General features: G+C 59.0%; 49 protein-coding genes. 26 read left to right on the top strand and 23 right to left on the bottom strand.

Annotated elements, in window-relative coordinates:
- From ADN00_RS06695 to ADN00_RS06735, 8 genes are all read left to right on the top strand, one after another.
- Positions 1–97, top strand: a 97-nt coding sequence (locus ADN00_RS06695; protein WP_152966225.1) for an IS3 family transposase, incomplete at its 5' end; no start/stop codon positions are given.
- A gap of 430 nt (positions 98–527) precedes the next feature.
- A complete protein-coding gene (locus ADN00_RS06700; RefSeq protein WP_075062195.1) occupies positions 528–746 on the top strand; it encodes a hypothetical protein in 219 nt (72 codons plus the stop codon).
- A gap of 410 nt (positions 747–1,156) precedes the next feature.
- A complete protein-coding gene (locus ADN00_RS06710) occupies positions 1,157–1,441 on the top strand; it encodes a hypothetical protein (RefSeq protein ID WP_075062197.1) in 285 nt (94 codons plus the stop codon).
- Between the two features lie 175 nt (positions 1,442–1,616).
- On the top strand, positions 1,617–4,004 hold the full coding sequence (locus ADN00_RS06715) for a Lon protease family protein (RefSeq protein ID WP_075062198.1): 2,388 nt from the start codon (positions 1,617–1,619) through the stop codon (positions 4,002–4,004).
- A gap of 185 nt (positions 4,005–4,189) precedes the next feature.
- On the top strand, positions 4,190–5,716 hold the full coding sequence (locus ADN00_RS06720; protein WP_075062199.1) for a gluconokinase: 1,527 nt from the start codon (positions 4,190–4,192) through the stop codon (positions 5,714–5,716).
- Between the two features lie 71 nt (positions 5,717–5,787).
- Entirely contained in the window at positions 5,788–7,047 is a 1,260-nt protein-coding gene (locus ADN00_RS06725; protein ID WP_075062200.1) for a lactate racemase domain-containing protein, read from the top strand.
- A 180-nt stretch (positions 7,048–7,227) separates the two neighbouring features.
- Positions 7,228–7,674, top strand: coding sequence for a hypothetical protein (locus tag ADN00_RS06730; protein WP_075062201.1), 447 nt, complete (start codon positions 7,228–7,230; stop codon positions 7,672–7,674).
- A 59-nt stretch (positions 7,675–7,733) separates the two neighbouring features.
- Positions 7,734–8,510: a hypothetical protein gene (locus tag ADN00_RS06735; RefSeq protein WP_075062202.1), complete on the top strand. Its 777-nt coding sequence runs from the start codon at positions 7,734–7,736 to the stop codon at positions 8,508–8,510.
- A gap of 114 nt (positions 8,511–8,624) precedes the next feature.
- On the opposite strand, the gene ADN00_RS06740 is transcribed toward ADN00_RS06735, so the two are convergent.
- The 11 genes from ADN00_RS06740 to ADN00_RS06790 form a co-directional block, all read right to left on the bottom strand.
- A complete protein-coding gene (locus tag ADN00_RS06740) occupies positions 8,625–9,662 on the bottom strand; it encodes a [LysW]-lysine hydrolase (RefSeq protein ID WP_082389954.1) in 1,038 nt (345 codons plus the stop codon).
- The gene (locus ADN00_RS06745; protein WP_236691490.1) at positions 9,659–10,825 is read right to left on the bottom strand and encodes an aspartate aminotransferase family protein; all 1,167 of its coding nucleotides are present in this window, start codon (positions 10,823–10,825) and stop codon (positions 9,659–9,661) included. The genes ADN00_RS06740 and ADN00_RS06745 overlap by 4 nt, the downstream gene beginning before the upstream one ends.
- Before the next feature lie 18 nt (positions 10,826–10,843).
- Positions 10,844–11,653 (bottom strand): [LysW]-aminoadipate kinase, encoded by an 810-nt coding sequence (locus ADN00_RS06750; RefSeq protein WP_075062240.1) that lies wholly within the window; start codon positions 11,651–11,653, stop codon positions 10,844–10,846.
- A gap of 18 nt (positions 11,654–11,671) precedes the next feature.
- Positions 11,672–12,706 (bottom strand): N-acetyl-gamma-glutamyl-phosphate reductase, encoded by a 1,035-nt coding sequence (gene argC / locus ADN00_RS06755; RefSeq protein WP_075062205.1) that lies wholly within the window; start codon positions 12,704–12,706, stop codon positions 11,672–11,674.
- A complete protein-coding gene (lysX, locus tag ADN00_RS06760; RefSeq protein ID WP_075062206.1) occupies positions 12,703–13,605 on the bottom strand; it encodes a lysine biosynthesis protein LysX in 903 nt (300 codons plus the stop codon). Before lysX ends, argC begins: the two co-directional genes overlap by 4 nt.
- Before the next feature lie 27 nt (positions 13,606–13,632).
- On the bottom strand, positions 13,633–13,803 hold the full coding sequence (lysW, locus tag ADN00_RS06765; RefSeq protein WP_075062207.1) for a lysine biosynthesis protein LysW: 171 nt from the start codon (positions 13,801–13,803) through the stop codon (positions 13,633–13,635).
- A gap of 44 nt (positions 13,804–13,847) precedes the next feature.
- Positions 13,848–15,110 carry an argininosuccinate synthase gene (locus tag ADN00_RS06770; RefSeq protein WP_075062208.1) on the bottom strand — a complete coding sequence of 421 codons (1,263 nt, stop codon included), beginning with the start codon at positions 15,108–15,110 and terminating at the stop codon, positions 13,848–13,850.
- A gap of 294 nt (positions 15,111–15,404) precedes the next feature.
- Positions 15,405–15,926, bottom strand: a complete 522-nt coding sequence (locus ADN00_RS06775; protein WP_075062209.1) for a hypothetical protein — start codon at positions 15,924–15,926, stop codon at positions 15,405–15,407.
- A 145-nt stretch (positions 15,927–16,071) separates the two neighbouring features.
- Entirely contained in the window at positions 16,072–16,791 is a 720-nt protein-coding gene (locus tag ADN00_RS06780) for an energy-coupling factor ABC transporter ATP-binding protein (RefSeq protein WP_075062210.1), read from the bottom strand.
- Complete coding sequence (gene cbiQ / locus ADN00_RS06785; protein WP_075062211.1) at positions 16,782–17,585, bottom strand: cobalt ECF transporter T component CbiQ; 804 nt, start codon at positions 17,583–17,585, stop codon at positions 16,782–16,784. The genes ADN00_RS06780 and cbiQ overlap by 10 nt, the downstream gene beginning before the upstream one ends.
- Positions 17,582–18,541, bottom strand: coding sequence for an energy-coupling factor ABC transporter permease (locus ADN00_RS06790; protein WP_082389955.1), 960 nt, complete (start codon positions 18,539–18,541; stop codon positions 17,582–17,584). Before ADN00_RS06790 ends, cbiQ begins: the two co-directional genes overlap by 4 nt.
- Before the next feature lie 111 nt (positions 18,542–18,652).
- Here ADN00_RS06790 and ADN00_RS06795 point away from each other — a divergent pair, with 111 nt between their 5' ends.
- From ADN00_RS06795 to ADN00_RS06805, 3 genes are all read left to right on the top strand, one after another.
- Positions 18,653–19,033: a Fur family transcriptional regulator gene (locus tag ADN00_RS06795; protein ID WP_075062213.1), complete on the top strand. Its 381-nt coding sequence runs from the start codon at positions 18,653–18,655 to the stop codon at positions 19,031–19,033.
- A 325-nt stretch (positions 19,034–19,358) separates the two neighbouring features.
- Positions 19,359–20,072: a hypothetical protein gene (locus tag ADN00_RS19725; protein ID WP_075062214.1), complete on the top strand. Its 714-nt coding sequence runs from the start codon at positions 19,359–19,361 to the stop codon at positions 20,070–20,072.
- A gap of 193 nt (positions 20,073–20,265) precedes the next feature.
- Positions 20,266–21,303 carry a DUF4238 domain-containing protein gene (locus ADN00_RS06805; RefSeq protein ID WP_075062215.1) on the top strand — a complete coding sequence of 346 codons (1,038 nt, stop codon included), beginning with the start codon at positions 20,266–20,268 and terminating at the stop codon, positions 21,301–21,303.
- 292 nt (positions 21,304–21,595) lie between these two features.
- Here the strand turns inward: ADN00_RS06805 and ADN00_RS06810 are convergent, their stop codons facing one another.
- The 3 genes from ADN00_RS06810 to ercA all read right to left on the bottom strand — a co-directional run bounded on the left by ADN00_RS06810 (position 21,596) and on the right by ercA (position 26,002).
- Entirely contained in the window at positions 21,596–23,173 is a 1,578-nt protein-coding gene (locus tag ADN00_RS06810) for a histidine kinase N-terminal 7TM domain-containing diguanylate cyclase (protein ID WP_160317479.1), read from the bottom strand.
- A 104-nt stretch (positions 23,174–23,277) separates the two neighbouring features.
- Positions 23,278–24,870 (bottom strand): HD domain-containing phosphohydrolase, encoded by a 1,593-nt coding sequence (locus ADN00_RS06815; RefSeq protein WP_075062217.1) that lies wholly within the window; start codon positions 24,868–24,870, stop codon positions 23,278–23,280.
- Positions 24,854–26,002, bottom strand: a complete 1,149-nt coding sequence (gene ercA, locus ADN00_RS06820; protein WP_075062218.1) for an alcohol dehydrogenase-like regulatory protein ErcA — start codon at positions 26,000–26,002, stop codon at positions 24,854–24,856. Before ercA ends, ADN00_RS06815 begins: the two co-directional genes overlap by 17 nt.
- 205 nt (positions 26,003–26,207) lie before the next feature.
- Between ercA and ADN00_RS06825 the strand changes: the two genes are divergently transcribed.
- The 7 genes from ADN00_RS06825 (at position 26,208) to ADN00_RS06855 (ending at position 30,574) form a co-directional block, all read left to right on the top strand.
- Complete coding sequence (locus ADN00_RS06825) at positions 26,208–26,837, top strand: methyltransferase family protein (RefSeq protein ID WP_075062219.1); 630 nt, start codon at positions 26,208–26,210, stop codon at positions 26,835–26,837.
- A gap of 127 nt (positions 26,838–26,964) precedes the next feature.
- On the top strand, positions 26,965–27,423 hold the full coding sequence (locus ADN00_RS06830) for a maleylpyruvate isomerase N-terminal domain-containing protein (RefSeq protein WP_152966279.1): 459 nt from the start codon (positions 26,965–26,967) through the stop codon (positions 27,421–27,423).
- Positions 27,420–27,986: an HXXEE domain-containing protein gene (locus ADN00_RS06835; protein ID WP_075062221.1), complete on the top strand. Its 567-nt coding sequence runs from the start codon at positions 27,420–27,422 to the stop codon at positions 27,984–27,986. Before ADN00_RS06830 ends, ADN00_RS06835 begins: the two co-directional genes overlap by 4 nt.
- Positions 27,987–27,998: 12 nt before the next feature.
- Entirely contained in the window at positions 27,999–28,832 is an 834-nt protein-coding gene (locus ADN00_RS06840) for a nucleotidyltransferase domain-containing protein (protein ID WP_075062222.1), read from the top strand.
- 18 nt (positions 28,833–28,850) lie between these two features.
- Positions 28,851–29,336, top strand: coding sequence for a DinB family protein (locus ADN00_RS06845; RefSeq protein WP_075062223.1), 486 nt, complete (start codon positions 28,851–28,853; stop codon positions 29,334–29,336).
- A 297-nt stretch (positions 29,337–29,633) separates the two neighbouring features.
- On the top strand, positions 29,634–29,825 hold the full coding sequence (locus tag ADN00_RS06850; protein WP_269083463.1) for a helix-turn-helix domain-containing protein: 192 nt from the start codon (positions 29,634–29,636) through the stop codon (positions 29,823–29,825).
- 290 nt (positions 29,826–30,115) lie between these two features.
- Positions 30,116–30,574 (top strand): GyrI-like domain-containing protein, encoded by a 459-nt coding sequence (locus ADN00_RS06855; protein WP_075062224.1) that lies wholly within the window; start codon positions 30,116–30,118, stop codon positions 30,572–30,574.
- 52 nt (positions 30,575–30,626) lie between these two features.
- On the opposite strand, the gene ADN00_RS06860 is transcribed toward ADN00_RS06855, so the two are convergent.
- From ADN00_RS06860 to ADN00_RS06900, 8 genes are all read right to left on the bottom strand, one after another.
- Positions 30,627–31,418 (bottom strand): ABC transporter permease, encoded by a 792-nt coding sequence (locus tag ADN00_RS06860; RefSeq protein WP_075062225.1) that lies wholly within the window; start codon positions 31,416–31,418, stop codon positions 30,627–30,629.
- A 2-nt stretch (positions 31,419–31,420) separates the two neighbouring features.
- Positions 31,421–32,212 (bottom strand): ABC transporter permease, encoded by a 792-nt coding sequence (locus ADN00_RS06865; protein ID WP_075062226.1) that lies wholly within the window; start codon positions 32,210–32,212, stop codon positions 31,421–31,423.
- On the bottom strand, positions 32,209–33,219 hold the full coding sequence (locus ADN00_RS06870; protein ID WP_201781156.1) for an ABC transporter ATP-binding protein: 1,011 nt from the start codon (positions 33,217–33,219) through the stop codon (positions 32,209–32,211). The genes ADN00_RS06865 and ADN00_RS06870 overlap by 4 nt, the downstream gene beginning before the upstream one ends.
- A 110-nt stretch (positions 33,220–33,329) precedes the next feature.
- Positions 33,330–33,557 carry a DUF3343 domain-containing protein gene (locus tag ADN00_RS06875; RefSeq protein ID WP_075062227.1) on the bottom strand — a complete coding sequence of 76 codons (228 nt, stop codon included), beginning with the start codon at positions 33,555–33,557 and terminating at the stop codon, positions 33,330–33,332.
- Entirely contained in the window at positions 33,550–34,728 is a 1,179-nt protein-coding gene (locus ADN00_RS06880) for an aminotransferase class V-fold PLP-dependent enzyme (RefSeq protein ID WP_201781157.1), read from the bottom strand. The genes ADN00_RS06875 and ADN00_RS06880 overlap by 8 nt, the downstream gene beginning before the upstream one ends.
- Positions 34,725–34,934 carry a sulfurtransferase TusA family protein gene (locus ADN00_RS06885; RefSeq protein WP_075062228.1) on the bottom strand — a complete coding sequence of 70 codons (210 nt, stop codon included), beginning with the start codon at positions 34,932–34,934 and terminating at the stop codon, positions 34,725–34,727. Before ADN00_RS06885 ends, ADN00_RS06880 begins: the two co-directional genes overlap by 4 nt.
- Before the next feature lie 19 nt (positions 34,935–34,953).
- On the bottom strand, positions 34,954–36,078 hold the full coding sequence (gene yedE / locus ADN00_RS06890) for a YedE family putative selenium transporter (protein ID WP_075062229.1): 1,125 nt from the start codon (positions 36,076–36,078) through the stop codon (positions 34,954–34,956).
- A gap of 355 nt (positions 36,079–36,433) precedes the next feature.
- Positions 36,434–37,213, bottom strand: coding sequence for a hypothetical protein (locus tag ADN00_RS06900; RefSeq protein WP_075062231.1), 780 nt, complete (start codon positions 37,211–37,213; stop codon positions 36,434–36,436).
- A gap of 160 nt (positions 37,214–37,373) precedes the next feature.
- Here ADN00_RS06900 and ADN00_RS06905 point away from each other — a divergent pair, with 160 nt between their 5' ends.
- Entirely contained in the window at positions 37,374–38,240 is an 867-nt protein-coding gene (locus tag ADN00_RS06905) for an alpha/beta hydrolase (protein ID WP_075062232.1), read from the top strand.
- Between the two features lie 90 nt (positions 38,241–38,330).
- Positions 38,331–40,190 carry an ArnT family glycosyltransferase gene (locus ADN00_RS06910; protein WP_075062233.1) on the top strand — a complete coding sequence of 620 codons (1,860 nt, stop codon included), beginning with the start codon at positions 38,331–38,333 and terminating at the stop codon, positions 40,188–40,190.
- An 82-nt stretch (positions 40,191–40,272) separates the two neighbouring features.
- Here the strand turns inward: ADN00_RS06910 and ADN00_RS06915 are convergent, their stop codons facing one another.
- Entirely contained in the window at positions 40,273–40,746 is a 474-nt protein-coding gene (locus tag ADN00_RS06915) for an Hsp20/alpha crystallin family protein (protein ID WP_075062234.1), read from the bottom strand.
- A gap of 138 nt (positions 40,747–40,884) precedes the next feature.
- Here ADN00_RS06915 and ADN00_RS06920 point away from each other — a divergent pair, with 138 nt between their 5' ends.
- The 6 genes from ADN00_RS06920 to ADN00_RS19730 all read left to right on the top strand — a co-directional run bounded on the left by ADN00_RS06920 (position 40,885) and on the right by ADN00_RS19730 (position 47,095).
- Positions 40,885–41,571, top strand: coding sequence for a metal-dependent hydrolase (locus ADN00_RS06920; RefSeq protein ID WP_075062235.1), 687 nt, complete (start codon positions 40,885–40,887; stop codon positions 41,569–41,571).
- A gap of 661 nt (positions 41,572–42,232) precedes the next feature.
- Positions 42,233–43,528 (top strand): hydroxymethylglutaryl-CoA reductase, degradative, encoded by a 1,296-nt coding sequence (locus tag ADN00_RS06925; protein ID WP_075062236.1) that lies wholly within the window; start codon positions 42,233–42,235, stop codon positions 43,526–43,528.
- Between the two features lie 52 nt (positions 43,529–43,580).
- A complete protein-coding gene (locus ADN00_RS06930) occupies positions 43,581–44,672 on the top strand; it encodes a hydroxymethylglutaryl-CoA synthase (RefSeq protein WP_075062237.1) in 1,092 nt (363 codons plus the stop codon).
- Between the two features lie 9 nt (positions 44,673–44,681).
- Positions 44,682–45,845, top strand: coding sequence for a thiolase C-terminal domain-containing protein (locus ADN00_RS06935; protein WP_075062238.1), 1,164 nt, complete (start codon positions 44,682–44,684; stop codon positions 45,843–45,845).
- Between the two features lie 139 nt (positions 45,846–45,984).
- Complete coding sequence (locus ADN00_RS06940; protein WP_075062239.1) at positions 45,985–46,383, top strand: Zn-ribbon domain-containing OB-fold protein; 399 nt, start codon at positions 45,985–45,987, stop codon at positions 46,381–46,383.
- A 211-nt stretch (positions 46,384–46,594) separates the two neighbouring features.
- Positions 46,595–47,095, top strand: coding sequence for a hypothetical protein (locus ADN00_RS19730; protein WP_152966280.1), 501 nt, complete (start codon positions 46,595–46,597; stop codon positions 47,093–47,095).
- Positions 47,096–47,190 lie beyond the last annotated feature (95 nt).

Raw genomic sequence — 47,190 nt, forward strand, 5'->3', positions numbered from 1 at the left:
CTTCGAATACATCGAGGTTTGGTACAATCGCCAAAGGCTACATTCATCTTTGGGCTATCTCAGCCCTATCGAGTTCGAACTTCTTTCTGGACATTAACCGTGTCCACTTTTTAAGGGATATTCCAACAGGGTATTAAGACTCAGGGGATAAGCTCTCTCCCTCCTCGTCCCCGAACATGTCCAAATCCCCCAATACCCGACAGGGTATTAAGACCTAAGGGAATCAAAAAATCAGCCCCCGACTTGCAATCGGGGTCCAAATCCCCCAATACCCGAACCCGCAAGGGGCGCTTGCGCGAGGGTATTAAGACTGTAGGGTGGGTTTCGCTGGCGCTGCACCCACCCTCTTCCAGAATCCCCCATACCCGAACTTGAAAATGAGCGCTTTTGCAAGGGTACTCTAAAGTACAATATTCATAAGCAGTACCAGGAATCACATTCCTCCTTAACCGCGAGGTTATTAAGGCCAACGAGAAGGCTTTTTCCGATTCAATTACAAGCGAAGAAATACGACGAAAGGGTTGGATATGGGAAAATTCAAGGAGCCTGATAGCAATAGTTTTGAAGAGCCCGGCGAGAGCAATCAGGATAAAAGCGGCGCGAAAAACTTGCCGGAGCGAGTGGATTTTGACCACTCCATGAGCATTGACGAGATCCTTGATGTTATCGAAAAGATGTCCGATGATTACAAGAAAAGCAAGGCCAAGCAGAATGATGAAAAAGAGGGGAAAGAAAATAAAAAATAGCATTACAATCCCCCAATACCCGAACCCGCAAGGGACGCTTGTGCGAGGGTATTAAGACAATGAGGCCACTTGAACCGGCTCGCATCTTGCCACCATCAGAATCACCCAATACCCGCACCCGCAAGGGGCGCTTGCGCGAGGTATTAAGACATCCAAACACGATCCTCTGCATCCAATGTGATTGTGCCAACCTCCCCCAATACCCGCCTGTCGAGGGTATTCTCGTAATTTAAGCTTGCAGCACATACCCGCCCTGGCGCATATACCCTCCCCTGGCTTGCCGGGGGAGGGCAGGGAGGGGGTCAAGAATAAGTCTCAACAATCTCTCCATACCAGCCATAGTCGCCCGGTGTTTACCACCCACAGCCGCCTGAGCGTTGCCACACCACACAAACCCAGGGAGGAAAATCATGAAAGACAAAGAAATCAAATACACAGGCGAATACGAAGACAACATTCTCAAAATGGAAGCGCCGGTCCAATTGAACGAGCGCGAAATCCAGGCCTTCATCGACCTGGCCAACCGGCACCCTTTTGTCGAGAATTGTTCCTACAGCCATCCTGACCAAATCTTCATCATCGAGTTCGACCCCGGCCAGGAATTGGAACCCATGGACATGGTCATGCTCGGCACCCGTTTTATGGATGATGCCATCTTTGGCTATCCGGTCAAAATCAACACCCCAAAAGATTAGCCTGAGGTTGGTAAAAGAACCGCCTACCAGCCCGCTGCAATCCAAATTCCTCAACACCCGCTCTGGCGCATATACCCTCCCCTGGCTCGCCGGGGGAGGAAAACCCGCACAGCCTTGAATACCACACTGACCTCGTGCAATAATGGTATTAAGTCATAAATAAGGAGGGTGTGGTATGGACTCCGAGTTTGATTTCCGTTTGCTGCCCGAACAGCTATCCCAAAAATGCGATCCAGACAGTTTTGCCTTCACCACCACTGATGAACTACCAGAGCTGGAAGACGTTGTAGGCCAGCCCCGCGCGTTTCAGGCATTGCAACTCGGCAGCGAATTGAAGGGCAGCGGATTCAATATTTTTGTGCTTGGCCTGCCCGGTTCTGGAAAACTGACCCTCACCCGCCAGTACCTGGAGAGAAAAGCCAGAAAGCAGGCTACACCCCCCGACTGGTGTTACGCCTACAATTTCAAGAACCCCCACCACCCTAAAGCCATCTGCCTGCCCGCCGGCCAGGCAATAGAACTGCGAGAAGACCTGAAAAACCTGATCCTCCAGGCGCAAAAACAGATCATCAACGCCTTTGAGAGTAAAGAATATACCTATCAGAAAGAAAAAATCGCCGAGAAGCTCAACCAACAGCAAGAAGCAGAACTGTCCAGATTGCAGCAGCTCGTCAGCCAGCATAATTTTCTACTCATCAAAGCCCCGTTCGGATTTGTCATTGTGCCGGCCAAAAACGGCAAGCCCTTAGAGGCACAAGACCTTGAAAACCTGCCACCCGAAAAACACCAGGAGTTGGATGAGCTGCGGCTGCAGTTCAACGCCGAATCACAAAAAACAGTGGAAAAGCTGCGCCAGATGGAACAGGAAGCCTATAAGGAAGTTCACAACCTGGACGAAAAAACCGCTGCGTTCATCCTCGAGCCGTTAGTCTCCCATTTGGTTAAGAAATATCAGGATATTTCCGGGGTAGTGGAGCATTTCAGCGCGCTCCAAGCGGATATCATTGAGAACCTGGAAACGTTTCGCCAGGAAGAAGAACACGGCCTGTCGCGCGAAGATTTGCTCAAGCGCTACGACCTCAACATCCTGGTGAACAATCAAGATCAAAAAGGCGCGCCGGTCATCACCGAAAACCAGCCCTCCTATTCCAATCTATTGGGCAGAATTGACCACGAAATTGTGATGGGCGTTACACGCACCAATTTCACGCTGATCAGCCCCGGGGCCCTTCACCGCGCCAACGGCGGCTACCTGCTCATCCCCGCCCGCGACCTGCTGCTCAGCCCCTATGCCTGGGAAGGCCTCAAGCGCACCCTGCGCGAAGAAGCCATCCGCATTATCAGCCTGGAGATGCAGTATGGGCTTTCTGGCACATCCACCATGGAACCGGAAGCCATTCCCCTCAACGTCAAAATTGTGCTCATCGGCACGCCGTTGTTGTATTACCTGCTCCAGGCAAACGATGAAGATTTTGACAAACTGTTCAAAATCCGCTCCGAGTTTGCCTCCAGCATGGAGCGCACCCAAGACACCGAATATGAATATGCGTTGTTCGTCAAGTCTGTGGTTAAAAAGAACAACCTGCCGCCCTTTCACCGCTCTGCGGTCGCGAAGATCATCGACCAGGGATCCTGGCTGGTGGATGATCAGCAAAAACTCTCCACCCGCTTTGGAAAAATTGCCGACCTGATTCAAGAAGCAGCTTATTGGGCAGGCAGCCACAATCATTCCATCGTTACCGCCGAAGATGTTAACTACGCCATTCAGAAAAGCACGTTCCGCAATAACTTGATGGAAGAAAGAATCCACGAAGCCATCGCGCGGGAAAGCATTCTCATCAACACTACCCACAGTGTCGTCGGGCAGATCAACGCGCTCTCGATCATTTCCATTGGAGATAACCAGTTCGGTTTTCCCAGCCGCATCACTGCATCGGTCAGCCCGGGCAGCGCGGGGATCATCGACATTGAAAACGAAGCCAGTCTGGGGGGGCCCATCCACACCAAAGGTCTTCTGATTGTGAGCGGCATTTTGCGGGAGCGCTACGGAAAAAGCAAACCCATCAATCTATCGGCGAGCATCACCTTCGAGCAGTCTTACGGCGGCGTCGAGGGAGACAGCGCCTCGGCCGCCGAAGTGATCGCCCTGCTATCGGCCATCGGCGGGGTTCCCATCCGGCAAAACGTGGCCATCACCGGGTCGGTCAACCAAAAGGGAGAAATGCAGGCCGTGGGGGGCGTCAACCAGAAAATTGAGGGCTTTTTCACCATTTGCGCCCAAAAAGAATTGACCGGTTCGCAGGGCGTGATCATCCCCTGGAGCAACCGCCAGAACCTGATGCTCACTCAACAGGTGATCGACGCAGTCGCCAGCGGAAAATTTCACATCTGGGCAGTGAAATATTTGGATCAGGCCATTGAATTGATAACTGGTCTTCAAATAGGATTGCCTTCAGAAAAAGAAGAAGAATTTGAACCCGGCACATTCAATTACCTGGTCAATGAAAAAATAATTGAGTTTAATCAATCGCTGAAGGAACAAGAAGCGGCAAAAAAGACCTGAAGAAAAACACCACAAAGCGCACACAAGGGGGCCTGGATGCCATTTGGGTGATCAGCCGGGAGGGTGCTATCGCGACACCCAATCTGTCAAGACCGTGAGAATTTTCTGCTGCGTCCGGCAGGCCAAAACCGCTTAACCCCGTCAATTGGGCGCTCAAAAAACCATATTCCTTCTATAATAATAAAATGATGAAAACCCTTTCTTTTGCCATCGGCATCGACCTGGGAATCGGGTCTTGTAAAACAGTTCTGCTGGACGAATCGGCCCGCATCTTAAGCCAGGCATCGGCCGCTTACCCCGCCTCCGACACGGCCAGCCGCTGGCAGGAACAGCGTCCCGAAAGCCTGCTGGAAGGGCTGATCACCTCTGTGCGCAGCGCCGTTCAAACCAGCGGCCTGAACCCGGCCAACTGTCTGGGCATCACCATCGGCGGGGCCCTGCACAGCCTCACCGCCCTGGACAAGCGCGATCAACCATTAATGGGCCTGCTCACCTGGGCCGACAGCCGCGCCCACCACCAGGCCGGGCAAATTCGCCAGTCCGGGCGCGCTCACGACCTGTATCTGCGCACCGGCTGCCCCAGCCATCCCCTTTACCCTTTCTACAAAATTTTGTGGCTGCGCGAGAATCACCCCGATGCATTCGCCAAAGCAACCTGGTTCCTGTCTGCCAAAGAATATGTTCTCTACCGCATGACCGGCAAGCGCATCGTCGATTACAATGTGGCGGCCGGTTCGGGGTTATTAAACACCCTCAACCTCGGCTGGGATAAAGAAATGCTCTCGCTGGCGGGCATCAGCCCCGAGCAGCTTTCCACCGTCGCCGATCCGCGTGAATTTGTTGGCTGGCTTAAACCCGCCCTGGCCACCCAAATGGGTCTTAACCCGCACACGCCGGTGATTTTGGGCAGTTCCGACGCCGTCAATGACAGCCTGGGCGCCGGGGCAGTTTCGCGCCGCCAGGCAGCCTGCATGGTGGGCGTCAGCGGAGCCATCCGCTGCCTGCAAACCCAGCCCGCCTTAGACGCGCTAGAGCGCGTATGCTGCTACGCCGTCGACCAAAAGCACTGGCTGGTGGGCGGAGCGATCAACAACGGCGGCCTGGCCGCCAGCTGGTTCAAAGACGCGCTCTCCAATGGAAAGGCCGACAGCCCCTCCACGCCCGACTTCGACGATCTGCTGGCCTGGGCCGCCGAAATCCCGGCCGGTTCCGAGGGGGTCTTATGCCTGCCCTTCTTCACCGCCGAACGCAGCCCCTATTGGAACACCGATGTGCGCGGAACTTTTTACGGCCTGCAGCTCGGCCACGATCAACGCCACCTCAGCCGCGCGCTGCTGGAGGGCGTCGCGTTCCGGCTGCGGTCGGTGCTGGACTCGCTCGATGAAACCATTCCCAACCTGATGGAACTGCGCGCCTCCGGCGGGTTTGTGCAGTCGCCCATCTGGCTGCAAATCACCGCCGATGTGCTCAACCGCCCCCTCCACATCCCGGCGGTCAAAGAGACCTCGGCCATGGCCGCGGCTTTCTGGGTGTTTCTCAACGCGGGTGTGTTCTCCTCGTTTGAAGACCTGGCAAAACTGGTGCCCATCGCGAAGCAGGTCGAGCCGCTCGCTGAGCACCAGCCCATCTACCACCAGCAGTACCAGAGATACCAGGAACTCTACCGCGCTTTGCTGCCGGTGTTCAAACCACCATCTACTCCATCTTCCTGATCGCCAGCCCAGAAAATGAGCAGCCGCCGCACCCGGCTCTGATCCGCCGGTACGCGCGCTGAGGAGTTGGTATGCTGCAGCACCAGATCATTGCCCCGGCCGGGCAGACACTCATCGAAGACGAGATTCGCTCCGCGCTGTTCCTGCACCTCGAAAAACAGTTCAGCGGCCAGCGGGTCCTGGTTCTAATCCCCGACCACACCCGCTCCATGCCCCTGCCGTTCCTCTTCCGCGGCCTGACAGAAGCCCTGCGGGGTGTCCGCCAGTTGGACTTCATGGTCGCCCTGGGAACGCACGCCCCGCTCTCCGAAGCAAGTCTCAACCAGTTGGTGGGCATCAGCGCCGAAGAACGCCGCGCGCGCTGCGCGCACATCGGTCTGCTCAACCATGCCTGGAACGACCCTTCGGCCCTGGTCTCCATCGGCGCCATCGAGAAAGACGAAATGCGCCAGCTTGCCGGGAATGATTGGCACGCCTCCCTGCCAGAGCGGGTGGATATCCGCATCAATCAGGCCGCCCTGGCTTATGACCACATTCTGATTCTTGGCCCCACCTTCCCGCACGAAGTGGCCGGTTTCTCCGGCGGGGCAAAATACCTGTTCCCCGGCATCTCCGGCCCCGACATGATCAACGCCACCCACTGGTTGGGCGCGCTGGCCGGTGTATTGAAAACCATCGGCGTGAAAGACACGCCGGTGCGCGCCATGATCCATGCCGGGGCGCAGAAAGTTCGCACGCCCATCACCCTGCTGGCGGCGGTGGTGGAAAACCAGGCGTTAAGCGGTCTCTTCATTGGCGATTACCGCTCGGCCTGGAGCGCCGCCGCCGACCTCTCCGCGCAGCGCCACATCCGCTGGTGTGACCGCTCGTACCAGCGCGTGCTTTCCTGCGCCCAGCCCATGTACGACGAATTGTGGACCGGCGCCAAAGCCATGTATAAATTGGAGCCGGTTGTCGCGCCGGGCGGGGAGCTGATCATCTACGCGCCGCACCTCGATACGGTCAGCCGGGTGCACGGCAAATCCATCTACGAAATTGGCTACCATACCCTGCCCTACTTTGTGCAGCAGTGGGACCGGTTCAAGCACGTCCCGCTGGGTGTGCTGGCTCATTCCACGCATGTGCGCGGCGCGGGGAACATGGAAAATGGCATTGAAAAACCCAATATCCGCGTCACGCTGGCCAGCAAAATCCCCGCCGAAGACTGCGCCCGCCTTAACCTGGGCTATCTCGACCCGGCCAGCATCCACGCGGCCGACTGGCAGAACCGCGAAGAGGAGGGCATTCTCTATGTGCCCCATGCCGGCGAGATTTTATACCGGCGGCGGTAAGCCTTCCCCCAAATTTCCTTCGTGTTTCAGAAAAAACCTGCCCTTGGAATTTGCCATCCGGGCAGGTTTTTTCATTGTTTATGCAATTTTTATGGTTTTTTTGCTTTTGGCGGAAAATTTTACGCGGTTTTGTAACGAATCTTTATGTTTATCGTCTCAACATCTAGAGAATTAATTGCAATGAAACCACTTTTGAAGCGCTTCGTTCTCTTTGGCATACTGCTGCTCCTCCTGCTGGCTCTTCCCGCCTGTAACGGCAGCCCAACCGGCAGCGAATCAACTGATTCAGAACAGCCGCCCATCGCGCCCCATGTCATCACGAACAGCCAAACCCCTTTGCAGAGCGCCCCGCCCACGCCGATCCCCGCCGATGAAGACATCATTGACGAAGCCATCTGCGCCGACGCCGAACCCGATCCCATTGCCGAAAGCATCGCCAGCACCTATGAAGTCCCTTACCAGCAAATCATCGACTGGTACTGCGCGGGCAGCAGTTTTGACGACATTCTGGTGGCTCTTGAAACCAGCCTGGCAACCGACATTCCGGCAGAAACGCTGCTGAGTATGCGGGAAGAAAAAGAGTGGGAAGATATTTGGGTAGAGATCGGTTTTACCAACGATCTTTAATCTCTTTTTCGTAATCCAAACGAATTGAAAAACAGCCTGTAAGTCAATGGAGGCAAAAAATGAAAAGTTTGAAAAAAGCGAACCTGTTTCTAACGATATTGATTGCCCTGACAATGGTCTTTGCCGCTGTGCAGCCGGCCTTCGCGCAAGAAGAGACCGGGCCCACCGAAATCACCGGCGAGGTAGTGGCCATTGTACTGCCCACCGAAACCGAACCCGGCAGCTTTGACGTTCAAACCGAAACGGGCATTGTCACCGTGTTCCCCGCTGAAGGCTACGACTTCACCCTGCTGGAAGTGGGCGACATGGTGGTGGTATCCGGCACCGAGAACGAAGACGGCAGCCTGGCCGCGGAAGAAATCACCATTGAAGAACCGCAAGAGCCCGAAGAACCCGAAGAGCCCATGTACCCCAACCAGGGCTACTACTGCACCCAGTCTGAAGACATGCACCCGATGGGCGCGCGCCTGGCCGAACGCTACGGAATGGACTACGCCACCCTGCAGGGCTGGTTCTGCGAAGGACACGGCTGGGGCCAGGTGATGCTGGCGCTGCAAACCGGCGCGGCCATGGAGATGGACCCCGCCCTGCTGCTGGAAGCCCGCGATGCTGGCGAAGGCTGGGGCAACATCTGGAAAGAGCTGGGGCTGATTGGCAAGCCGGATAAAGACAAGGACGATGACGACGACATGGAAGAGCCTGAAATGGGCGCCGATGATGACGACAAAGGCAAGCCCGATTTCGCCGGCCCGCCCAGCAACAAAGACAAGGATAAGGACAAGAACAACACTCCCAACCCTAACAGCTATAAAGATAAAGATAAGAAAAATAAATAACCCGGGCAGGTGAGCTTCACCCAAGGGCCTTATTGGTAGAAATTGAAAAGTCGGCGTCCTCTTTCAGGACGCCGACTTTGATTTTCGCACTGTTTATGTGTGCATTGAAGAGCATCAATCCATTATACGCGCCAGCACGCGGGTCAGCACCCGCACCGCCGCGGCGTACTCGCTCAACGAGATGTGTTCGTTGGGCGCGTGGTCCAGGTTCGAATCGCCCGGCCCGTAAGCCGCGATGGGGCACTGCCACAACGGCGCAACCACGTTCATGTCGGCCGTGCCGGTCTTGAGCACAAAGCCCGGCTTGCCCCCCTCATTGCGGATGCCATCCAGCAGGGCGCGCACCAGCGGGGTGTTGCGCTCGGCGCGGTGCGCCGCGATGGCATAGCCCATTTCCATCACCTGCGCCTCGGGCAGCCGAGCGCGCGTCTGCGTTACAAATTCCTGCGGCGACATGTCAACCGGCAGGCGCGCGTTGACCTTCAACTTCGCCCAATCCATAAAACCGTCATCGCCAGAGTTCATTCCACGCAGCGAGATCAAGAGCTGCTCAAACGCGCCCTGGCGTTCTTCATTAAATATGTTAGCCCAATCGACCAACTGCTGCCAGCCGGCCACCGCCCGCTCACAGACTGGCCGGGTATTCCCGGCACTGTGGCCCACCGCCTGTTGCCAGGTCAGTTCCAGCCAGACGCTGCCTTTATAGCCCAGTGTTACCCGGTCCCAGCGGCTCGGTTCGCCGATCACGGCCATCTCCGGGCGATAGACGTCCTTCACATAGCGCGCGCCCGGTGAATCAGCTTCCTCGCCTACCGCGCCGATCACCACCACCTGCCAGCCCGCCCGCGCGCCCGCGGCGGCGGCCGCGTCGGTGAATGCCGCCAGCGGACCCTTGGCGTCCACGCTGCCGCGCCCGTAGAAGTCGTCGCCGTCCACCCGCAGCGCAATCTCGCCTGGAACGGTGTCGATATGGCCCAGCAGCACAATCTGGCGCGGACCGCGGCCCAACACGCCCACCGCGTTGCCGGCCGGGTCAACAAAGGCTTTATCATATCCCAGCGCGCGCATGCGCTCGACTAAAAAGCGCACCGCCGCGCCTTCCGCGCCAGAAGGGCTGTACGCCGCCACCAGGCCGGTGAGGGTTTGGCTCATGCGCTTAATACCTCGATCAAGGCCTGTTTGACGGTTTGCAGCTGCTCCCCGCTGATCACCAGCGGCGGCAGCAGGCGGATGACGGTCAGCCCGGCCGGTAAGGCCAGCACGCCCTTCTCGGCCAGCGCGCCCAGCAGCCCGGCCACTTTGCCGCGCGTCTCAATCCCAATCATCAGGCCCTTCCCGCGCACTTCGCGCACCGCCGGCAGATTAAGCGCGGCGATCTCGTCCATCAATGCCTTGCCCAGACGAGCCGCGCGCTGCGGGAGCTGCTGGCCTTCCAGCAAATCCAGCACCGCCAGGCCGGCCGCGCAGGCCACCGGGTTGCCGCCAAAGGTGGAACCGTGCACGCCGGGGGAAAGCTGCGTTACGCGCTCGCCCAGCAGCACCGCCCCCATCGGAATGCCCGCCGCGATGGATTTGCCCATCGCCACCAGATCGGGCTGCAGGCCGTGATGCTGAAAGGCAAACATCTGCCCCGTGCGTCCAAAACCGGTCTGCACCTCGTCGATGATCAGCAGCGCGCCGCGCTGGCGGCAGATCTCCTGCGCGCCTTGCAGAAACTCGGCGCTGCCGGGGTACACCCCGCCTTCACCCTGCACCACCTCCAGCAGCACTGCCGCGGTGCTGTCATTCACCGCTTCTTGCAGCTTTTCCAGGTTGTCATACGGCACATGGCTGAAGCCCGGCACCAGCGGCTCAAACCCATCGCGATATTTCTTATTCCAGGTGGCCGAGAGTGAGCCCAGCGTGCGCCCGTGGAAACCGCGCATGGCGGCCACAATCCCCGGCCGCCCGGTGGAATAGCGAGCGAACTTGATCGCCGCTTCCACCGCCTCGGTGCCGGAATTGCACAGATAAGCCCGCTGCATTCCCGGCACCAACCCGCACAGGCGTGCCTGGAATTGGGCGCGGGTGGGGTTGTGAAACATCTCCGGGCAGATCATCAATTTTTGAATCTGCTCCTGAATGGCGGCGATCACGGTGGGCTGGCAGTGTCCCACATTGGCGGTGCCCTGGCCGCCCACACAGTCAATGTACTCGCTGCCCTGCTCGTCGTAGAGCAGCGCGCCGCTGCCGCGCGTGATCACCAGGTCGCGTTTAGCGTAAATTCCCGAAGAATATTGGCCTTCGAGCGCTTTAATATCCAACATCGTTTCCATCATTGCCTTCCTTCCCGGCTAGCGCGCGGTGATGACCGTGCCCTGCCCCTTCAACGCCGCGCTGATCGGCTGCGCCACGCGCCCGTCGGCGATGATCACGCGCCCCACGCCGCCTTCCAGCGCCTCTTGCGCGCCCAACACTTTCTTTTTCATGCGCCCTTCGGCCACCTGCAGCGCGTCATCCAGGCGCGCCAGGGTCAGGCTGTGAATCAGGGTGCTCTCATCGGGGAAGGAGCGCATCAGCCCCGGCACAGCGGTCAGCAGCAGCAGGTTTTCGGCTCCCAGCGCGGCCGCCACCATGGCGGCCGCGCGGTCGGCGTCTACATTCAGCGCCTCACCCTTCTGGCTGGCCGCCAGCGGCGCGATCACCGGAACAAAACTGCCTTGCAGCAGCATCTCCAGCAGTCCGGCGTTGACCTGCTCGATCTTGCCGGTATAGTCGTCGCGGATCAGTTTGACTTTGCCGTTTTCCACGCTGCGGATGGTATCTTTGCGCGTGGCTTGCAGCAGGCGGCCGTCCAGGCCGCTTAAACCCAACGCGTTCACGCCCAGCATTTGCAGCTGCTCCACCAGAAAGGTGTTCACCTTGCCGTTCACCGCCATGGCGAAGACTTCCAATGTGGCACGGTCGGTGTAGCGCGAAGAAAACCCGGAAGGCGAAACCACAAATTTGGGCGGGGTGCCCAACTGCTCGCCCAGCGCATTGGCCTCCGCCGAACCGCCGTGCACCAGCACCAGCCGCTGCCCGCTTTGCACCAACTGCTGCGCGTCCGCGCAAATCGCGCCAAAATCCACACCTTCGGTGCCGCCCAGTTTCACTACGGTAATCGCTTCCATGATTCCTCCTTATACCGGGTGCAAACCGGGGAAGCTCAGCCCCAGCGTCTCGTCGAAGCCCAGCATCAGATTCATGCACTGCACCGCCGTGCCAGACGCGCCCTTCATCAGGTTGTCGATGGCGCAAATGGTGATCACATGCCCGCTCTCGGGGTCCAGATCAAAACCCAGGTCGGCGTAGTTGGAGCCGGCCAAAATTTTCGGCTCCGGCACGCGGTACACCCCGCGGCGCTCCTTGACCACCCGCAAAAAGGGATTACTTGCCGCCGCTTCGCGGTAGGCTTTCCACAGGTCTTTGGCTTCCACCCCGGCTTTCACCGTGGCATGGCCGGTGGCCAGCGCGCCGCGCACCAGGTCTACCGAGGTCATCGTCAACGAAACTTTACTTAATCCCAGTTCCTGAATCACTTCGGCGGTGTGGCGGTGGCCGTAAGGCGCGTAGGTGCGGATCACGCTGCTGCGCTCGGGATGGTGGCTGCCGGGGTTTTCACTGGCCCCGCCCTCCGATGACCCTACCTTGATTTCAAAAATCACCGGCAGGCTGGTGTCGATCAGCCCGGCCTGCAGCAGCGGGTACATGGAAAGGTTGCAGGCGGTGGCATTGCAGCCCACCCCGCTCACATAGCGCGCGCTTTTCAGCTCTTCGCGGTGCAGTTCGGGCAGGCCGTAGGTAAATTTGGGCAGCCATTCCGGCGCGGCGTGCGGCTCGCCATACCATTTCTGGTAAGCGGCCGGGGCCTTGAGGCGGAAGTCGGCCGACAGGTCAATAATATATTCAAATTTCTGTGCCAGTTCTTCTATTTTGTGTTGCGCTTCGCCGTGCGGCAGCGCCAAAAAGCACACCGGGGTCGGTTCCAGCACGTCGGGAGAAATAAATTTAAGCTGGCTGACTTTGCGTAAATTGGGGTGTGTCTGGTACACATACTCGCCCATGCTGCGCCGCGAGGTTACTTGGGTCACTTCCACCTGCGGGTGAAAGGCCAGAATGCGCAGCAGTTCGCCGCCGGTATAGCCGGTGCCGCCAATAATGGTTGCCTGAATCATAGGGCGCTCTCCTTAACCAGCTCGCCGCGGCGTTCAAAATGCTCTTTGGCCACCGCCAGGGTATAGTCCACGATAATTCCCGCGATGTCCACGCCGCTGGTTGGCTGGGCGGTATGAAACTCCATGGTGTGATTGACTTCATTGATCAAAAAGCCGCGCTGCGGGTGCTCCAGCACATCAATCGCCAGCACCCCGCCGCCCACGGCCTGGGCGGCGCGCACGCAGATCTCTTCCAGGTCGGGCGTGATCGGGCAGACCTCGCCCTCCCCGCCGCGCGCCGTGTTGGTGATCCAATGCGGCGATTTGCGGTAGATGGCGGTTACCGCCCGGTCGCCCACCACAAAGATGCGAATATCGCGGCCCGGTTTGTCGATGAACTCTTGAATGTAAAAGATCGAGTGCTGGTACGAGCCCAGGGTGGATTTATGCTCCAGCAGGGCTTCGGCCGCGTCGCGGTCGTTGACCTTGGCCAGCAGCCGCCCCCACGAACCCACCGAAGGCTTGAGCACCACCGGATAGCCAAACTCTTCTATCGCTTCCAGCGCCGACTCCGGGGTAAAAGCCACTTTGGTACGCGGCTGCGGCACGCTGGCCGCCGCCAACGCGGCGCTGGTAGCGATCTTATCTCCGCACACTTCGGCCACTGCCAGGCGGTTCACCGTGGGAATGCCCCACGCGCCGAACACCCGCAGCGCGTACAACCCGCGCGCGTAACTGATGCTCCGCTCCAGCAGCGCGTCATAGTCCAGCCAGCTGCCGGGATGGTCCAGGTCAAAATAGACATTGCGGTCATCCAGCCGCTCGTAATCCACGCCGCGCTCTTCCAGGGCGGCAAAGATCCATTTTTCTTCCACGCGCACGCGCGAGTAAAGCACACCGATGCGGGGACTGTTGTGCATGGCCACCTCTTTACAAAAGTTGATGAATTATTCGCCCCAGTCTTCTTCTTCCATCGGGGCCGCTTCCACTGCGGGCGGGTCCAGTGAAATCACTTCCAGGTCCAGGCCGCAATCGGGGCAGACGATGATTTCATTCTGCTCTACACCGGCTTCCAGTTCAAATTCGGCGGCACATTCGGGACAGGTTACAGTAGACATGGTTTTTTCTCCTAAAAAAATGAAATTTGGTTATGAGACCTGCGTCAGTCTCTTTTGAAACGGGTGAAATCAGGCTTGGGAATTTTCCCGCCGGGGGTCAGGCGGTTGAGGGCGCGCACCTTCAGGTGCAGGCCGAACACGTTGGTAAAGCCCTGCGACTCCTGCTGGTCGTAGACGTCGTCCAGACCAAAGGTGGCGTATTCGTCGCGGTACAGGCTGTTGGGGCTTTTACGCCCCACCGGGATGATGTTGCCTTTGTACAGCTTCAAGCGAATGGTGCCGCTCACCGGGGTTTGGGTGCTGTCAAAAAAGGCGTCCAGCGACTCGCGCAGGGGCGAGAACCACAGCCCGTTGTAGATTAATTCAGCGTATTTCAGCGCCGCGCCGGCTTTGAAGTGCAGGGTGTCTTTATCCAGCACCAGCGATTCCAGCTCGCGGTGGGCGGCGGTGAGGATCGTTCCGGCGGGGGTTTCATATACGCCGTGCGACTTCAACCCCACCAGACGGCTCTCCACCAAGTCGGCGCGCCCAATACCGTGCATCGCCCCCAGGCTGTTCAGGCGCTGGATCATCTCCAGCGGGCTGAGCGCCTCGCCGTCCACGGCTGTTGGGTTGCCGTTGTTAAAATCAAGGGTTACATAAGCGGCCTTGTCCAGCGCATTCTCCGGGGATGCGCTTAACAAATACATTTCCTCATCCGGCGCGTCCCAGGCCTCTTCCAGCGGGCCGCCTTCGTGGGCGTAATGCCACAAATTGCGGTCACGGCTGTAGACGCGTTTCTCTCCGGCCGTAGCCGGTACGGGGATGTTGTGCGCCCGCGCGTAAGCCAGCGCGTCTGCCCGCGTGCGGATGTCCCATTCGCGCCAGGGGGAGATCACCGTCAGGGTCGGGTCGAGGGCCATGTAGGTCAACTCAAAGCGCACCTGGTCGTTGCCCTTGCCGGTGCCGCCGTGAGCCAGCGCGTCCGCGCCCAGTTCTTGCGCCACGGCCACCTGGTGCGCGGCGATCAACGGGCGCGCCAGGGCGGTGCCCAGCAGATATTTGCCCTCATAGACCGCCCCGGAGTGGATCAGCGGGTACAGATAGCTTTCCGCGAATTCGGCTTTCAGATCGCGCAGCACAAACTGGCTCGCGCCGCTGGCCAGCGCCTTCTCTTCCATCTGGTTAAATTCGCCACCCTGACCGATATCCGCCGTGAAGCAGATCACTTCGCAGCCGTAGTTCTCGATTAACCACGGCACAATATTCGACGTATCCAATCCGCCTGAATAGGCCAGCACCACTTTGTGAACTGCTTTTTTGGGCATGCAACCTCCATCTTTCCAATGACCAGCCAACTAAATTTTGATCATAATAAAAAAACCTCCCCATTCGGGAAGGCCTGGTGTGCGTAAGCAGGATTAAGATCGTCTGATCGCGTGCGCTATCTCACCCAACGGCAAACCTCCCCGGTGGCAAAAGCCAGGGGTCGTCGCGCGATTCGGGTAACCAACAGATTCACATTGATCATTGCGGTTTATACTAACAAATTCACACCCGCGCGTCAAGCACCCGCGCGGAATCCTTAACCAACTCTTAATAAAATGCGGGCTTCCACCCGCTCACAGGCTGATAAGCAACAGCCACCACGGGTCTCCGCGCCCGGCCAGGGGCGGGCAGCCAAGCGCGTCGGGAAAGCATTGGTAGTAGCCGAGCTGGTCGGTCATCTGCCAGAAATTGCCGGCGCTGTGCGCGGCCACCGCCAGCGACACAAACGCAGCCGCCGCCAGCAGCATCCAGCCGCGGGTCAACCTGCCGCTGCGCTGGTACAAGAGAATGCCCACACTGACGATCAGCGTGCAGACCAGAATGAAGGGCGTTTTATAGACGGTTGAAATTTCATCCAACAGGTAGAGAAACGCGAAGGGAATGTTATAACTCAACACCACCGCCGGGCCGATCCATTTTTTCCACAGCAGCAGCATGGCAATCGCCACCGCCGCCAGAAACAGGCCCATCGCCGCTTGGACCGAAATGGGCGCGGGTGGGAAGCCCTCCGCCGAAACCGCCAGCGCCAGCAGCCACAGCGGCAACAGACTGGCCGCGCTTACACTCCAGGAACGTGGATGCCGATTGTCTTCCATTGTCTTACCTTGCGATCAGCCGCAACGCCAATTCCAATGAACAAACCCCGCTTAACCGCCGCGGGTGATGGTCCGGCCAATGCCTTGATTCCATTATAGCGAGTTTTCAGGGAGTCAGATGAACGCATCCAGAAATTCGAAGAACTTATAACCCGTTCGCCAGCAGCAGAGTTTCGTCGTCCAGCAGTTTCTCTGTCGGTCCGTCGGCCACAACGCGGCCTTTGTGCAGCAGCACCGTCCGCGGCAGCAGATCGCGCGCCAGGGCCAGGTCGTGGGTGGCCACCAGCATGGTCTGCGGCATTTCTTTAAGCAGGTGAATCAGCTCGCGCCGCGCGCGCGGGTCCAGTCCGGCGCTGGGCTCATCCAAGGCCAGCACCTGCGGCTGCATGGAAAGCACCGTGGCCAGGGCGATGCGCTTCTTCTCGCCAATGCTGAGGTGATAAGAAGAGCGCCGGGCAAAATCATCCATGCCCACTGCCTCCAGCGCGGTGCGCACGCGCTGCTCAATCTCGGCTGGCGGCAGCCCCTGGTAAACCGGCCCGTAGGCCACGTCTTCAAACACGGTGGGCGAGAAAAGCTGGTCATCCGGCGACTGGAATACCATCCCCACCAGCGCGCGCACGCGCGGCAGGTTGGCCTGGGTCAGCTCCATACCGGCCACCCGCAGCGCGCCGTCTCCATTCAGAATGCCGTTAAGATGCAGCAGCAGGGTCGATTTACCCGCTCCGTTGGCGCCGATCAGAGCCACTTTCTCGCCGGGCGACACCTGCAGGCTTAAATCGTGCAGGGCCTGGCGGCCGTCAGGGTAAGTGTAATTCAGCCGTGTGATCTCAATCACATGCGAAAAGGTAGAATCTATTTCCATAAGAGTGCCAGAAGATTGACCATTAGAAAAACCCATAATCCGCCAACCAACAGCCAGCGGTCCGCGGCGGCCAGCGGATGGTGCTGCGCCTCACGCGCTTCGCCGTCGTAACCGCGCGCCAGCATGGCCTGGTACACCCGCTCGCTGCGCTCCAATGAGCGCAGCATCAGGCTGCCAGCCATACCGCCGGTTACTTTGGCGCGCCAGGCCAGCGTCCCGCCTGTTCTCAACCCTGGCTGCGCGGAACGGGCGCTGCGGCTGGCGCGCGCCCGCAGCAGGCGGCGGGCTTCGGCCAGCATCAGGTCGAGATAGCGCCACATCAGGCCCATCACCGCCACCAGCAGGCGCGGCAGTTTGAGGGCGCGCATGGCTGCCAGCAGGGCCGTTTGCCGCGTGGTAGCCGAGAGCAGAATACCCGCCTGCACCGAGAGCCACACCTTCAGCAGAATGGATGCGGCCCGCTCCGCGCCGGTCAGGCTGGCCGTCAGCGAAAGAGAGCCCAGCCTCAGGCTGAACCAGGCCGGCCCCGGCAGGCTGAACACCAGCGGCATGGCGGCCAGCGCGAACGGCACGGCAATCAACGAGCGCCGGTAAACCCAGCCCACCCCCAGCTCCGAAAGCACCGCCGCCGCCGTGATCAGCGCCAATAAAAGCACATACACCGCCCAGGCTCCCTGCGGAGCGAGGGCGGTGGTTAGAATGTACGCCAGCGCCAGCGCCAGCTTCACCCGCGCGTCGAGCCGGTGAAGCGGGCTGGAGAAAGGCTGTGGGGGAGCAAATACAGACGCGCTCACGCCTGTTCAGAAACCGCTTGCTTGCGGCGCGCCAGGGTAACCCCGCTCACCGCGGCCAGCACAATCATCACGCCAATCACGCCCGCCAGAATGGTGGCCAGCGCTTCGTTTTGGATACCCGGCAGCACATAGTCGGGGATAATTTCAAACCAGGGACCGCGGGCAGCCTCAAGGAAGCCAGCCTGTTCAGCCACCCACTCCAATCCATCGGGGTGCGAAGAAGCCAGCGGAGAGAGCACCGCCAGCAACGTCGCGATCCCCAACCCGCCAACCAGTAGTCCGCGGCTGTGTTTGGCCGGGGTTTGCGCGGCAGAGAGCAGGTCTGGGCGCGCCGCCAGCACAAAAGCCAGCGCGCCAATGGTGATCAGGCCTTCACCCACCCCGATCAGGGCATGAATGCCCGCCATGGCCGGTACGGCCACCTGCACCGGAGACGTGCCGGAAAGCGCCAGCTGCAGCGCGCAAGACAGCGAAGCGATAAAGATCGAGGCCCAGGCCGCCAGAAATCCGCTGGCTAAAATGCCCCAGCGCTGCCCGCCGGTGAGCTTTTGCGCCAGGCGGTAGACGGCGTAGCCCACCGCCACGCCCACCACCGCCATGTTGAAGAGATTCGCGCCCATCACCACCAGACCGCCGTCCTGGAAGATCAGCGCCTGAGTGGCCACCACGGCGGTCATCACCAGCACCGCCGCCCAGGGACCCACCAAAATCGCCGCCAGCGCAGCACCCAGCAGGTGACCCGAGGTGCCGCCCGAAACTGAGAAGTTGAGCATTTGCCCGGCAAAAATGGCCGCGGCCAGCACGCCCATCAGGGGCGCTTCACGCTCGCCCAGATCGCGCGAAACGCGCCGCAGGGCCACCGCGATGACCAGCACCGAAATAACCCAGAACAGGGCCGAGACCAGCACCGAAAGAAAACCGTCGGGAATGTGCATGGGAGTAGGTGAAAAATGCATGATTTCTTTTCTCCTTGGATCGTGAAGTTTGAGGTATTATAACGCAAATCTTTGCATTTGCGAATTTTCGCGTTTTTGATCTTGCGGTATAATCAACTCCGGAGGCAAAGCATGCGCACATCATCTGTGGATCAGGTCATCCTCGATGTTCTGGCGGAAGAACATCACCATCTCACCGCTCAGCAGGTGTACGAACACATCCGCGAGCGCATGCCCGCCGTCAACCCCTCCACCATTTACCGCTCGCTGGAACGCCTGGCCTCCGAAGGCAAAATCTCCGTCTCGGATATGGGCCAGGGCGCAACGGTGTTTGAATCGCTGGCCGACGGCATGCACCATCACCTGGTCTGCCAGAGCTGCGGAAAATGCATCACCGTCGATCACCAGCTCGTGGGGCAATTCTTCGCCCAGGTGGAAAAGCAGCTTGAGTTTCAGGTTCTGACCAATCATCTGATCTTGTTCGGCATTTGCAAAGAATGCCAGGCTAAATAAGTCCAACGCCCCCGGCCTGGGGGCGTTTCTATTTCTGGCTATTGCATCAGATATCGATCCTGGAGGGTCAGTGTTGCGGGCGTAATGCTTAACTCGGATGGCGTCACGCACCTGGTCCAGGCGTTTTTTGGGGCGGTTTTGCATGGTTATGTTCTGGAAAATTGCATGCAAGATTGGATGGCTGTATAATTTTCGCATGATCATTTTGAACCACTCTGATGGTTCAGAATACTACTGAATATCGTAGTAAATCAGTGGTATATACGGATATTTTTCGTATATATATTGTTGGGCTGAAAAAGCATAAGCAAAGAGAAAAGTCAACATGCCATTAATTCATACTTTAGCAAGTTACATAAAGGGCGATGGGGAGTTTTCAGGATTATCTGGCATTCAAGCAGACCAACGAGACTTTAGCCCCTTTTTAGTGCATTTTACTTCTTATATGAGTATGGAAATTTTAAGAAGGGCAATTGAGTTGGAAGCACTTCCTAAAGATATTCATCAATTGTTAAGTGTGGCAGATAACGAATCGATGAATATAGTAAGGAGAATTTCCGAATCTAATAGTTTACTTTCGTCCAAGCCAAAAAATAAAGATGGTACAGAGCAACAAATTAGCAAATGTATTTGCTTTTCAGAATGTAACATATCAGGCATCATTTCTCACGCTGAAAGATATGGACGATTCGGTTTCATTTTCAGCAAAAGTGTTTTATTTGGTCTTGGTTGCAGGCCTTGTTTATATGTAGACGAAGAAATTTATACAATTATTTCAAAAAACTTTAGCAGCGACGATATAACCACGCCAACAGGAAGGCTTTATTCGTTGGCTAATATTTACACCCCGCCAGGCCATGGAAAAGTACAGGACTTTACTCATGAAAGAGAATGGCGGTTATTTCAAGATTTAAGTTTTGACGTTGCGTCACCTATTATGTTAATTACACCGTCTCAATATGCTAGTGAAGTTTCAAGGTTGTTCGATTCTGTAGACAACATCATTCCACTAAATTATTTGTATCAAATGGGCGCATAAATGCTTTGCCAGCGAGTCGTCATCCCAAGACCGCACCCGACACAGCGTGCACCTAACGCGGGGGATTCTGCGCCGCTTTCGGGCTTTTTCCTACGCCCAAGCAGAATCCTGCACCCAAGCCGACTCCAACGCCCGCCCACACGCAGGTAACGTAAACCGTCAGGCGCTGTCAGTTTAGTTCCATTTATTTTATATGCAACAAATAACCCACAACAATCACTTTGTTCCCCAATTGTATTTGAAACAATGGAGTGATGACGGGATTCATATATGGTCATATCGTATTTTGGTTTCTCATGAGAAGGTACAGGAATGGAGGCTTCTCCCTATTAGTGGCGTAGCCTATCAGCGTGACTTGTATACAACTTCTGTTAATGGGAATGAAGTTGATGAATTCGAGAAATGGTTAGAACGAGAATTTGAAAACCCAGTTCAGGAAAGCATCAACAAAGTTCTGAGGGATGAGGGCTTGGCAACTTCAGATTGGGAACGCTTAGCCACATACTTAGGTGCTCAAGATGTTAGAACTCCATTAAGTTACGTGGAAATGACGGAACGCTGGAGAAAGACTTTGCCGCATTTAATGCAAGATACTTTAGAAAAATCTATAAAAAAACTTGAGCAAGCACGAAACGATGGTGAAAAAACTCGCCTGCGTTCAGAGAATAACGAATTTTTCAACAACGCATTTGATATCCAAATCCATCGAGCTAGCGAAATAGATGAGAAACAAGGGTATATTGAAGTAAAGGTCGTTGCAGGGCGAGCACTTTGGCTAGAGAGTCAGAAAATGTTGTTGACAAAAACGGTAGAAGCATTAAAAAAGCACAAATGGAGCATTGTTTACCCAACACAAGGTTATCAATGGTTTACATGTGACCATCCAGTTGTAAAGTTAAACTATTATGGGAACGGTAACTACGATTTAATGGGTGGATGGGGAAATAAAGGGACAAATATAATTATGCCTCTTTCTCCACGTCATCTACTTTTTACGCAAATTGGGGATGAGTTTCCAGAACGATTTACCCTAACTCCCAAGCAAACTAAACTGTTTCAAAGATTTATTGCTGAAAGGTCAATGAGATGGATTTTTGCCGATAAGCCCCTAGGTATAGTGAGAAAGTTACGGCCTCGTCACATTGACCCTGAAGCATATAGTCAAGAAATAGAACAGTGGAAAAAGTGGCATGAAGAGCAAAGCAAAGCAGAAAACAACAAAAGCGACTAACACCGCGTGCCGTTGACAAGTGCAGGCTTTGCCCCACTTTCGGGGAATAGGCAGCCGGTAGTTTTTCCTGCCAATCCCCCACCACACGCCGCTAACGCAAACCGTTAGGCATCCATCCTGCCTGTCAACTTACTTAGCCCAAATTCCAGTCTGCTATCAACAATCTTTGCCGCGTTCGTAGAACCGTCAACGAATTTGTCTGGAAAAATTCAGCAATTTCACAATCGGGGTTCTAAGATTTATTTCTGCGCCATTGCCAACCCCTTCCCTTTTCGCGAAGGGTGAGGCGCTCTCAGGCCGCCGCGGTTTGCGGATTCTCTTCCCAGACGCACACCTGGTTGCGCCCGCTGTTCTTGGCCTGGTACAGGGCCTGGTCGGCGCAGTCAATCAACTGATTCAAAGTTCGCCCCGGAGATTGAGAAAGGCTGGCCACACCCAGACTGATCGTGATTTGAATCTCGCCCTGATCGGTATCAACGCGCAGCTTTTCAGCGCGCGCGCGCAGGCGCTCGGCCGTCTGGCTGGCCGCGTCCAGGTCGGTTTCGGGCAGAGCGATGATGAATTCTTCGCCGCCAAAGCGCGCGCTGATATCAAAGGCGCGCAGACCCAAAAAGCATTCCTGCGCCAGCTGGTTGAGCACCTGATCACCCACCAGATGCCCATGCGTGTCATTGACCAATTTGAAGTAATCAATATCCAGCAGAATAACCGAGAGATCGTGCCGGTAGCGCAGGGCGCGTTCCAATTCCTGGTTGGCCAGCAGCGAGAAGTAGCGCCGGTTGAACAAGCCGGTCAGGTCATCGGTAATGGCCAGATGGCGCAGCTTTTCCTGAACGCGAATCCGGTCGCTGATATCACTCAACGCCACCACCTGCCCTACCACCGCTCCCGAAGCAGTTTGCAGGCTGGAAATATGAATCTCGTAAGAAGTCTCCTCCCCTGCCGGGTACAGCTTGAAATCCTGAATCAAAGGGCTGCTCTGCGCGGCCAGCTTGAACCACTCAGCGGGGATGGGCAGCACCTCATATAGCGGCTTGCCCACACATTGGTTCAAACTCATCCCCAGAATGCGCTCGCCAGCCGGGTTCACATCCATAATGCAGGCCTTGTCATTGAGCACAATCACCCCGCTCTGCAGGCTGTCAATTAACAGGTCGCGGGCCACCGGCACCAGGTCAAACAGGTGATAGCGAAACAGCGCCCAGGCCATCACCAGGTTGCTCAACCCAAAGGTTAAGGGGGTCGCGTCATGCAGGCGCAGCGGCAGCCAGCCCAGGGCAGTTACCACACTGGTCACCCAGGGAATCAGAATCCCCACCAGCAGAACGCCAATCTGCAGGCGGTATAGATGGTTGGCGATCAGGTAATGCACCAGAATCAGGAGTGTGGTAATGACGATCAGAGTGTAAGCGTAAACCGTAAACACGCCGAACAGCGGACCGTCGGTAAAGCGCAGGTGCGTGAACAGGCTGCCCTGCGCCAGCGCCGGCTCTACCCGAAACAAATGGTGAGCGCCGTCCGTCCAGATCAGGCCCAGCACCGCCAGCGAAACGGGCGTCAGCCATCGCCAGTCGAAGCGCGAAAGCAGGCCGGAGCGGCGGTTATACTCCACGCCAAACGCCAGGTAGAACAACGGCGCGGCCACCGCGCCGAAAAACTGGGCGTTGTTCCAGAAGAGCTTACCCTCCAGACTGGGGGAGAGCAGCTGCAACAAGTAGGTCAGGCACCATTCGGCTTCAACAAAGGCCAGCATCGCCAGCGGCTTCGCCCCCGGAACCGGCTTGCGCAGCCAGGCATACCAGCCAATTGCGACGCAAATGCTGGCCGAGAGGAGGTATGCGAAGATAGAAAGCAGTCGAAGCGCAGTCACAATTAAGTTATCGGCAGGAGTTCCCAATAGTTAATCCCAGAGGCTATGGACGGTCTGTTCTCTGCCAGCCCGCGCCAAAAACGGCTGGCGGACAGATACCCCCATCATTCGTCCAATCCGCAAATATCCACCACCCGGGAGAAAAAGACATTGACCAATGCCGGGTCAAACTGCGTTCCGGCATTGTCTTGGATGTAAGCCACCACCTGATCGAGCGGCCAGGCGGCGCGGTACGGCCGGTCCGAGAGCAGCGCGTCCCACACATCCACAATGCTGAAAATCCGCGCCGTCAGCGGAATCTCTTCGCCTTTCAGCCCGCGCGGGTAACCCGACCCGTCCCAGCGCTCGTGATGGCAGTAGGGAATATCCAGGGCGGACTGCAAGAACGTGATCGATGAGAGCATGTCGTAGGCCAGCCGCGGATGCTGACGCATCACATCCCACTCTTCGGGGCTGAGCGGCCCCGGCTTGAGCAAAATATGGTCGGGGATGCCCATTTTGCCAATATCATGCAGCAGCGCGCCGCGCCCAATATGCTCCAGCGCCTCGCGGTCGAAGCCCATTTCCCGCGCCATGCAAATCGTCAGGTCGCGCACCCGGCGGGTGTGCTGGCCGGTTTCGTGCTCGCGCAGTTCCAGCGCGTTGGCCCAGCCTTCCAGCGTAGCCGCGTAGGCCTGCGCCATCTCCAGGTTCGACTTTTCCAGGTTCGCGTACATCTGTCCATTATCGATGGCAATCGCGATTTGCGAAGCGAAATTTTCCAGGTAGCCAAACCACTCATTGGTGGGGTGAAAAGGAACGCGCTGAAACAGTTCCAGCACGCCCAGCACCTGGCTCTTGGCGTGCAGGGGCAGGCCCACATAAGCGATAAAGCCCTCATCTGCCACCACCTCATCAAAACAAAACTGATTGCGCAGGTTCTGCATATCCGCCAGAAAGGTCAGGTGCTGCAGCGACTGCGCCGGCAGGCAGCGGCGCTGGCTGAGATGCCGCGGCTGCACGCCTTCCAGCGATTTGGAAAAACCCACCCAGGCCGCCGGAAGCAGGTTTTTCTTCTCGTCCAGCAGATAAATCACCGCCGCGTCCGATTTTAAGGACTCGACGGTCATGGTAAGGATGCCATCCAGCATCGATTTGAACTGGTGATTGGAAGAGATTTGCAGGTCGATCTGGTGCAGCGTGTTGAGATGCTCCATCTGGCGCTGCAGGCGGTTTTCCGTCTGCAGGCGCGTGCGGATCTCCCTGCCCACCACAATCATATAGTGCTCTTCATTAAATTTAACCGGTGTGCTGTTCAGCTCAAAGGGAAGGTTCTCGCCGTTGGCAGAGCGCAGCCAGACGTGCATGCTATGGCAGCCCGCCTCAGGATTACTGGCCGTGGGATTCAAACAGTCGCGGATCTGTTCAGGCGAGGGCGAAGAGACCAGGCTAACAAAATCGCTGCCCAGCAGTTCCTGGCTGGGATAGCCCAACTGCTTTTCCACCGAGAGCGTTACATCGCGGATGCGTCCGTCGGGAATACTGATGAGAAAGAAACATTCCCTGCTCTGGTCAAGCAGGGCGCGAAAGCGTTCCAACTCATTCAGCCTTGATTGAAGCTGCGGATAATAGCTCTTTCGGTAAGAGGTCTCCCCCAGACCGATGATCTTATCGCGCAGTTCGTTGGACTGCCAGTTGGAATTAGAATGCTCTTCCATAGATTTCTTCAATGTTGGCCAGTTGTACCGGTTTTGGATTGGTGGCAATACAAGGGTCGTGGACGGCCTTGCCGGCCAAAGCGTTCAGGTCGCTCATCGACACGCCGATCTCATGCAGCGAACCTTCGATTCCCACCTGGCGGCGAAACTGCCGCAAAGCCTGAATGATCTCGGCGCGCTGCTCCGCGGGCGGCAGAGCGGCCAGATCCAGCCCCATGGCGCGGGCAATATCAAGATAGCGCCCAGACGCCTGGTCAAAATTATACTCCACCGCGAATTCCAGCAGTAAAGCGTTGCATTCGCCGTGCGCCAGGTCCAGGTAGCCGCCCAGGCTGTGCGCCATGGCATGCACAATTCCCAGGCTGGCGTTGGAGAAGGCCAACCCTGCATGCATGCAGGCCAGCATCATCTGGTTACGCAGATCAAGGTTCTTCAGGTCCTTAAACAGGGCCGGCAGCGCCCGCCAGGCGATGCGGATCGCCTCCAGCGCGTGCAGATCGGTAATCGAAGAAGCGGCATTCGACACATACGCCTCAAAGGCGTGGGTCAGCGCGTCCATACCGGTGCAGGCCGTCAGGTAAGCGTCTTTGGTGGTGGTGGTTACCGGGTCAATCAACGCCACATCGGGCACCACCGTTTTCGAGATGATGGCAATTTTCACCTTGCGGCGGGTATCGTTGATGATGGCAAATTGCGAAATATCAGCCGCGCTGCCGGCGGTGGTGGGAATGCAGATCAGCGGCGGGCCGGGAATGGGTACCTCATCCACGCCTTCAAAGTCCAGAATCGAGCGCTGGTTGTAGCTGACAATCCCAATTCCTTTGGCGCAGTCCATTGGGCTGCCGCCGCCGATGGCGATGATCAGGTTGCAGTTCTCGCGCAGAAACAGTTCAGCCCCGGCCATCACCTGGCTGTCGCGCGGGTTGGGAGAAACATCAGAAAACACGGTGGACGATAACCCGGCCTCGCGCAGATTGGCCAGCAGCGCATCCACCCAGCCGGCGCGGATAACGCCCTCATCGGTTACCACTAAAACTTTTCGACCGCCAAAATTATGGGCATAGCGCGCTGCCATATCGCGTGCGCCTATGCCGTAGACGATTTCCGGCGCGACAAACTTTCGCAGTTCCATGGTTCACCTGTATTTTTCCCAGCGCAAATCGCCGCGTTTGATTGATATTGAAAGTATATCGGTTTCTGAAACGCCGCGCAACTACATGCAAACAGACAGGCCGGCAACCAACCTTCGCGACCTAACTTTGGATAGGCGCGCACCCAACCCTACCGGGGGTATAAAAAAAGCGTTGGCATCAAACGTATTTGTAAGGAGATAGACCATGATTACTGAAGATATCTGGAGTCATTTTGGCAGTTGGTGGGCAGTTGCCCTGTGGATTGTATTGTACGGCGTGTTTCTGCTGTTCATGCCCTTCTACAAGAAGAGCCAGCGCAAGCCCTCTACGGCTTACATGGCCTTTGTGGTCGCCTACGCCCTGGAGATGTTCGGCATCCCGATGAGCATGTTCATCATCGGCTGGGCGTTTGGCATCACCCTGCCCGAAGGCGTGCTGTGGGGCCACACCCTGGGCCAGTGGATCGGCTACTGGGGTATGTACCTGGGAATCGCCACCAGCCTGCTGGGCGGTATGCTGATCTTCTTTGGCTGGCGGCGCATCTATAAGGAATACTGGAGCCGGAATGAAGGAACGGGCAAAATCGTCACCGGCGGCATTTACCGCTACATCCGCCACCCGCAGTACACCGGCTTTATGCTGGTCACCCTGGGCATGATGATGGAATGGGCCACCCTGCCTCTGCTGATCATGTGGCCAATCCTGGGCGTCATCTATTACCGCCTTGCCCTGCGCGAAGAAAAAGATATGCTGGCCGAGTTCGGTGAGGCCTATGCCCAATACCGCCAGCAGACCGGCATGTTCCTGCCGCGATGGGGAAAAGCAAAAGCTTAAACCACAGCCCAATACAGGGTGGGTGATCATCAGGGCGCGGCGCTGCCGCGCCCTGTTTTTTGCCCGAGCGCAGGGTTTACAACCGGGAGTACAATAGAAAAAAATCCACCCGCAGCGAGGTTAAAGTATGACAAACTCCCCTTATCATCAAGATAATGCCGCAATGCTCGAACGCCTGCGCGAGTTCGCGGCGCGCGCTACTCAAGCCGATCTATGCCAACCCATGCCCGCTGGCTGGACGGTAAGCGCGGTACTGGCGCATCTGGCCTTTTGGGACACGCGCGCCAGCACCCTGATGCGCCAATGGCAGGCTGAGGGCATCACCCCCTCGCCCATTGACGTGGACGTGATCAACGAGGTAACCCGCCCGCTGTGCCTGGCGATAGAGCCGCGCGCCGCGCTGGAGCTGATGCTGCGCTGCGCTGCCGAAGTGGACGCGCTGATTGAGGCCAGCGACCCGGCCTTTCTGCGCCAAATGGAAACCGACGGCCAAACCGTGCACCTGAATCGCGGTCAGCACCGCCGCACCCACCTGACCGAGATCTACCAGGCGCTCGGCTGGGCGCCGGACGCGCAGCAGGAATGACAGCGGCCCCCGCTCCCCTGCCGGTAGACATTGCCAACCTGATGTGGCTGCTGCCGGTGGTCTTTATGCTGCACGACTTTGAAGAAATCATCATGATCAAACCCTGGCTGGCGCGCGGCCTGCCAGCGATTCAGGAGCGATACCCGCGCCTGGCGCGCCTGATCGCGGGCAGCACCGGCGGGCTGTCGCAGCCGGCCTTTGCCCTGATCGTCGCCGAAGAGTTTGTAATCATCAGCCTGCTCACCTGGCTGGCAGTGGCTGCGTCCAACCTCACCCTCTGGCTGGCCCTGTTGATGGGCTTCTTCGTGCATCTGCTGATGCACATCGGCCAGTTCATTGCCGCGCGCGCCTACGTGCCGGTGATCCTCACCAGCCCGCCCGCGGCGGCCTACTGCCTCTACGCGGCATGGCAAATCAACCAGCTTTATCCCATCGACTGGCCAAAAATCTGGCTCTGGTCTGCCGCCGTGGCCGCGTTGATCGTCATCAACCTGGCCGCCGCCGTGCGCCTGGCAAAAGGCTTCGACGCCTGGCTGCAGACCCATTTTTCCGCCGCTACCTGAAAGGACCCACCCATGCAAACCAACACCCGCCATCTTCAACTCGCGCAAGAGATTGCCCGGCGCCTGGAGCCATTCCCCGCCGTTCAGGCCGTGGCTGTGGGCGGCTCGCTGGCCGGCGGGCACGCCGACGAGACATCCGATATTGACCTGTACGTCTTCACCACCGCCGAGATTCCCCTGGCCTTCCGTAAAGCCATCATCGAAGAACTGGGCGCGTCCCACGCCGACCTGGACCTGCGCTTCTGGGACCCCGGCGACGAGTGGGTGCACGCTGACACCGGCATCGAAGTGGACATGGTGTATTGGGACACAGCCTGGATCAGCGAGCAGTTGGAGCGCGTGCTGGGACAGCAGCAGGCCGGCACCGGCTACACCACCTGCTTCTGGCACACCATCCGCCTCATCCAACCCCTCTTCGACCGCCAGGGCTGGCTGGCCGCCCTGCGGGACAAAGCCGCCCAACCTTACCCGCCCGCCTTGCGCCAGGAGATCATCGCCAAGAATATGGCCGTCATCCGCGGCTGCATCCCCGCCTACGAGAGCCAGGTCAACAAAGCCTTGCGGCGCGGCGACGCGGTCAGCGTCAATCACCGCCTGGCGGCCCTGCTGGCCAGCTACTTCGACGCCCTGTTTGCCTACAACTGGCTCACCCACCCCGGCGAGAAACGTCTGGTAGAATATGCCTTAAAGCACTGCCGCCGCGCCCCCGCCGGCATGGCCGCAGAGATCAACACCGTGCTGCGCCTGGCCGGGGACATGCGCCCCGAACTGAGCGGCGCGCTGGCCGGGCTGATCGACGGGCTGGAGGCGTGCCTGGCTTCCGGCGAACTGCCGCCGCTGGATTGATCAACCAGGAGGAAACCAATGACCGCAGCAATGACCAAAAAGGAATTTTTACGCACCCTGCGCGCCCAACGCGCCCAATGGGAAGCCCTGGTGGCGTACATTGACGCGCGCGACATGCTGAAACCCGGCCCCGACGGCGGCTGGAGTGTGAAAGACATCATCGCCCACATCACCTGGTACGAGCGCGAAACCGTGGGCATGCTGCGCGCCCGCGCCCTGGAAGGCTCGGACTGGTGGTACCTGCCCCTCGACGAGCGCAACCAGCGCATTCATGAGGAAGTGAGCCGCCTGCCCCTGGACGCCGTGCTGGACGAAGCCGACATGGTCTTTGCCGACCTGCTCAACGAGGTTGAACAGCTCAGCGAAGCAGACCTGCACGACGTAACCCGCTTTGAAGGCTGGCCCAGCGACTGGGTACCGTGGAAAGCCATCGCCAGCAACAGCTACGAACATTACCAGCAGCACCTCCCCGACTTGCTGCGCTGGGTCAAGCTGGAAGAGTAACCCCCGCTTACGCCTTTCGGGCGCTCTTGTAGGGTGGCGTTGGCTGCGAATCCGCGGCCCGTTGACTGCCCCCGTGGAACTGCGCGGCGAGTCCAACGCAGCCAACCCACCGTCTTCTTTTGCCTTGCTAACCTTGATTATCCACTTAACTTTTGAGTATGATCAACTTGCGAACAAATTCAGAGGGGAATAGCCATGAAAGACGAAATCTTCCAGGAGCTTATAGCCAGTGTATAAGTAGGCGGACAAATTCTTCGCGGGGAGAAAGAACCCTCGCGCCGTTTTCAGCTCGACAGCCTGGATATTAAAAACATTCGCGAAAAATATAACCTTACTCAGCAGCAATTCGCCGCCATGCTGGGAATCAGCGTGCGCACCCTGCGCAACTGGGAGCAGGGACGGCGTGTACCCAAAGGCCCTGCGATGGTATTGTTGCGCGTGGCCGATAAGCACCCCAAGGCAGTGTTGGATGTGGTGAGCGAGATGTAGGGTGGCGTTGGCTGCGAATCCGTGGCACGTTGACTGCCCCCGTGGAACTGCGCGGCGAGTCTACCGCAGCCAACCCACCGGCTTGTTCCATGCAACGTTGGCGCGGCGGGTCCGCACCCTTAGAACAGGCAACAAGCATGCCAGGAGCGCCAAACCCGCCCCGCCATTCTTCCTCTCCCCCGCTTCGCGGGGGAGGCGGAGGGGGCATTCCTCATTTCCCTCTTGCATTAATAGAAATTAAGTTCTATAATCAATTCAACGTCAAATCTTTTTCTACCAAGAGGGAAGTAATGAACACACCATTTGAAAAAATCAGCGTGCCCGCGCGGCCAGTGTTATCTGTCCGCAAGACCACCAGCGTGGAGAACCTGCCCGCCGAACTGGGGCGCGCCTACCAGGCGGTTATGCTCTACCTGCAAGAGCTGAACGAGCAGCCCGTAGGCGAGCCTTTCGCCATCTACTACAACATGGATATGCAGGCCCTGGATGTGGAAATGGGCTTTCCGGTGCGCGCCGGGCTGCCGGGCCGCGGCGAGGTGCAGGCCAACCTGCTGCCGGCGGGTGAGATCGTCACCAGCGTGCATCAGGGCCCCTACCCAAGCATGGCACCCACCTACGAGGCCATGACCGCCTGGATGCAGGAAAACCACTACCAGCCCAGCGGCGTCGTGGGCGAGTTTTACCTCAACGACCCCGAAGAAGTGAAACCCGAAGAAGTCTTAACCCGCATCGAGTTCTACCTGTTGTAAACGCAAACAGCGGGGCTGTCGTTGATGCGGCAGCCCCGCTTTGAATTTTTGGCTAACTCGACGCGCTGGCGTAACGCCGCGTGGCGCGGTCGAAGACCCAAGACGCCCCCACCAGCATCACCGCCGCCAGCGCCAGCCCGCCCGCCAGCATCCAGGGGTTCAACTGCCCGGTGAGCGCCTGGGCGGGGATGCTGGTCATCATACCCACCGGCACCAGCCAGGTGAGCGCGAAGCGCAGCGCGGGCGGGTAGATCTGCACCGGGTAGCGCGCCAGTTGAAACACGGCGTCAAACACCCAGGTGAACACCATCCCCGGGCTTTGAAAGGCCAGCGAGGTGAAAGCCAGCAGCGCGGCGTAGAGCAGCACCACCGCCGCCAGCAGCGCCAGCCCAAACAGCAGCCAGTTTTCCAGGCCAATGGGCTGCTGCGCGCGCGTCACCGCCGCGGCCAGCACCCCCACCCCCAGCAGCAAGTCGAACAGGGCAAAGAAGCGCCAGCGCCGGAAGGTCACCAGAAAGCGCGTGTTGGCCGGGCGCAGCAGGGTAAAGTCAAACTGCCCGTTCCAGATCTCCTGTCCCAACCCGGCCAGCGCCTCCAGACTGGGGCCGATGAACAGCCCGCGCAGCGCGCTCACCACCAGGTACACCCCCAGAATGGCCAGCGCCGAAGCGTAGTCCCAGCCGCTGATCTGCCGCACCTGAGCGAAAAGCACGCTCATCCCCAGCACCCCCACCCCCAAATTGAGCAGCGAATGCAGCACCTGCATCCAGAAGTTCTCGCGGTAGGCCAGTTCTTCCTGCGCCGAGGCGCGCATTAACGCGCCGATCAATTTCATCCAGTACATGCTTAACCTCCCACCGCGCTGTAACGTTTGATCCCCGCGCGCCACATCAGCGCCGCCAGCAGCAGCGCCAGCGCTGCCCAACCGGCCTGCACCGCCAGCCCAAAGGCCACCTCACCCGCCGGCAGACCGTCCATCAGCACCTCCACCGGGAAGCCCACCATGTAGCGGAACGGCAGCAGCCGCGCCGCGCCCTGCAGAAGGCCGGGCAGCAGCGTTACCGGGGCGACCACGCCGGAGAGCAGAAAGACCAGCGCGTCTTGCACGGCCAGCAGCGCGTCGGCGCGCGTGTACCAGAAGGCCAGCAGTGCCAGCCAGTAACCCCACACAAAGCGCAGCAGCCAGGCCAGCGCCAGCGAGAGTAGAAACAGCAGCAGCGCGGATCCGCTCACCTGCATCTCCGGGCGCAGAATCAAGGCCAGCGCGCCGGCCACCGGCAGCACAAAGGCCAGGGTTACCGTCTTCCCGGCCGCCTCGGACGAGAGCACCTGGTACACCGCCGGCAGCGGCTGCAGCAGCCAGGTGTTCAGCTCGCCCATGCGGATCACGTCGCCCAGCGTCCAGTTGGCCTGGGCGTAGGTGAACTGGTTGACGAAGATCAGCACCAGGTAATAGGCCGCGAACCCGCCGCGGCTGTACCCGCCCAGGCTGCCCTGCCCGGCCGCCGCCGACCAGACCAGCAGCGAGACCAGCGGCGGCACCATCCAGCCGAAGGCCAAAATGAAAAAGAAAGCGCGGTGCTGCATCCAGCTCAGCCAGGTGCGGCGGATTAACGCCCATCCTCCCCGCAGGTTCATAGCGATCCCTCCTGATAAATCTGGTCAATCACCGCCTCAATCGGCGGGTCTTCCACCCCCAGGTCGGCCACCGGCAGGGCGTTGAGCAGGGCGGCAATCGTCTCGGTGGCGTATTCGCGGCGCACGCGCAGGCATTGGCGCTCATCCGCGCCCTCCTGCCATTCCGCGCCGTCGGGCAGGCGCACAGCGGCCAGCGCCTCGGCGCTGGTCTGCGCCAGGCTGAACTGGATCAGCTTGAACGGCGAGAGGCGCTGCGCCAGTCCATTCAGCGCGCCGTCATAAAGCACCACCCCGTGGTGGATGAGGATCACCCGCGGGCAGAGCGCCGAGACGTCGCCCATGTAGTGGCTGGTGAGCATCACCGTGCAGCCGTGCAGCTGGTTGTAGCGGCGCACAAAAGCGCGCAGGCGCGCCTGCATCGACACGTCCAGACCGAGGGTGGGCTCGTCGAGGAAGAGCACTTGCGGGCGGTGGATCAGCCCGGCCACCAGCTCGCACTTCATCCGCTCGCCCAGCGAGAGGTTGCGCGCCGGTTTGCGCAGCAGGTCTTGCATCTCCAGCAGCTCCACCAGTTCGTCAATCACCTGGTCCTGCTCGGCGCGCGGCACAGAATAGATCTCGCCCAGCACGCGGAAGGTGTCCAGCGGGGGAATATCCCACTGCAGCTGGCTCTTGTTGCCCAGCACCATGCTGATGCGGCGCAGGTAGGCGGGCTTGCGCTCCCAGGGGATAAAATCGGCCACGCGCGCCGATCCGCCGCTGGGGTACAGCAGCCCGGCGAGCATTTTCAGCGTGGTGGTTTTGCCCGCGCCGTTGGGCCCGATCAGCCCCACCATCTCGCCAGCCTGCACCGAGAAGCTCACCCCGCGCACGGCGGGCACTTCTTCGTAGGTGGGCTTGAACAGACTGCCCAGCGCGGATTTCAGGCCGGCCTGGCGCACCGGCACGCGATAGGTTTTGGTTAAATTCTGCACTTCGATCATGCGTTTGATTTCCTTTCCAAACAAAGAATCTCCTTATTGATGGTACAACATTGGTGTGCAAGTGGAGGGTTTGGAAAGAGAAAAAACCGCCGGGGATACCGGCGGCTTTCTTGAACCAACTGTGTCAGGCTAACTCAGGCGTAATCGAAAACAATTTCGCGGTAGGCGGCTTTAGCCGCGGCCAGCAATTTGACCGCCGGTTCCAGCAAGGATTTCGGCACGCGCGCGCACAGGCCGCAGTCCGAACTGAACTGGCGCGGCACAGGCACCAGTTTGCATTCCACGCCTTTATCCATCAAGATTTTTTCAAGGCGCATGGCCTGAGCAGTCGAATCGACCAGAAAATAGGCGTACTCAGTCATTGGCAATCCTTTCCACAGCCCGCAGGGCCGCGTCCACATCCTCTGCAGATGTAAAGAATCCGATTCCAAAGCGCACGGTGCCCCGCGGCAGGCTGCCCAGGCTGCGATGCGCCGCCGGGGAACAGTGCAGCCCCACCCGGCATAGAATATTGAATTCTTCGTCCAGGCGCAGCCCCACCTGAGAAGGCTCAAGCCCCTCCAGGTTAAACGACACCACCGCCACACGCTCGCCGGGGTCCAACGGGCCGTACAGGCGCGCGCGTCCGATCTGCTGCAGCTCCGCCAGCAATTGGGCGCAGAGCCGCTGTTCATGGGCGCGAATCGATTCCACCCCGCGTGCCAGCACCACCCTCACCCCAGCGTTCAGACCAGCCAGCCCCACCCCATTGGGCGTGCCGCTTTCAAAACGGTCGGGCAAAAAATCGGGGTGAATTTCGCTTTCGGAGCGGCTGCCCGTGCCGCCCTGCAGAACCGGCCGCAGACGGCCCAAATCCACCCGCTCGCCAAGGATCAGGCCGCCCGTGCCCATGGGACCCAACAGGCCTTTGTGCCCGGTGAACGCCAGCAGGTCAATCTGATCGCGCCGCATGTCCACCGGCAGGGTACCGCCCGTCTGGGCCGCGTCTACCAGCAGCATAATCCCACGGCGGCGGGTGATCTCGCCCACCTCGCGCACTGGCAAAATCGTACCGCTGACATTCGAGGCATGGTTGAGCGCCACCATCACGGTATTGTCGCGCAGGGCGTCTTCCACACGCTGGGCGTCCAACCGTCCGGCCTGGCCACACGGCACCACGCTGACCTCTACTCCCTGGCGTTCCAGATCCCTCAGCGGGCGCATCATTGAATTGTGCTCCATCCCGCTGGTAATCACATGATCGCCTGCACGCAGATAGCCATGCAAGGCCTGGTTGAGCGCCCAGGTAACATTCGCGCCGAACACCACGCGTAGCGCGTCTTCGCAGCCAAATAATTCTGCCACGGCCTCGCGTGCCGCGAACACAATCCGCGCCGCTTCCACCGAAAGGCGGTGCCCTGACCGGCCGGGGTTCGCGCCCACATTCTGCAAGAAATTCAGCATCGCCGCTGCAACCTCAGGCGGTTTAGGCCAGGATGTCGCCGGGTGGTCCAGATAAATCATCGCGTTATTGTCAGATGAAATGGTATTCATTTGGAAATCGCCAGAACAAATTCACCATCTTGCTCTTGAATGGTTACATTATATCCCTTGCGCTCAGCAATGCGGCGCACATTCTCACGCGATGTTACCGAATCCACCCACACTTCAATGGGAAAATCACCTGCCCGCATGGCCTGTTGAGCCAGCATAATCGGCTGCGGACAAGACAAACCGCGCGCGTCCACTTTTGTTGCCATCGTTTCCTCCTTTTAGCTGTTACGCCAGCTTTTCACGCATTGAAAAACCAATCAGAATACAAACCACAATTCCCAGAATCACTGCCGCCATTCCGGCCGGGGTCAGGCCGCCCACCTGCAGGGTGCCCTCCACCAGTTTATCGGGGGTGCCAGCCAGACCAAAATTGTGAGAAAAACCCGCTCCCACAATCATTCCCAAAACAAAGACCCCCGCGTCGCTGTCGCCTTCTCCAGTCAAAAAGAGCTGCCGCCCAGGGCAGCCGCCCGCCAGGGCATACGCCAAACCAGAGAGCACCATTCCCAGCACATTCCAGATCAGATTGCTATGGGCAACCGGCTGGGCCGTATAGCCGGGGTGAAACTGACCAAATGCCAGGTTGGTTAAAAACGCGGTCACCAGCAAGGCGCCCAGCCCGCTGATCAGGTGTGTGTCGCCCATTAAAATCACGTCGCGCACCGAGCCCATGGTGCAGAAGCGTGTGCGCTGGGCTAAAAAGCCAATCACCAAACCAACTCCTAAAGAGATTCCCCATGCGGCATGTAGAGCGCCGGGGCCTTTTCCTTCGGGGGTGTTAAAGATGGGACCGCCTTCAGCAAACACAGGCTGAATGACGGCCAACAGCAACAATCCGACCATCAGCAGCGGAAAAATCCACCCAACCGCGGCATACGTCTTTTGGCTGCGTCCCAGGTTATATCCATTTTTCAAAAAGATCACGCCCAGCCAGATGCCGACAGCCAGCCCAACCAGCGCCGGCAGTGCGGTCAGATCGCCGCCCGCCAGCCGAAAGTTGGCGCGCCACGGGCAGCCTAAAAACGCCAGCGCGCCGATCATCGCAAAGGCTCCGAGCACAAAGCGCACCAAAGGAGCGGAACCCGCCCGCGCCTTGAACTCGCGAAACACCAGGGCGGCTATCAGCGACCCCAGCACAAACCCGATGATCTCCGGACGGATGTACTGCACCGCTATAGCGCGGTGCAAGCCCAGCGCGCCGGCAATATCGCGCTCAAAGCAGGCCACGCAAATGCCCATGTTGGGTGGGTTTCCCAGCTTTTGCAGCAGCGAGCCAAGCGCGCCAATGATCGCGCCCACCAGCACAATTCCCCGGCGGGACGCGAAAAAACGGGTCAAACGTTCCGACATACATTCCTCCTGTACCAAGAATTAAAATACCCCGCTTTTCCCGGTGAAAAACGGTGGTTTCCCAAACCAAGAGCACGTATTTGCGCGAAAGGATGAAAATTCAAGGCATCCCTCCAAACAAAAAAAACTGCCAGCGCTTGCTGGCAGTTCGCCGGAGGGAAGGAGGATTAGACCTTCACCAAACGAAACAGCCCGATCAAGCGGCAGTTCAGGTCCTGGCGCTGACCAGCGCCAATGTGGATCACTCAGCGTAAGCGATTGCGGTTCATCAGATTCATCATAGGTCTATTATAGAAGAACTAAGAAGAAAAAGTTCTCAAAAAACAATCCGTGCACGCTGAAAAAAAAGGCCAATTCATACCGACATTGAAAACACCACCCATCCCGCCGAAAGATCCAGCAGGGCGTGAATCACCATCAGGTAGGGCAGCAGGCGCGGACGCAAGCGCAGGGCGATGCCCAGCAGCAGCGCGAAAGGCAGGAACATAATTAAGCGCCAGAGCGCGAAACGCCAGTCAAAAATCAGCGGCAGCGTGCAGTGCTGCGCGCCCAGAAAGAAAGCCGGAATCAGCACCGCCAGCCATTTCGGCGCGCCGTGCGCCTCGATGCGCGGCATCAGGTAGCCAAAATAGAGCGGCAGTTCCGCAAAGGCAATCGTAGCCGGGAAAACCACCAGCCCAATAATCGCCGCCCACAGCGGCAGGGGCAGAATCATCATCGCATTCGCCGCTTCCAGGCTGCCAAAGAGGGCCTGCGCGGCAAAATAATTCGGGGCGACGGATACCGGCCCGGCCAGCACCAGCAGGCCCAGCACGGCCAGCAGATCTTTGCCCAGGTGCTGGCGATCCAGGGCCACCATTTCGCGATATCTTCCCCCTTCAACGCGCAGGAAAACGATCAACACCCCCAGGGTGATCAGGTTGGCGGCGGCAGCAGCTACCGTCCACCACGCAGTCGAAGCCTGCCAGGGATCGGGCACGCGGTTGATGAAATAGATCAGGGCGATCAGCGCCTGGACGGCCGCGAACAAGAACCCGCGCATCAGCAGGCCAACAATCAGGCGCGCGCGGGGAATCTTCCCGTCTGCAACACGCTGCCGGATGAGTTCAAGTGGATTCAGAGTGGATTCAACCATGTTCAAACGCGCCTCCCGATGATGCTAGAAGAATAAACTCATTTTACCAACAATCCATCACCCACAGAAAACAAACAGGATCAAATCTGAAGGGTTTTTGATACAATCAAATGAATAACCCTTACCCATTGTAGAGCATTTGGAAAGCGTGGTATTTTTTATGAATTTGATCACCTTGATTAGATGGCAGCTGGCGGAATATCTGCGCCTGCCCGGAATTGTCTACCGCGGGCTGCGCATCACCTTCGCGCCGGCGCGTTCTTATGAATGCAAGGTGCAGTACGGCCCGCAGGCCCGGCAGTATGTGTACTACATTGCCCCCTACCCCAACACGCCCGCCCGCCGCGAGATCATCTTCTTCGCCCACGGCGGGGGCTGGAAGTCGTATAACGCGATGATTTTTCGCTTTGTGGGGCGCTTCTTCGCTGCGCGCGGTTACCACGCCTTGCTGGCCGGCTACCGCCCCTCGCCGCGCTTTATCCACCCCGCCCAATTGGATGATATGTACGCCTGTTTGATCACCGGCGAGCAGATTTTAGAATCGCGCGGCGTGGATTACAGCCGCATCGTGCTGGGCGGCCAGTCCGCTGGGGCACAGCTCACCGCGCTGATGGCCTACGATCAGGACGACGCCTGCCGCCGCGGCCTGGATTTGAGCCGCATTGTGGGCCTCTTTCTGCTCAGCGGACCGCTGGATTTTGCCGAATGCACCACGCGGCGCATCGGCCGGCTGGTGCGCGACTACGCCAACACGCCCACCCTCTACCAGGAAGCCAACCCTTCATTTCATGTTAAAGGTACAGAGCGCTACCCGGTGCTGTGCATTCACGGCAAGCACGATCCGCTGGTACCGTTAAGCAATTCAGTTTCGTTTGTCTCGCGCCTGAACGGTAAGGGACAGTTGCGCGTGATTGACAACGGCCACCATGCTGATCTGGCGGCGGTGTTTATCGACAAAGACGACCCGGCCACCCCCATTCTGACCGAGTGGTTGGATCGCATCGCCGCCGAGCACCCCACCCCGTGAGTCATCCGGCAGGTTCAAAAAAAGCCCAAAAACACCCCCTCAAGGTATAATTAGCCTCGCAAGGTTATATCCACATGATGGGGGAAAGACATGCCCTGGAAAAGAATCTTCTGGCTGGTTCTCATCACCGCTCTGGCTGCCTTCACACTGGCCTACACCTCACCGGCGTTTACGCACATCACCGATATTGACAGCGCCATTTTCCAGTACGCCGGGCGCGGCATCCTGCAGGGCCAGCTGCCCTACCGCGACCTGTACGACCACAAACCTCCGGCCATCTTTTATCTCGACGCGCTGGGCCTGGCGCTGGGCGGCGGCAGCCGCTGGGGCATCTGGACCCTGGAAGTGCTCTCGCTGACCGCGGCCGGGGCGCTGTGCGCCCTGTATCTGCGGCGCTTTTTTGGCAAAGTCCCCACCATTATCGCCACAGCGGCGTTTCTGCTTAACCTGACCTTTTTTCACCAGGGCGGCAACCTCACCGAAGAATACGCCCTGCCGTTTCAATTCGGCGCGCTGCTGTGCCTGGCCTGGTGGAGCAGCGGCCGGCGCCCGCGCCTGAGCGCCTTTGCGCTGGGGGCGTGCGTGGCAGCGGCGTCCACGTTTAAGCAGCCCCTGGGCGCGCTGGCGGTGAGCATTGGCCTCTTCATTTTGCTGGAAACCCTGGAAAAGCGCGATATGCGCCGCCTGCTGCCGGCCGTGCTGTGGGCGGGGCTGGGCTTTACCGCGGTGTGGGCGGGCTGGTTCGCCTTCTTCGCGTTCAGCGGCGCGCTGCCCGAATTTTGGGAGGCGGCCTTCGCCTACAACTTTGCCCTTTCGGGTATTTCCACCGTGCGGCGCTTGCAGGCGCTGGGCCGCGCCCTGGTTACCCTTTTCAACACCGCCCCATTCTTTATGCTCAGCCTGCTGGCCTGGCTGGCAGCGCTGCCATTCCTTTTACTCAACGACCAGGGGCTGCACAAGCTTGTCACCGCGCGCTGGCTGGGCTGGCTCTTCCTTTTAATGGGCGCGCTCAGCGTGTACAACGGCATCTTCCGACGCGGACTCACCCCCTACCCGGCAGAGATGTTCGGCGCGCGGCAGGTGATGGAGATCATTCTCGGCGCCGCGCTGCTGCTGCTGGGTGCGGTCTGGCTGCGCTCGCATCTACCAGAGAAGCTCTCTACGCGCCTGCATGCCCTGCGCGAAAAAAGCCACACGCCTTTACGCCTGCCGTTGCTGGTGGCCGCCATCGACCTGCCGGTGCAGTTGGTTATGATCTCGCTTTCAGGCAATAACTTCGGGCATTACTTCATGGCCGCCCTGCCCTCGCTGACGGTGCTGTGCGCTTTCTTTTTCTGGTCGCTGCTCAACTTGCCGCATAAACGCCAGGCGGCGGTATGGGCTGCAGTGCTGGCTCTGCCGGTGCTGCTGGTAGGCGCAGGGGCCGGGATTCAAAAAGACCGCGTCAGCGAAGACCGTTACACACGCCTGCTGGCGCAGTACGTGCAGTCGGTCACCCGGCCAGACGAGACCATCTTCTACTGGGGCAACCTGGTGCCGCTGTATATAGAAAGCCAGCGCCAGTCGCCAAGCTGCTTTTACTTCACCGATCCGCTGTTTCTAAAAGGCTATACCAGCCGCCAGCACACCGCTCATTTTTTGCGGGAGCTGCAATCCGCGCCGCCAGCCTTGATCATCTCCTCCGCTGGGGTAGAACGCCCATTAATCCTTCGCGATGATCCGGCGGACTGTGCCTCGCTGGCCGATATGCAGACGGTTCAGGCCCTGGCCGCCGAGCAGTTCCACACCACAAAATTCTTCATCCCCGAGGGCATGCCCGAAGTGTACGCCTGGATCTGCGCCAATTACACCGCCGAAGAGGTGGTGCTGTCGGAGAAAGACAACTGGGTCAAGACCTTCTATCACTACACCCCCGAGCGCCAGGCCCGTTCTCAGACGGACGCTCCTTAGCCGGGCAAGCGGTTTGATCCACTGCCCCCTCTTAAACCAACAACTGGCCCTTGCGGGCCAGTTGCCTTTCAGAGAGAATATATTATTTGGTTTTGGCTTCGATGCGCTTGCCGCTGCCCTTGTCCAGTACGCTGATGCGGCGCGGGCGGGCCTCTTCGGCCTTGGGCAGATGCAGCTCCAGCACGCCGTTCTCATAGCTGGCTTCGATCTTGTCCTGGGCAACCGGGTCGGGCAGAGAGATGCTGCGCAGGAAGCGGCCAAAGCGGCGCTCGCGCATGTGATAGCGCTCGTTTTCCTTGGATTCCTCCATCTGCGTCTCGCCCTTGATGGTCAGGGTGTGCTCAGAGTAGGTGATCTCCAGGTCTTTGGGGTCAATGCCGGGCACCGAGGCGCGCACGATATAGCCGTCTTCACGCTCGACTACATCGAGGGGGAGCTTCCAGTCAAAGTCGACCTCACCGCGCAGCGAGGGGTAGTCGCGGTAGAACAGATCGTCCATGGCGCGGCTCAGCTCCAACATCTCACGGAATGGGTTATAGCGGGTAATTTCAGACATCTCAACACCTCCATTTGAAGTGAATTTGAATTGGATTGGTTATCCTTACATCCTGATTAAACCCCTCAAATATCGGAAGATTGTAAACAAATTATCTATAATTTATATGAATCCATTGTTTGCGAAAGGAAACAAGCCATGAGCACGCAACTGACCTGGTATGGACATGCCGCCCTCGGGTTGTGGACGGGCGGTTTTCACCTGTTGGTCGATCCTTTTCTTAGCGGCAACCCGGCCGCCAGCTCGCCCGGCGAATCCCTGAGCGCGGACTATATTCTCATCACCCACGGTCACGGCGATCATGTGGGCGACGCGCTGAAGATCGCGCGGCGCTGCGGGGCCAAATTCATCAGCGTCTATGAAATCGCGGAATGGTTGAAGAAACAGGGCTTCGACGCGCACGGCCAGCACCTCGGCGGCGGTTTTCACCACCCGTTTGGCTACCTTAAGCTGACCCTGGCGCTGCACGGCTCGATCTTGCCCGACGGCTCGTATGGCGGCAACCCGGCCGGCTTTCTGCTCACCACCCTGGAGGGGCACAAAATCTACATCGCCGGGGATACCGGTCTGTTCGGCGACATGCGCCTGATCGGTGAAGAGGGCATTGACCTGGCCGTGCTGCCCATCGGCGACAATTACACTATGGGCCCCGCCGATGCCCTGCGCGCGGTCAAGCTGCTGGAACCGAAGCATGTCATCCCCTACCACTACAACACCTTTGGCCTCATCCAGCAAGACGCGCCCGCCTGGGCAAAACAGGTGGAAGCCGAGACCAGTACCAAAGTGCACGTCCTGCAGCCCGGCGATACGTTTGAGTTGGGGTAACCCTTATGCACCCCCTCCGGCTCCCCCGCACAGCGGGGGAGTGAATCTCGATCATCAAAGCACCCGATTTTCAGCCCCGTCCCTGCATCGCGGGGAAGGGGCGGCGGCGCAGCCGCGGGGATGGGGTTTACGCATCAATTGTAGGGTGGGCTGGCCGCGAATCCAGCAGAAGTTCGACCCGCCAGTTCATCTCCGCATTCAGAAGCGCGCGGCCACCCCACCAACAGAAGCCCCGTCCCTGCGCAGCGGGGAAGGGGCGGCGGCGCAGCCGCGGGGATGGGGTTTACGCATCAATTGTAGGGTGGGCTGGCCGCGAATCCAGCAGAAGTTCGACCCGCCAGTTCATCTCCGCATTCAGAAGCGCGCGGCCACCCCACCAACAGAAGCCCCGTCCCTGCACCGCGGGGAAGGGGCGGCGGCGCAGCCGCGGGGAAGGGGTTTACGCATTAGACAAAACCTTTACAACCCCCGCCCCGTGCCCATACAATTAATACAGCTTCATATCAAAACCCTTCACTTTGATCGCTTTTACCAAAAAGCCCCGTCCCTGCGCAGCGGGGAAGGGGCGGCGGCGCAGCCGCGGGGATGGGGCCATTTTTGATAGCTTTTGCGAGGGTTTCGTGTTTAACATTGGGGCAGTTCAGCTCCACAGGGAGGCGGTATGCCATCAAAAGCGCGCAACAGCGGCGCGGTCAAATTTTACAACCTCAGCGTGGAAGAGCGCCTGCGGGTATTGGCTGACGAAAGCGGCCTGCAAGAAGGCGCTTTGCAGGCCTTCACCGCGCAGGGCGGCCTTAACGTGGAACAGGCCGACCACATGATTGAAAATGTGGCCGGGCTGCACGCGCTGCCGCTGGGCATCGCCCGCAACTTCATCGTCAATGGGCGCGAGGTGCTGGTGCCGATGGCCATTGAAGAACCTTCGGTGGTGGCCGGCGCGTCGTTTATGGCCAAGCTTGCCCGCCCGGCGGGGGGCTTCTTCACCCACGCCGACCCGCCCCACATGATCGGGCAAATGCAGATTTTGGACACAGTTCACCCCCAAGAGGCGCGCCTGCGCCTGCTGGAACAAAAAGAGCGCCTGCTGGATGATGTGCGCGAGATCGACCCACTGCTCAAGAAACTGGGCGGCGGTCCGCGCGACCTGCAGGTGCGTGTGATCGAAGACTCGCCCATCGGCCCCTTCCTGGTGGCGCACCTCATCTACGACGTGCGCGATGCGATGGGCGCCAACGCGGTCAACACCGCCGTGGAGCGCATTGCCCCGGCCGTGGAAGCCATCACCGGCGGGCGCGTGCTGCTGCGCATTCTCTCCAACCTGGCCGACCAGCGCCTGGCGCGCGCGCGCTGCACCATCCGCCTGGCAGACCTGGGCTTCGACGCCTTCACCCCCGAAGAGGTGCGCGACGGCATCATCGCCGCCTGGGCTTTTGCCGCCGCCGACCCCTACCGCGCCGCCACCCACAACAAGGGCATTATGAACGGCGTGGACGCGGTGGTGCTGGCCACCGGCAACGACTGGCGCGCCGTGGAAGCGGGCGGGCACGCCTACGCCGCCCGCGCGGGGCGCTACACCAGCCTGAGCACCTGGGGCAAAGACGCCGAGGGAAACCTGATAGGCACGCTGGAAATGCCCATGGCGGTGGGTCTGGTGGGCGGGGCGACCAAAGTGCACCCCACCGCCCAGGCCGCGCTGAAGTTGATGGGCGTGCAAACCGCCGCCGAACTGGCGCAGATCATTGCGGCCGTCGGGCTGGCGCAAAACCTGGCCGCCCTGCGCGCCCTGGCCACCGAAGGCATTCAGCGCGGGCACATGAGCCTGCACGCCCGCCAGGTGGCCATCGCCGCCGGCGCGCCCGCGGAGCTGGTGGAAAAACTGGCGCAGCAACTGGTGCAAGAAAAAACGGTACGCATCGACCGCGCGGAAGAAATTCTGCGCGCGTGGCAAAATCAATAACTCGCGGGGGGCTCGCCCCGCTTCGCAAACCAACATTCCGGGAGAAGACTGAATGGAAACACCTGAAACCCAACCCCAACCCTCGCTGGCGCTCAAACCCAACCGCGCCGTCGGCATCACCGGCTATGGCGCGTACGTGCCGCAGTACCGCCTGCCCGCCGCGGAAGTCGCGCGCATCTGGTCCGGCTCGGACGAAGACGGCGGCGGTCCGGTGATCGAGAAATCGGTGCCGGGCATGGACGAAGACGTGATCAGCATGTCGATCGAGGCCGCCCGCAACGCGCTGGCGCGCGCCGAGATCTGCGCCTGCGAGCTGCGCGCGGTGTGGGTTGGCTCCGAGTCGCACCCCTACGCGGTCAAGCCCAGCGGCACCATCGTGGCCGAGGCTATCGGCGCGGGCAATCACATTCAGGCCGGCGACTGGGAGTTTGCCTGCAAGGCCGGCAGTGAAGCCATGATCGCCGCCATCGGCCTGGTGGGTTCGGGCATGGCCAACTACGCCATGGCTATCGGCATGGACACCGCCCAGGGACGCCCCGGCGACCAGCTCGAATACACTGCCGCGGCGGGTGGGGCGGCTTACATCATCGGCCCGGCCGAGAACGCCTTGGCGACCATCGAGGCCAGCTATTCCTACGTCTCCGACACCCCGGACTTCTGGCGGCGGCCTTACCAGAAGTACCCCGAGCACGGCCAGCGCTTCACCGGCGAACCGGCCTACTTCAAGCACATCACCAGCGCCGCCAAGACGCTGATGAAAGAACTGGGCGCGCAACCCGGCGACTTCAAGTATGCCGTGTTCCACCAGCCCAACACCAAATTTCCCACCCGCGTGGCCGGCCTGCTCGGCTTCAGCAAAGAGCAGATCCAGACCGGGCTGCTCTCGCCGCGCATTGGCAACACCTACGCCGGGGCGGCGCTCATCGGTTTGACGGCGGTGCTGGATGTGGCCCAGCCCGGCGATCGCATTTTGATGACCTCCTTCGGCTCCGGCGCGGGTTCAGACGCGCTGGTGCTGACTGCCACCGAGGCCTTGCTGGCGCGCCGCGAAAAAGCCCTCAGCACCGAGCAGTATATCGCCCGCCGGGTGGCCATCGACTACGCCCAATACGCGCGCATGCGCGGCATTCTTACCTTGAAGTAAGGGGGACGCATGACCGAAGTGATTATCGCCGGAATTGGCCAGACCCCCGTGGGCGAGCATTGGGAGCTTTCGCTGCGCACACTGGCCGCGCGCGCCATTCGCGCCGCCCTGCGCGACGCGGGCGACCTGCAGCCGCAGGCCGTCTACATCGGCAACTTCCTCAGCTCGCAGATCATCCACCAGTCCAACCTGGGCGCGTTGATCACCACCAACAGCGGCCTGGAAGGGCTGGAAGCCTTCACCCTCGAAGCCGCCAACGCCTCTGGCGCGGCCGCTTTCCGCATGGGTTATCTGGCCGTGGCCTCCGGCTATGTGGATACGGCCGTGGTGGTGGGCGTGGAAAAGGTCAGCGACGTGGCCCCCCAGGAATTGGAAGCCTACGCCGCCCAGGCCATGGATTACGACTATGAGATCATGCAGGGGCTGACCCTCAGCGCGCAGGCCGCGCTGTTGATGCGCCGCTACATGCACGAATTTGATGTGCCGCGCGAGGCCTTCGCCGCCTACCCCATGCTGGCGCACGCCAACGCGGCCGGCAACCCCAACGCCTACTTCCGCCGCCCGATGAAGCTGGAATCGTACCAGCGCGCCGGGATGGTGGCCGACCCGCTCAACCTGTTCGACACCGCCCCCCTGCTGGACGGCGCGGCCGCCGTGGTGCTGACCCGCTCGGGCAAGCTGCCCGCCGATTACCCCCACCCGCTGGTGCGCGTGGTCGGCTCCAGCCTGGTGACCGACGCCATCTCGCTGCACGACCGCCCCGACCCGCTGGCCTTCCGCGCCGCCGCTCTCTCGGTGGAACGCGCCTGCCGTCAGGCCGGCATCCTGCCCGAAGATATCGACTTCTTTGAGTTGAGCGACAACTACTCGTTTTACGCCCCGCTGGCGCTGGAAGCGGCCGGCTTCGCCAAACGCGGCGAAGGCTGGAAGCTGGCGCAGAGCGGCGCGCATGCCCGCGGCGGACGCCTGCCGCTCAACACGATGGGCGGCGCGCAGGGGCGCGGCAATCCGCTGGCTGCCTCGGGCGTGTACCAGATCGTCGAAGCCGTGCAGCAGCTGCGCGGGCATGCGGGCGACAATCAACTGGCCAGAGCGCACCGCGCCATGACCCAGAGCCTGGGCGGCGCGGCCGGCACCGCCGTCACCCATATTCTGGAGCGCTGGCAGCCCTAGCCTTACGGGATTGAAAGCTTTTTAGAGCCTTCTGATAGCTTTTGATAGGTTTTTATTTTTACAATGGTCGAGCAATACAAAAAATAAAGGTTCCCCGGCGCGCTCAACCCGCCGGGATTGATTGGAAGGAGCAGTACACATGGAAAATCCACGCCACTGGAGACTGAAAAAACAACGCTACGCCCTGGTGGGCGAAGAATGCCCGCACTGCCACGTCAAACTCTTCCCCCCGCGCGACGTCTGCCCGCACTGCGGCGGCGAAGCCAAAGAAGAATTCGCCTTCAGCGGCAAAGGTGAAGTCTTCTCATACACTGTGATGCACGACGCCCCCACCGGCTACCAGGAAGCCACCCCCTTCACCGTGGCGCTGGTCAAATTAGCCGAAGGCCCCGTCGTCACCGCGCAGCTCACCGACCTGGGCGACCAGCCCGTGCGCATCGGCATGCCGGTCGAGATGGTCACGCGCAAAATCCGCACCGATGATGGGGATCGAGGGATGATTTTGTATGGGTATAAATTCCGGCCGGTGATGGGATAAGCTGTTTACCGATTGATAAAAAATGGAAAGCGCTCTCTATTGATGGAGGGCGCTTTTTTGTTGCGCGGAATGGGGGGTGAGTATAATAAATAGCAGTGGGGAAATATAGAAGGATTATTTTCCCGGATAAAAACTATATCTGCCCACCCGAAGGCCTGTACCCCGCAGGGGTGTAACACAAACCAATGGGAGTTTAATAAATGGGGTTAGTATGAAAAAATGGCTTCAAAAACTTACGCCTGGACAAATTGTTACACTTTTTGTAGGTTTTATTACAGCATTTGCCGTTATTGTTGCTGCAATTGTCCAAAGTTCTAAAGACAAGGAAGCAGTACAATTATCAATTAACGCTACCCAAACCGCTGAAGCCAAGTTTACAGAAATTGCACTATCAGCGACTTTGCCTCCTACAGATACACCATCGCCCACCCCCACGCCATCGCTAACATCCACGTCATCGCCAACACTCACACCTTCACCGACAACCACAGAACTCCCTACATTATTCTCAGATGATTTTGAAGCAGGAGGGCAAAAGTGGACAAGCAATAGCGAAGGAATTTGGATGATACAAGGTGACAGTGGAAACCATTTTTATTGTGTTGACTCAAAGAACTATGCAAAAGCCTATCCAAACAATAAGCCTACTTGGGATAATTTTGTTCTTGAATTTGATATTCTGATTAGAAGTCATCTCAAAAATAGTGTTTGAGTAAGATCACCAAGCAGCCCAAATGGACAAAGCCGATATAGTTCTCAACCAAGCGATCAAACCGAACCAGGATACGACGATAATTCTGAAGCCAT

Origin of the sequence: Ornatilinea apprima (assembly GCF_001306115.1) — a bacterium.
In the GTDB taxonomy this organism is placed as follows: domain Bacteria; phylum Chloroflexota; class Anaerolineae; order Anaerolineales; family Anaerolineaceae; genus Ornatilinea; species Ornatilinea apprima.

Bases quoted from the DNA above. Each gene is read 5' to 3' on its own strand.
- ADN00_RS06730 (WP_075062201.1), top strand. From the start codon at position 7,228: ATGAAACCACTTTTGAAGCGCTTCGTTCTCTTTGGCATACTGCTGCTC.
- ADN00_RS06740 (WP_082389954.1), bottom strand. From the start codon at position 9,662: ATGAGCCAAACCCTCACCGGCCTGGTGGCGGCGTACAGCCCTTCTGGC.
- ADN00_RS06920 (WP_075062235.1), top strand. From the start codon at position 40,885: ATGAGCACGCAACTGACCTGGTATGGACATGCCGCCCTCGGGTTGTGG.
- ADN00_RS06880 (WP_201781157.1), bottom strand. From the start codon at position 34,728: ATGAATACCATTTCATCTGACAATAACGCGATGATTTATCTGGACCAC.
- ADN00_RS06710 (WP_075062197.1), top strand. From the start codon at position 1,157: ATGAAAGACAAAGAAATCAAATACACAGGCGAATACGAAGACAACATT.
- ADN00_RS06935 (WP_075062238.1), top strand. From the start codon at position 44,682: ATGACCGAAGTGATTATCGCCGGAATTGGCCAGACCCCCGTGGGCGAG.
- ADN00_RS06775 (WP_075062209.1), bottom strand. From the start codon at position 15,926: ATGGAAGACAATCGGCATCCACGTTCCTGGAGTGTAAGCGCGGCCAGT.
- ADN00_RS19730 (WP_152966280.1), top strand. From the start codon at position 46,595: ATGAAAAAATGGCTTCAAAAACTTACGCCTGGACAAATTGTTACACTT.
- ADN00_RS06835 (WP_075062221.1), top strand. From the start codon at position 27,420: ATGACAGCGGCCCCCGCTCCCCTGCCGGTAGACATTGCCAACCTGATG.
- ADN00_RS06865 (WP_075062226.1), bottom strand. From the start codon at position 32,212: ATGAACCTGCGGGGAGGATGGGCGTTAATCCGCCGCACCTGGCTGAGC.
- yedE (WP_075062229.1), bottom strand. From the start codon at position 36,078: ATGTCGGAACGTTTGACCCGTTTTTTCGCGTCCCGCCGGGGAATTGTG.
- ADN00_RS06900 (WP_075062231.1), bottom strand. From the start codon at position 37,213: ATGGTTGAATCCACTCTGAATCCACTTGAACTCATCCGGCAGCGTGTT.
- ADN00_RS06780 (WP_075062210.1), bottom strand. From the start codon at position 16,791: ATGGAAATAGATTCTACCTTTTCGCATGTGATTGAGATCACACGGCTG.
- ADN00_RS06825 (WP_075062219.1), top strand. From the start codon at position 26,208: ATGATTACTGAAGATATCTGGAGTCATTTTGGCAGTTGGTGGGCAGTT.
- ADN00_RS06875 (WP_075062227.1), bottom strand. From the start codon at position 33,557: ATGACTGAGTACGCCTATTTTCTGGTCGATTCGACTGCTCAGGCCATG.
- ADN00_RS06830 (WP_152966279.1), top strand. From the start codon at position 26,965: ATGACAAACTCCCCTTATCATCAAGATAATGCCGCAATGCTCGAACGC.
- ADN00_RS19725 (WP_075062214.1), top strand. From the start codon at position 19,359: ATGCCATTAATTCATACTTTAGCAAGTTACATAAAGGGCGATGGGGAG.
- ADN00_RS06815 (WP_075062217.1), bottom strand. From the start codon at position 24,870: ATGGAAGAGCATTCTAATTCCAACTGGCAGTCCAACGAACTGCGCGAT.
- ADN00_RS06795 (WP_075062213.1), top strand. From the start codon at position 18,653: ATGCGCACATCATCTGTGGATCAGGTCATCCTCGATGTTCTGGCGGAA.
- ADN00_RS06745 (WP_236691490.1), bottom strand. From the start codon at position 10,825: ATGGAAACGATGTTGGATATTAAAGCGCTCGAAGGCCAATATTCTTCG.
- ercA (WP_075062218.1), bottom strand. From the start codon at position 26,002: ATGGAACTGCGAAAGTTTGTCGCGCCGGAAATCGTCTACGGCATAGGC.
- ADN00_RS06700 (WP_075062195.1), top strand. From the start codon at position 528: ATGGGAAAATTCAAGGAGCCTGATAGCAATAGTTTTGAAGAGCCCGGC.
- ADN00_RS06715 (WP_075062198.1), top strand. From the start codon at position 1,617: ATGGACTCCGAGTTTGATTTCCGTTTGCTGCCCGAACAGCTATCCCAA.
- ADN00_RS06720 (WP_075062199.1), top strand. From the start codon at position 4,190: ATGATGAAAACCCTTTCTTTTGCCATCGGCATCGACCTGGGAATCGGG.
- ADN00_RS06910 (WP_075062233.1), top strand. From the start codon at position 38,331: ATGCCCTGGAAAAGAATCTTCTGGCTGGTTCTCATCACCGCTCTGGCT.
- lysX (WP_075062206.1), bottom strand. From the start codon at position 13,605: ATGCACAACAGTCCCCGCATCGGTGTGCTTTACTCGCGCGTGCGCGTG.
- ADN00_RS06930 (WP_075062237.1), top strand. From the start codon at position 43,581: ATGGAAACACCTGAAACCCAACCCCAACCCTCGCTGGCGCTCAAACCC.
- ADN00_RS06915 (WP_075062234.1), bottom strand. From the start codon at position 40,746: ATGTCTGAAATTACCCGCTATAACCCATTCCGTGAGATGTTGGAGCTG.
- ADN00_RS06735 (WP_075062202.1), top strand. From the start codon at position 7,734: ATGAAAAGTTTGAAAAAAGCGAACCTGTTTCTAACGATATTGATTGCC.
- ADN00_RS06725 (WP_075062200.1), top strand. From the start codon at position 5,788: ATGCTGCAGCACCAGATCATTGCCCCGGCCGGGCAGACACTCATCGAA.
- ADN00_RS06860 (WP_075062225.1), bottom strand. From the start codon at position 31,418: ATGTACTGGATGAAATTGATCGGCGCGTTAATGCGCGCCTCGGCGCAG.
- ADN00_RS06905 (WP_075062232.1), top strand. From the start codon at position 37,374: ATGAATTTGATCACCTTGATTAGATGGCAGCTGGCGGAATATCTGCGC.
- ADN00_RS06790 (WP_082389955.1), bottom strand. From the start codon at position 18,541: ATGCATTTTTCACCTACTCCCATGCACATTCCCGACGGTTTTCTTTCG.
- lysW (WP_075062207.1), bottom strand. From the start codon at position 13,803: ATGTCTACTGTAACCTGTCCCGAATGTGCCGCCGAATTTGAACTGGAA.
- argC (WP_075062205.1), bottom strand. From the start codon at position 12,706: ATGATTCAGGCAACCATTATTGGCGGCACCGGCTATACCGGCGGCGAA.
- ADN00_RS06855 (WP_075062224.1), top strand. From the start codon at position 30,116: ATGAACACACCATTTGAAAAAATCAGCGTGCCCGCGCGGCCAGTGTTA.
- ADN00_RS06940 (WP_075062239.1), top strand. From the start codon at position 45,985: ATGGAAAATCCACGCCACTGGAGACTGAAAAAACAACGCTACGCCCTG.
- ADN00_RS06770 (WP_075062208.1), bottom strand. From the start codon at position 15,110: ATGCCCAAAAAAGCAGTTCACAAAGTGGTGCTGGCCTATTCAGGCGGA.
- ADN00_RS06805 (WP_075062215.1), top strand. From the start codon at position 20,266: ATGCAACAAATAACCCACAACAATCACTTTGTTCCCCAATTGTATTTG.
- ADN00_RS06885 (WP_075062228.1), bottom strand. From the start codon at position 34,934: ATGGCAACAAAAGTGGACGCGCGCGGTTTGTCTTGTCCGCAGCCGATT.
- ADN00_RS06845 (WP_075062223.1), top strand. From the start codon at position 28,851: ATGACCGCAGCAATGACCAAAAAGGAATTTTTACGCACCCTGCGCGCC.
- ADN00_RS06840 (WP_075062222.1), top strand. From the start codon at position 27,999: ATGCAAACCAACACCCGCCATCTTCAACTCGCGCAAGAGATTGCCCGG.
- ADN00_RS06925 (WP_075062236.1), top strand. From the start codon at position 42,233: ATGCCATCAAAAGCGCGCAACAGCGGCGCGGTCAAATTTTACAACCTC.